Source organism: Pseudomonas sp. B5(2017) (genome assembly GCF_002112825.1).
Lineage (GTDB): Bacteria > Pseudomonadota > Gammaproteobacteria > Pseudomonadales > Pseudomonadaceae > Aquipseudomonas > Aquipseudomonas putida_Z.
Map to the genome: position 1 here is coordinate 229,020 of NZ_NEIR01000005.1, position 56,830 is coordinate 285,849.

Below are 56,830 nucleotides of genomic sequence, written 5' to 3' on the forward strand. Positions count from 1 at the left end.
GACAGAGACGATTACCACGAAGGCCGCCGCTACCGTCGTGGCTATGACGACGACCGCCGCCACTGGGACCGTGGCCACCACTACGGCCATCGCAAGCACAAGCGCCACTGGCGCGACTAACGCCTGAGGGCCTTACCCCGGCAACAAAAGCCCCGCCCCTGCCAGCGGGGCTTTTTTATGCCTGCTGTTCCAGCAGCAAACCAGACAGGATCACCTGCAGCGCTTCTGGCAATGCCACTGGCCGGCCACTGGCGCGTTCGATGAACACCTGCACCACCGTGCCTGCCGCACACGCCTCCGGCTCCCCTGGGCGGAACAGGGCCAGGCGGTACTCCACCGTACTGCCCGCCAGGCGTGCCACCCCCAGCCCCACTTCCAGCACGTCCGGGAAGCCGGGCAGTGCGTAGAAATCCGCCGCCGAACTGACCACGAAGGCCGCCAGCTCGCCGTCACGCAGGTCCAGGTCGGCCTGTTCGACGAGGAACGCCTGGATGGCGGTTTCGAAGAAGCCATGCACGGTGGCACCGGCGATGTGGCCGTTCAGGTCATTGTCCTGGGGGCGGGTGAGGATGGGGTGGAAGTGGGAGAAGGCAGTGCGCTGAGGGGATTCGGTCATCTGGCTGGCTCTTGTCTTCGCAATGGATGCTGACAGTGAAACAGAAAAACCGGATTTCCGCTGCTTGTACCGGCCTCTTCGCGGGTCGCGATCCTCTGTAGGAGCGGCCTTGTGTCGCGATGGGCCGCAACGCGGCCCCGGGGGTTTCAGCTTCCATGCCTGAATTGCCGGGGCTGCTTTGCAGCCCATCGCGACACAAGGCCGCTCCTACAAGAGACTGCACCCGCCGGGAATCAGAAAACAAAAAAGCCGCCCCAAGGGGCGGCTTTCTCGTTGCGGGCGGGTGCAGCTTACAGCTGCGGGCCAGCGGCCTTGATGGCGTCGGAAACTTCGAACTTCTTGAAGTTCTCGATGAACAGCTTGGCCAGGCCTTTGGCGGCCTCGTCGTAGGCAGCCTTGTCAGCCCAGTTGGTGCGCGGGTTGAGCAGCTCGGTATCGACGCCCGGAACGGCCTTCGGCACGTCCAGGTTGATGATGTCCAGGTGCTCGGTTTCGGCACCGATCAGCGCGCCGCTCTGGATCGCAGCGATCACGGCACGGGTGGTCGGGATGCTGAAGCGCTTGCCAACGCCGTAGCCACCGCCGGTCCAGCCGGTGTTGACCAGGTAGACCTTCGAGTCGAAGCCCTTGATACGCTTGATCAGCAGCTCGGCGTACTCGCCAGCCGGGCGCGGGAAGAACGGTGCGCCGAAGCAGGTGGAGAAGGTCGACTTGATGCCGCTGCCCGAACCCATTTCGGTGGAACCGACCAGCGCGGTGTAGCCGGACAGGAAGTGGTAGGCCGCCTGCTCGTTGTTCAGGATCGAAACCGGAGGCAGAACACCAGTCAGGTCGCAGGTCAGGAAGATGACTGCGTTCGGCTCGCCGCCCAGGTTCGCTTCGGAACGCTTGGCAACGTGCTCCAGCGGGTAGGCCGCACGGCTGTTCTGGGTCAGGCTGACATCGGTGTAGTCGGCGTGCTTGTTGGCGTCGAGTACGACGTTTTCCAGCACGGCGCCATGCTTGATGGCTTTCCAGATGACCGGCTCGTTCTTCTCGGACAAGTCGATGCACTTGGCGTAGCAACCGCCTTCGATATTGAAGACCACGCCCTCGCCCCAGCCGTGCTCGTCGTCACCGATCAGGTAACGGCTTTCGTCGGCCGACAGGGTGGTCTTGCCGGTGCCGGACAGGCCGAAGAACAGAGTCACATCGCCTTGTTCGCCGATGTTTGCCGCGCAGTGCATCGGCAACACGTCAGCAGCCGGCAGCAGGAAGTTCTGCACCGAGAACATGGCTTTCTTCATTTCGCCGGCGTAGCGCATGCCAGCGATCAGCACCTTCTTCTGGGCGAAGTTGATGATCACGCAACCATCGGAGTTGGTGCCGTCACGCTCAGGCTCGCACACGAAGTTGGCGACGTTGAGGACCTGCCACTCGCCACGGCCAGCCGGGTTGTACTGCTCCGGGTTGATGAACAGGCAACGGCCGAACAGGTTCTGCCAGGCAGTCTGGGTGGTCATCTTCACCGGCAGGTAGTGCTCGGCGGCCGCCCCTACGTGAACGTAGGAAACGAAGTGATCCTGGGCGTTGTTGAACGCCTCGACGCGGTCCCACAGGGCATCGAACTTGTCGGCCGGGAACTTGCGGTTGATCGGGCCCCAGGAAATGGCGTCCTGGGTGGAAGGCTCTTCGACGATGAAACGGTCAGCCGGCGAACGGCCAGTACGGTGACCGGTCTCCACGACCAGTGCGCCAGTATCGGCTAGTACGCCTTCACCGCGTTGCAGCGCTTCTTTTACCAGCTCATCGACGCTCAGGTCGGTGTACACGGTGTTGTTGGCTTGCGTCATGAGATACCCCATCCGGCCCGAGGCCGAGTGCTCCAAACGTTTTGTAGTTGTCTTGAAAAAACTACTACAGCGAAAAAAGTGGCCGGATTATGCCAGAAACGCCCAAAAAAAGTAGGCCCCTCCTGTCAGAACTGCGCTTTTGCGCAATTCGACAGGAGATTGTCCTGTAGTTAAACGTTTCAGTGACGAGTTTCTGAGGCTACGTCAGTGCCGCCACCAGCAAACAGTTGCGCCACATCGCTGGCGTCGAAGAAATAGCGCTCGTTGCAGAACTGGCAATCGATCTCCACCTGCCCGCCGCATTCTTCCACCAGCGCCTTGGCATCGTGCTCGCCCAAACTGACCAGCGCATTGCCGGAACGTTCGCGCGAGCAGCTGCAATTGAAGCGCAGCGGCTGGATATCGAACAGGCGCACGGCATCTTCGTGGTACAGGCGGTGCAGCAGGGTTTCGTTGTCCAGCGCCCACTCATCAGCCTTGAGCGTGGTGGCCAATGCCACAACGTGCTGCCAGCTTTCTTCACGCTCCTCATCGTCCGGCTGGCGATCGCGCGGCAGTTGCTGCAGCAGCAGGCCACGAGCCTTGCCGCCTTCGGCGTTGAGCCAGAAGCGCGTGTTGAGCTGTTGCGACTGGACGAAGTAGTTGGTGAAGCACTCCGACAGGGTGGCGCCGTCGAGGTCGACAGTGCCCTGGTAGCGCTGACCCTTGACCGGATCGATGGTCAGGGTCAGGTGGCCGTCGGGCATCAGCTGCGACAGGGTCGCATCCGCCGGGATCTGGTCCGCTTCGTAGCGGGCCATGCCTCGGATGTCCCGGTCACCGGAACATTCGACCATCAACAGCGGGATCGGCCCTGCGGAACGCGCCTGCAGAATCAGCAGGCCGTCGAACTTCAGCGCCCCCACCAGCAAGGCGGTGGCGGCCATCAGCTCGCCCAGCAGTGCCTGCACCGGCTGCGGGTACTCATGACGCGCCAGCACCGCGGCGTAGCTGTCATCGAGAGACACCCACTCGCCGCGCACATCGCGCTCGTCGAAGATGAAACGTTGGGTGAAATCGGTATCAGGCAAGTCGCTCATAGGTTTTGGCTATCTGAAAATGATGACAAAATGGTTACAAGGGTTGTCGGAAAACATCCGAGAACCCCGTGACAGAGCGCTCACAAGGCGCTCCGATTCCTGTTTGCAATAGAGGTATTTTATGGACAATCGACCACTGTTCCAAGCAAGGTGGTCCTGGGGGCCATTGGCAGCCTGTACGCTGCTTCCTATCGCTCTACTGTGTTTCTGGTTATGGCCCATTGGCCAGATCTTGTGCCTGACTTTCGACGAGTGGCTGTTCCACAGCCTGAATGCGCCGCTGGCCGACAACACCACCTGGCGCTACATCTGGACCGTCGGTAGCCTGCGCCCATTCGACATCGTCGTCGGCCTGATCCTTCTGGCAGTGCTTATCCGTGGCGACTGGGTGTTCAAGGCAACCCAGGTGCGCCAGGCCTTTTTCGGCTTCCTGGTCACGCTAATCCTCTTAGTGGTGATTCGCGCGCTGTTTTCCAAGTGGGTGGATGCAGCCGGCTGGCAGCACAAGAGCCCTTCGATGATGTTCGACGAGGTGGTGCACCTCAGCGACTACTATCCGAACCTGGAGGCGGCCTGGGAGCTCAAGGACCGTTCCAGCAAGAGTTTCCCGGGGGATCATGCCTCGGTGCTGCTGGTCTGGGCGCTGTTCATGAGCGTGTTCAGCCGCCGCCTGGTGCAGTATCTGGTGGTCTGGGGGCTTGCGGTGTTGTTCATGTTGCCGCGCCTGGTGGCCGGTGCCCACTGGGGGCAGGATGACTACATCGGCGGGCTGCTGATGGCGGTGCTGGCGTTGGGCTGGAGCTGCTACACGCCGCTGGCGGCCAAGGGGAGCGCGGTGCTGATGCGCTGGACGGCGCCGTTGTTCGCGATAGCGGCCAAGTTACCGTTGGTCGGGCGCTTGGCGGTGACCCGCTAGATCCTTGGGGCTACTGCGTAGCCCATCGCGACACAAGGCCGCTCCTACAGGGATTGCACAAGTTTCAGGGCTTGCGCAGTACCCGTGGGAGCTGGCTTGCCGGCGATGGGCCGCAAAGCGGCCCCGGCTATTCGAAGCTCCCATGCAACTGGTGAATCTGCCGCCGCTGCTTCTTGGTCGGCCGCCCATCGGTGGTCACGCCCATCGCCCCGGCCTTGCGCAGTTCCGCCGCCTGTTCACGCCGGCGCACGCTGTCCTCGGTCTCTTCGTACAACGTCTGCGCCTCTGGCGCCCCACGCCGCACTACCGACAGAGCCTTCACCACCACGGTGCGCTCGTCGAACCCGGTGCGCAGCACGAACTCGTCACCCACCCGCGGCTCCTTGCCCGGCTTGCAGCGCTCACCCCGGCAATGCACCTTGCCGCTCTCGATCGCCGCCTTGGCCAGCGCGCGGGTCTTGTAGAAGCGTGCCGCCCAAAGCCATTTGTCCAGGCGGACCTTGTCGTCGTCTTCGGCTTTTTGTGCCATCCCGTTACCTCGAACGCTGTGTTTCATCGAACTGTACTACCGTAACGATCGGATGCAAAAAATCCCCGCCGTGCTTACAGTTCACCACCTCATCCGCAGGGTGCGTTCCGTGAAGACATTTGACCATTTGACTGTGATCGGCCTGCGCGAGTGGGTCGCCCTGCCCGACCTTGGCGTGGCCGGGCTGCGCGCCAAGATCGACACTGGCGCCAGCACCTCCAGCCTGCACGCCACCGAGGTGGAACCGTTCGAGCGCGACGGCCAGCCCTGGGTCCGTTTCACCGCACACCTGGGCTCGGTGGTGCAGTTGCGCCACCGCCGCTGCGAGGCACCGCTGGTGACCATGAAAACCATCAAGAGCTCCAACGGCCAGGCCCAGACCCGCTATGTCATCCGCACGTCACTGGCCCTGGGCGATGGTGTGTGGGAGGTGGAGTTCACCCTGGCCTGCCGCAAGAACATGCGTTATCGCCTGTTGCTGGGTTCCAAGGCCCTGATCCATGGCCAGCTGGTGGTCAACCCTGGCCTCAAATACGTACAAGACAAACCGGCCTTCCCGGCCACCCTTTCTACTGCCACAGGTGCTGCATGAAGATCGCTGTGCTGTCGCGCAATCCGCGTCTGTATTCCACCCGCCGCCTGGTCGAAGCCGGTACCCAGCGGGGCCACGAAATGGTGGTGATCGATACCCTGCGGGCCTACATGAACATTGCCAGCCACAAGCCGCAGATCCACTACCGCGGCAAGCCGCTGGAAGGCTTCGACGCAGTGATCCCGCGCATCGGTGCCTCGGTGACCTTCTATGGCTGCGCGGTGCTGCGCCAGTTCGAGATGATGGGCGTGTATCCGCTCAACGAGTCGGTAGCGATAGCCCGCTCCCGCGACAAGCTGCGCTCGCTGCAACTGCTGTCGCGGCGCGGCATCGGCCTGCCGATTACCGGCTTCGCCCACTCGCCGGACGACATCCCCGACCTGATCCAGATGGTCAACGGCGCCCCGCTGGTGATCAAGGTGCTGGAAGGCACACAGGGCATCGGCGTGGTGCTGTGCGAAACCACCAAGGCCGCCGAATCGGTGATCGAGGCGTTCATGGGGTTGAAGCAGAACATCATGGTGCAGGAATACATCAAGGAAGCGGGTGGCGCGGATATCCGCTGCTTCGTGGTCGGCGACAAGGTCATCGCGTCGATGAAGCGCCAGGCCAAGCCTGGGGAATTCCGCTCCAACCTGCACCGAGGTGGGGTGGCCAGCCTGATCAAGATCACCCCGGAAGAACGCATGACCGCCATACGCGCGGCCAAGGTGATGGGCTTGAGTGTGGCGGGTGTGGATATCCTGCGCTCCAACCACGGGCCGCTGGTGATGGAGGTGAACTCGTCGCCGGGGCTGGAGGGGATTGAAGTGACCACCGGCAAGAACGTGGCCGCCATGATCATCGAGCATCTCGAGAAGAATGGCGGGCCTAATCAGACTCGGACCAAGGGTAAGGGCTGAGATTTTGGGGCTGCTGCGCAGCCCATCGCGACACAAGGCCGCTCCTACAGGATTACGCGATCCTCTGTAGGAGCGGCCTTGTGTCGCGAAAGGGCCGCAAAGCGGCCCCGGCAATCACACGGCATTACGCGGCAGCAACAGCCCCAAAGGCAACCGTACCCGCGCCTCGATCCCGCCACCAGAGCGGTTGCGCAGTTCCACATTCCCACCATGCTGCGCCGCAATCCGCTTGACGATCGCCAGCCCCAGCCCGGTGCCCTTGCCACCCCGGGCCCGGTCACCACGAATGAACGGGTTGAAGATGGTCTCCAGCTCCGACTCGTCGATCCCCGTCCCGCGGTCCAGCACGCTCAGCACCACATACGGCGCACTCTCGTCGCCCGACACATAGGCGGCCACCTCGACCCCCTTGCCGGCGTGGTGCAGGGCATTGCCGATCAGGTTGCCCAGCATGCGCTTGAGCGAAACCCGGCGCAGCGGGAACGGTGGGATCGGCTCCAGGCACAGCCGCACCCGTTCTTCCGGCTGGTTGTACGGCGCCACCACTTCGCGCACCAGGTCGGCCAGGTCGACCTCCTCAACCGGCTCGTCACGGCCATCGCGGATAAAGGCCAGGAACTGATCGAGGATCGCGTCCATGTCCTCGATATCGCGGACCATGTCGTCACTCAGTTCGCTGTCGCTGTCCAGCAACGACAGCGACAGGCGCAGGCGCGTCAGCGGTGTGCGCAGGTCGTGGGAAACCCCGGCCAGCATCAGCTCGCGCTCGCGCCCGGCCTGCTCGACATCCTCGGCCATCTGGTTGAAGGCCTTGTACACCTCGGTCATCTCGCTGGGCGTGTCGCTGATCGGCAGACGCACGCTGCGCCCCTGGCCCAGCTGCCGGGCGGCGAACACCAGGCGCTTGAGCGGCTGGTTCAGCTGGCGCACGAAGATCCAGGCCGAAGCTGTGGACAACAGGCCGATGGCCAGGAACCAACCCAGCACGTTCCAGATCTTCTGCCCACGCAGCGGGTGCGGGTACAGCGGTACCTTCAACCAACCCGGGCCCAGGCTTGGCGCATTGACCCACAACGCCGGCGGCGCATGAATGCGCAGCCGTACCTCGGTGTCTTCGCCCAACTCGGCCTGCATCTGCCGTTGGTAGATTTCGCTGTAGGGCCAGTGCTGCTCACCCTCGGGCACGCCCGAGCCGGTGACCCGGATAAGGCCTGCCGCTTCGGCGATCTTGTCGCGGTTTTCTTCGTCGGCCGCCCAATAGGCGCGCAGGGTCAGCGCAACACCGTGGCTGTACTGACGGTCGACCAGCACGTCCTCGTTCATCAACAGGTAGACCAGGGTCAAGGCCTTGGAGAACAGGACGACGATCAACACCAGCCACAGGGTGCGGGCGAAGAAACTTTGCGGAAACCAGAGCGGTGTTTTCATCGACGGCGCGGCATCATTTACCGGCGTTTCCGTCCGGCACGAACACGTAGCCCACGCCCCACACGGTCTGGATATAACGCGGCTTTGACGGGTCCGGCTCGATCATGCGGCGCAGACGCGAAATCTGCACGTCGATGGAGCGTTCCAGCGCATCCCATTCGCGGCCACGCGCCAGGTTCATCAGCTTGTCGCGGGTCAGCGGCTCGCGTGCGTGCATCACCAGCGCCTTGAGCACGGCGAACTCGCCGGTGGTGAGCATGTGCACTTCGTCGCCACGCTTGAGTTCGCGGGTGGCCAGCGACAGCTCGTAGTCGCCGAAGGTGACCGACTCGTCTTCGCTACCAGGCGCACCCGGCACGCTCGGTGCCTGACGGCGCAGCACGGCCTTGACCCGGGCCATCAGCTCGTCCGGGTTGAACGGCTTGCCCAGGTAGTCGTCGGCGCCCAGCTCCAGGCCCTTGATACGGCTGAGTTCATCGCCCTTGGCGGTGAGCATGATGATCGGGATCTGGTTGTTCTGCTGGCGCAGGCGCTTGCACGCCGACAGGCCATCCTCGCCGGGCAGCATCAGGTCGAGCACCACCAGGTTGAACACCTCACGCTGCAGCAGGCGGTCCATCTGCTCGGTGTTGGGCACCGCACGGGCACGGTAGCCCTTGCTGGTGAAGAAACGTTCCAGCAGGCTGCTCAGCCCCGGGTCGTCGTCGACGATGAGAATCTTGTCACCTTCAGCGGTGTTTGGCGTGCCGGTCATGAATAACTCCTCTGATATCGCCGCGCATTATGGCGTAGCCATTGCTGCACGTTGCGTGAGCATTGTTAGCAGATTTTTCCCCCGGCGCCAGTTCCGGCTGGCCGGGCGCCATCACCGCAAGCCGTTTGCGATGGGTATAATGCGCGGCTTTCATCCAGCGCCGCCGGGCGACAGGCCCACAGGCGACCCCCGTATTCACAAATGTCAGGTGGTTTACATGGACAGCATCAACAGCCGTATCGCCGAGGAACTGGGCGTACGCCCCCAGCAGGTCGAGGCGGCCGTGGGCCTGTTGGACGAAGGCTCGACCGTGCCCTTCATCGCCCGCTACCGCAAGGAAGTGACCGGTAGCCTGGACGACACCCAGCTGCGCCATCTGGAAGAGCGCCTGCGCTACCTGCGCGAACTCGACGAGCGCCGCGCCAGCATCCTGGCCAGCATCGAGGAGCAGGGCAAGCTGACCCCGGAACTGGCCCGCGAGATCAAGCTGGCCGATACCAAGACCCGCCTCGAAGACCTGTACCTGCCGTACAAGCAAAAGCGCCGCACCAAGGGCCAGATCGCCCTGGAAGCCGGCCTCGGCGAGCTGGCCGACGGCCTGTTCAACAACCCAGACCTCGCCCCGGAAAGCGAAGCCGCACGCTTTGTCAACGCCGACAAGGGCGTGGCCGACGTCAAGGCCGCGCTGGAAGGCGCCAAGTACATCCTCATGGAGCGCTTCGCCGAAGACGCCGCCCTGCTCGACAAGCTGCGCAGCTTCCTCAAGCAGGAGTCGGTGCTCAGCGCCCGCGTCGTGCCTGGCAAGGAAGAAGAAGGCGCCAAGTTCCGCGACTACTTCGCCCATGACGAACTGCTGCGCAACGCTCCGTCGCACCGCGCCCTGGCAATTTTCCGCGGGCGTAACGAAGGCGTGCTGAGCGCCTCGCTGAAAGTCGGCGAAGAACTGCCCGGCAACCTGCACCCGTGCGAACTGATGATCGGCAACCACGTCGGCATCGAGAACCGCAACCGCCCGGCCGACAAGTGGCTGGGCGAAGTGGTGCGCTGGACCTGGAAGGTCAAGCTCTACACCCACCTGGAAACCGACCTGTTCGGCGAGCTGCGCGACAACGCCGAAGGCGAGGCGATCAATGTGTTCGCCCACAACCTGCACGACCTGCTGCTGGCCGCCCCGGCCGGCCCGCGTGCCACCCTGGGCTTCGACCCGGGCCTGCGCACCGGCTGCAAGATCGCCGTGGTCGATGCCACCGGCAAGCTGCTGGACCACACCACGGTCTACCCGCACGCGCCGAAGAACGATTGGGACCGCACCATTTCGATCATGGCTGCACTGTGCGCCAAGCACTCGGTGGAGCTGATCGCCATCGGCAACGGCACCGCCAGCCGCGAAAGCGACAAGCTGGTGGCAGAGCTGGTCAAGAAGTACCCGGCGCTGAAGATCACCAAGATCATGGTCTCCGAGGCTGGCGCTTCGGTGTATTCCGCATCGGAACTGGCCGCCCGCGAATTCCCGGACCTGGACGTGTCGATCCGTGGCGCCGTGTCGATTGCCCGCCGCCTGCAGGACCCGCTGGCCGAACTGGTGAAGATCGACCCGAAATCCATCGGTGTCGGCCAGTATCAGCACGACGTGTCCCAGCTGAAACTGGCGCGCGGCCTGGACGCCGTGGTCGAGGACTGCGTGAACGCCGTGGGCGTGGACGTCAACACCGCCTCGGTGGCACTGCTGACGCGCATCTCCGGCCTCAACGCCACGCTGGCGCAGAACATCGTCGCCCATCGCGATGCCAACGGCCCGTTCGCCACTCGTGCTGCGCTGAAAAAGGTCAGCCGCCTGGGTGAGAAAACCTTCGAACAGGCCGCCGGCTTCCTGCGCGTGATGAACGGTGACAACCCGCTGGACGCCTCCGCGGTTCACCCCGAGGCCTACCCACTGGTGCAGCGCATTGCCGCCGACACCGACCGCGACATCCGCTCGCTGATCGGTGACAGCAGCTTCCTCAAGCGCCTGGACCCGAAGAAATTCACCGATGAAACCTTCGGCCTGCCGACCGTCACCGACATCCTGCAGGAACTGGACAAGCCCGGCCGCGACCCACGCCCCGAGTTCAAGACCGCCACCTTCCAGGACGGCGTCGAGGAACTCAAGGACCTGGAACCGGGCATGATCCTCGAAGGCGTGGTGACCAACGTCACCAACTTCGGTGCCTTCGTCGACATCGGCGTGCACCAGGACGGCCTGGTGCACATCTCGGCGCTGTCGGAGAAGTTCATCAAGGACCCGCGTGAAGCGGTCAAGGCCGGCGACGTGGTCAAGGTCAAGGTCATGGAAGTGGACATCCCGCGCAAACGCGTCGGCCTGTCCATGCGCATGAGCGACACCCCGGGCGAGAAGGTAGACGGCAACCGCGGTGGTAACCGCGGCAATGGCGGCAACCGCCAGCAGCAGGCGCCGCGCCAGCGCGAAACCGCCACTGCGGTACCCGCCAACAACGCCATGGCCGCCCTGTTCGCCAACGCCAAGCAGCTGAAGAAGAAGTGATGGATGTTCCACGCGAATACGTCGAAAGCGCCTTCAGCCAGCTCCTCGGCTGCCGCCTGCAACGCCTGGAAACAGGTGTTGCCGAGGTAGCCCTGGCGCTCGAACCGCACCTGCGCAACCGTGGCCAGAAGTTGCATGGCGGGGCGATCTTCAGCCTGGTGGACATCGCCATGGGCCTGGCCTGCTCGGCCAGCCATGGTTTTGACCAGCAAAGCGTCACCATCGAGTGCAAGATCAACTACATGCGCGCCGTCAGTGACGGCGAGGTCCTGTGCACCGCCCGTGTGCTGCACGCCGGGCGGCGCACCCTGGTGGTCGACGCCGACGTAGTTCAGGGCGACAAGCTGGTGGCGAAAGCGCAAGGAACCTTCGCGGTTCTCTAGCTCACCAAGCGGTATCTGCGGTATTTTCGGCAACAGCCGGGAGCCGCTTCGCGCCCCATCGCCGGCAAGCCGGGCTCCCACAGGTCATCCACAAGCCTGAATATCGTGGTTTACCTGTGGGAGCCCGGCTTGCCGGCGATGGGCTGCGAAGCGGCCCCCGAAGTCGGCGCTGCGCAATGCCGGAACCGCGTAAACCAGGCGACAACGCCAGTTCCTTTTCCCACTACCCTTGTAGACCGTCTTTTCTACCCCCATATTGGGGCGACTGACGCGTGAAGGAATACATCTTGAGCGACCTCCTCAACCGCCGCCTGAGCCTGCTCGGCGCCAATCTCCCCCTGCTCAAGCAGTGCCTGCACGGTATTGAGCGCGAATGCCTGCGCGTGACCGACGAAGGTCGCCTGGCCCAGACCCCGCATCCGCAAGCACTGGGATCGGCGCTGACCAACGAGCAGATCACCACCGATTATTCCGAGTCGCTGCTGGAGTTCATCACCCCGGCCCTTCCCGACCCGGCCAAGGTGCTGGAAAGCCTCGAAGAGACCCACCGTTTCGTCTACAGCAAGCTGGGCGACGAATACCTGTGGAGCCCGTCGATGCCCTGCACGCTGCCGGCCGAGGAGGACATCCCGATCGCCGAGTACGGCAGCTCGAACATCGGCAAGCTCAAGCACGTCTACCGCAAGGGCCTGGCCCTGCGCTACGGCCGCACCATGCAGTGCATCGCCGGTATCCATTACAACTTCTCGCTGCCCGAAGCGCTGTGGCCGTTGCTGCGCGCCGCAGAAGGCGGCAGCGAGAGCGACCGCGACTACCAGTCGTCGGCCTATATCGCGCTGATCCGCAATTTCCGCCGCTACAGCTGGCTACTGATGTACCTGTTCGGCGCCTCGCCGGCCCTGGACAAAGGCTTTTTGCGTGGCCGCCCGCACCAGCTCGAAGAGCTGGACGCCGAAACCCTGTACCTGCCCTACGCCACCAGCCTGCGCATGAGCGACCTGGGCTACCAGAGCAACGCCCAGGCCGGCCTCACGCCGTGCTACAACAACCTGGCCAGCTACACCGACAGCCTGCGCAAGGCGGTGGGCACGCCCTACCCGCCTTACGTCGAAGTCGGCACGCACGTGGATGGCGAGTGGGTACAGCTGAATACCAACATCCTGCAGATCGAAAACGAGTACTACTCGAACATTCGCCCCAAGCGCGTCACCTACACCGGCGAGCGGCCGATCCAGGCCCTGACCTCGCGCGGCGTGCAGTACGTGGAAGTGCGTTGCCTGGACATCAACCCGTTCCTGCCGGTGGGCATCGACCTGACCGAGGCGCGCTTCCTCGACGCGTTCCTGCTGTTCTGCGCGCTGGAAGACAGCCCGCAACTGGACAATGGCGAATGCGGCCAGTGCACCAACAACTTCCTGACCGTGGTCAAGGAAGGCCGGCGCCCGGGCCTGGAACTGCACCGCAATGGCCAGCCGATCGGCCTGAAGGCCTGGGCCAGCGAGCTGATCGAGCGTATTCGGCCACTGGCCGATCTGCTCGACCAGGCGCAAGGCGGTGCAGAACACGGCAAGGCCCTGGATGCCCAGCAGGCCAAGGTCGACGACGCCTCGCTGACCCCGTCGGCCCAGGTACTGGCGCGCATGACCGAGCATGACGAAAGCTTCGTCAAGTTCTCCCTGCGCCAGAGCCGCATCCACGCCGAAACCTTCCGCGAACAGCCACTGCCGGTCGAGCGCCAGCAGGCCTTCGAAACCCTCGCCCGCGACTCGCTGGCCGAGCAGTCGCGCCTGGAACAGCAGGAAGTCGGCGACTTCGACCTGTTCGTCGGCGCCTACCAGGCCAGCATCCTGGCGATCAGCAACTGATGACCCGCACTGCCACCCCGCGCAAGCCGCGCGCCAGCAGCCAGGCCAGGATCGAGGCGATCCTGGCGGCTGCACGCGAGTTGCTGGCCGAGCTGGGGGTGGCGAGCCTGTCGATCTACAGCGTGGCCGAGCGCGCGCAGATTCCACCGTCGTCGGTGTACCACTTCTTCGCCAGCGTACCGGCGCTGCTGGAGGCGTTGACGGCCGATGTACACCGGGCCTTCCGTGAAGCGCTGAGCGCGCCGATCGACAGCAGTGCGTTCAACACCTGGCACGAACTGTCACGGCTGATCGAGCAGCGCATGCTGGATATCTACAACGAGGACGCCGCGGCGCGGCAACTGATCCTGGCCCAGCATGGCCTGAGCGAAGTGGTGCAGGCCGACCGGCAGCACGACATGGAACTGGGCGACTTGATGCACAAGTTGTTCGACCAGCACTTTCATCTGCCAGTGATGCCGGCGGATGTGGATGTGTTTGCCCTGGCCATGGAGTTGAGTGACCGGGTGTATGCGCGGTCGGTGCAGCTGCATGAGGCGATCACCCCACGCATGGCCGAGGAAGGCAAGCGAGTGTTCGAGGCGTATCTGGGGTTGTATCTGCCGCCATTTCTGGCCAAGCGTTCCAGCTGAGATCATTGGGGCCGCTGTGCGGCCCTTCGCGGGCGTGCCCGCGAAGGGCTGCAAAGCAGCCCCATGGCCCACACCCATCACAGCTTGGCGATGGACACTTCAGTCGACTTCACGAAGGCAATCACTTCACTGCCCACCTGTAGCTCCAGCTCGCGCACGGAGCGGGTGGTGATGACCGAAGTGACGATGCCCGAGGCGGTCTGCACGTCGATTTCCGACAGTACCGGGCCTTCCAGGATTTCCTTCACGGTGCCTTTGAACTGGTTGCGAACGTTGATGGCTTTGATGGTCATGATTTGATTCCTTCTCTATGGCTTCAGTCTGGTAAGTGAGTCAGTGCGCCCAACGCAGTTGCGTGGGCAAAGGGGCTACAGGATCCGGCTCGGGCGCAGCGCCCGGGGCCGACAGAACACGGTTGAGCACTTCGCTTTCCAGCGCGGCCAGGCGGTGCGAACCACGCGCCCGAGGCCGTGCCAGGTCGACAGTGAGGTCGAGCCCGACCTCGCCGTCCTCGATCAGGATCACCCGGTCAGCCACGGCGACTGCCTCACTGACATCGTGGGTAACCAGCAACACGGTGAAGCCGTGCTGACGCCACAGGCGTTCGATCAGTTGCTGCATCTCGATACGGGTCAATGCATCCAGCGCACCGAGCGGCTCGTCCAGCAGCAGCAGGCGCGGCTGGTGAATCAGCGCCCGGGCCAGGGCCACACGCTGCTTCTGGCCACCCGACAGAGCCGCCGGCCACTCATTGGCGCGGTCGGCCAGGCCAACCGACTCCAACGCTTCCAGCGCACGCGGGCGCCAGTCGCCAGAGAGGCCCAGGCCAACGTTGTCGATCACCTTCTTCCATGGCAGCAGGCGCGCGTCCTGGAACATCAGGCGGGTTTCTTCGCGGGCCTGCTCCAGCGGCGCGGCACCGGCCAGCAACTGGCCTGCAGTGGGCTGGTCGAGACCGGCCAGCAGGCGCAGCAAGGTGCTCTTGCCGCAGCCACTACGGCCGACGATGGCGACGAACTGGCCGGCAGGAATATGCAACTCGATACCCTTCAGTACCTCGCGCTGGCCAAAGGTCTTGCGCAGGCCGCTGGAAGCCAGCGGGATGCCACGCAGCAGGCGTGGCGGCTGTTCTTTGAGTACGGTCATGCGCCCTCCTTCTTCGCCACTTGATAGGCCGGGTGCCAGCGCAGCCACACACGCTCCAGGCCGCGGGCGGCGAGGTCGGCAAGCTTGCCGAGCACCGCATACAGGACGATGGCCAGCACCACCACGTCGGTCTGCAGGAACTCACGGGCGTTCATCGCCAGGTAACCGATGCCGGCATTGGCCGAAATGGTTTCGGCAACGATCAGGGTCAGCCACATGAAGCCCAGGGCAAAGCGCACGCCTACCAGGATCGAAGGCAATGCCCCGGGCAGGATCACCTGGCGGAACAGGCTGAAGCCGGACAAGCCATAGCTGCGCGCCATCTCCACCAGCGCCGGGTCGACGTTGCGGATGCCGTGGTAGGTGTTCAGGTAGATCGGGAACAGCGTGCCCAGCGCGACCAGGAAGATCTTTGCCGACTCGTCGATACCGAACCACAGGATCACCAGCGGGATCAGCGCCAGGTGCGGCACGTTGCGGATCATCTGCACCGAGCTGTCGAGCAGGCGTTCGCCCCAGTTCGACAGGCCGGTGATGAAGCCCAGCACCAGGCCGATGCTGCCACCGATGACGAAGCCCAGCCCGGCACGCCAGCCACTGATGGCCAGGTGGGTCCAGATCTCGCCGCTGCGCACCAGCTCGACGCCGGCGCTGACCACGGCGCTGGGCGCGGGCAGGATGCGCGTCGACAGCCAGCCGGCGCTGACCGCCAGCTGCCAGGCAGCCAGCAGCAGTACCGGCAGCGCCCATGGCGCCAGGCGCTGGCCAAGGTTGTTGGAAGTTGCACGACTCATGGCCTGGCCCTCAGCTCTGCGCAACGGACTTGGGCAGGATGTCGTTGGCCACCATTTCGCCAAACGGGCTCACATAACCACCGGTCTTGGCTTGCTCCGGGCGTTGCACATCCAGGTGCGGGAACAACAGCTCGGCCACCCGGTACGACTCTTCCAGGTGCGGGTAGCCGGAGAAGATGAAGGTATCGATGCCCAGCTCGGCGTATTCCTTGACCCGCGCCGCGACGGTCGGGCCATCCCCCACCAGCGCGGTACCGGCACCACCACGCACCAGGCCGACACCGGCCCACAGGTTGGGGCTGACTTCCAGCTTGTCACGGTTGCCGTTGTGCAGGGCGGCCATGCGTTGCTGGCCGACCGAGTCGAAGCGCGCCAGCGAGGCCTGGGCGCGAGCGATGGTGTCGTCGTCCAGGTGCGAGATCAGCTTGTCGGCAGCGGCCCAGGCTTCTTCGTTGGTTTCCCGCACGATCACGTGCAGGCGGATACCGAAGCGCACTTCGCGGCCCTGGGCGGCGGCTTTCTCACGCACCTGGGCAATTTTTTCAGCGACCGCACTCGGCGGCTCGCCCCAGGTCAGGTACAGCTCGACCTGCTCGGCGGCCAGGTCCTGTGCGGCTTCGGAGGAACCGCCGAAATACAGTGGCGGGCGTGGTTGCTGGATCGGCGGGTAGAGCAGCTTGGCGCCCTTCACCTGGATGTGCTTGCCGTCGTAGTCGACCACCTCGCCTTCCAGCACCTTGCGCCAGATACGGGTGAACTCCACAGAGGCTTCATAACGTTCCTGATGGTTCAGGTGCAGGCCGTCACCGGCCAACTCGTCCGGGTCGCCACCGGTCACCAGGTTGAACAGCGCGCGGCCGTTGGACAGGCGATCAAGGGTTGCTGCCTGGCGTGCCGCCACGGTCGGCGAAATGATCCCGGGGCGCAGGGCGACCAGGAACTTCAGGCGCTGGGTCACCGGGATCAACGATGCCGCGACCAGCCAGGAGTCCTCGCAGGAGCGCCCGGTAGGGATCAGCACGCCACCAAAGCCGAGCCGGTCGGCCGCCTGGGCGATCTGCTGCAGGTAGCCATGGTCGACGGCACGCGCGCCATCGGAGGTGCCCAGGTACTTGCCGTCACCGTGGGTAGGAAGGAACCAGAAGATGTTAAGGCTCATTGGAGTTGTCTCCTCAAGGGGGCTCAGCCAGGGCGGCGCCCCGGCGCAGGCAAATCAATCAAGGCGCACTGGCGACCTTGGCCGGGGGTGTCCAGATCACGTCCTTGACGCTCAGCGGCTTGGGAATCAGCTTCAGTGCCTGGAACGTGTCGGCGATCTTCTGTTGCGCGGCTACCACTTCCGGGGTGAGCGGCGCGGCACCGTAGCCTTGGCGCTTGACCGAGGTCAGGGTGATGTCGGCAGGCAGGCCGAGCAGCGGCGCGACCTGGTCGGTCACTTCCTGCGGGTTGGCCTGGGACCATTGACCTACGGCACGCACTTCTTCGATCAGGGTGTTGATCACCGCCGGGTGCTGGGTCGCGTAGTTGCGGGTGGCCAGGTAGAACTGATGGTTGTCGACCAGGCCCTTGCCGTCACGCAGGGTATGAGCCTGCAGCTGTTTCTCGGCGGCAGCCTGGTACGGGTCCCAGATCACCCAGGCGTCCACGCTGCCGCGTTCGAAGGCGGCGCGGGCGTCGGCCGGGGGCAGGTACACCGGCTGGATGTCGCTGTATTTCAGGCCGGCGTCTTCCAGGGCGCGAACCAGCAGGTAGTGAACGTTGGAGCCTTTGTTGAGGGCGACTTTCTTGCCCTTGAGGTCTTTGACCGACTGGATCGGCGAGCCCTTCGGCACCAGGATCGCCTCGCTGTGCGGCGCTGGCGGCTCGTAGGCGACGTACAGCAGGTCGGCACCGGCGGCCTGGGCGAACACCGGCGGGGTTTCACCGGTGACGCCAAAATCGATGGAGCCGACGTTCAGCCCCTCAAGCAGCTGCGGGCCGCCGGGGAACTCGGTCCATTGCACCTGCACGCCCTGCTCGGCCAGGCGCTTTTCCAGTGTGCCCTTGGCCTTGAGCAGCACCAGGGTGCCGTATTTCTGGTAACCGATACGCAGGCTCTCGGCCTGGGCTTGGGTGATGGCGCCGAAGGACACAGCCGCCGCAAACAGGGCGACCAGACCGCGACGCAAGAAGACTGTGCGCATGGCGCTCTCCTGTGCGAGTGGGTTCGGGTTGCACCTGCTTGCCTCGTTGTCGGGCGAGTAAGGTGGTAAAGCGGGTTGGGCCGGTCAGATGCTCCAGCGAGCACTGATCAGGCGTTCGTTCAATACGCCGGGGGCCACGGGGCGCGGCCGACGGGCCAGTGCAACGTGGAAGGTTTCCAGCGCGTCCTGCAGGCGTTCTTCCAGCGCCGCTACCAGCTGCGCGGGCCTGGAGCCTTCTGCGTAGGCGACCTGGCTGTCGTCGGCGAAGATCCCTTGCAGGGTCTCTTGCGCCTTGAGTGCCGACAGCACGGGTTTCAGTGCGTAATCCACCGCCAGCATGTGGGCGATGCTGCCGCCGGTGGCGATCGGCAACACGATCTTGTGTGCCAGGGCGCGTTCGGGCAGCAGGTCGAGCAAGGTTTTCAGGGCACCGGCGAACGAGGCCTTGTAAACCGGCGTGGCGACGATCAGGCCATCGGCCTGGGCCACCAGCTGCTGGAAGTGCTGCACCTGCGGGCTGTCGAATCGGGCGTGCAGCAGGTCTTCGGCGGGAAAGTCACGTACCTGGAATGTCACTACCTCGACGCCACGGTCCTGCAGCCACTGGCGAGAACGCTCCAGCAGCACGCCGGAGCGTGAACGGGTACTGGGGCTACCACCGATTGAGACGACCAGCATTGCAGCGCTTCCTTGTGTTCTGTTGGAGGTGACATTAACAGTCGCCGCATATATCTAGAAATCATATTTTTTCATTTGTTTATTCCATTTTTATCAATCTCCTGTTTTGGCCCTTTCGCGGGTAAACCCGCTCCCACAGGGACCGTACAAGGCCTAGGACTTGCACTATCCCTGTGGGAGCGGGTTTACCCGCGAAGAAGCCCACGCAGTTTCAGCAGGCAAAAAAAAGGGCCGTCGAAACGGCCCGAATATCCCTGCTTTGGCTAAGAGCAATGCAACGAGGAATCCTTTAACGATTGGGCTGCGGGGTCAGCCGCAGATAGGGTTTGACCGCCCGGTAACCTTTGGGGAAGCGCTGCTTGATCTCTTCCTCGTCCTTCAGCGAGGGCACGATCACCACGTCGTCACCGTCCTGCCAGTTACCTGGCGTGGCGACCTTGTGGTTGTCGGTCAGCTGCAGCGAGTCGATCACCCGCAAGATTTCGTTGAAGTTGCGCCCGGTACTGGCCGGGTAGGTGATGGTCAGGCGCACCTTCTTGTTCGGGTCGATGACGAACAGCGAGCGCACGGTCAGGGTGTCGCTGGCGTTCGGGTGGATCAGGTCGTACAGGTCGGACACCTTGCGGTCGGCGTCGGCAATGATCGGGAAGTTGACCACGGTGTTCTGGGTTTCGTTGATGTCATCGATCCAGCGGTGGTGCGAATCGACCGGGTCCACCGACAGGGCGATGGCCTTGACCCCGCGTTTGGCGAAATCGTCCTTCAGCTTGGCGGTAAGGCCCAGTTCGGTGGTGCACACCGGGGTGAAGTCGGCCGGGTGGGAGAACAACACCCCCCAGCTGTTACCCAGCCACTCGTGGAAGCGGATCTTGCCTTCGCTGGAATCCTGTTCGAAATCGGGGGCGATATCGCCGAGTTTTAGGCTCATGGGCTGCGGCTCCTGTGCTGGGTTCTGTACCGTGTGGGTTCAATGTGCCTGCATTCGATTAAAAACAAAAAGAATAAATACTGATTTGTTTATAACCATAAGGCATACGAAATCGCAGACACAAAAAAGCCTCGCACTAGGCGAGGCTCCTTGTTCAGCTACGCTTACAGGAAGTTGTAAGTGTAGTTCACGATGAAGCGAGTCTGGTCTTTGTCACCGATGCTTTCGCCGCTACCACGGTAGACACCCTGACGCAGGCTGAAGCCCAGGCCTTTGAGGGAGCCTTGCTGAATGGTGTAGTCGACGCGTGCGTCACGTTCCCATTCGTTGTAGCTGCCGTCGCCCGACTTGTTACGGATGTCGTCACCACGCAGGTAGGCCACCGAAGCCTTCAGGCCTGGAACGCCCAGGGACGCGAAGTCATAGGAGTACTGACCGAAGGTGGTGTTCTCACCGGCACGAGCGAACTGGTTGATCATGCTGTCGGTGAACAGGTAGAAGCTTGCGCCGCCATTGCCTTCCAGCGAGGAAGTGGCGCCGTCCTTGCGGACGCTACCTTGGTTCAGCCAGACGAAACCACCATCGTCACCCACTTGCTGGTGACCGAGCATCAGCGCGTGGCCACCCAGGGTGTAGGTGAACATGGCGCTCCAGGTCTTGTTGTCGACCTCGCCCCCGTTCTTCGCGTAGCCACCGTTGTTGTCGAAGGCGTAACCGGTCTCGCCATTCTTGCCGTCGCTGCGGCTATCGAAGTAGCGCAGGTCGGTCTTGAACGACTGGTTGTCGGCGATCTTGAAGACGTGGGTAGCACCCAGGAAGTGCTGCTTGTAGAAGTCTTCCAGGTTCGAGTAGTAGTACTGCAGGGTCAGGTCTGGAGTGAGCTTGTAGTCACCACCGGCGAACTGGAACTTGTTGCTGTCGCGGAAGGCGCCAGAAACGGAAAGACCGGTACGGTTGCTCGAAGCACGACCCATGGCGTGGGTCAGTTGACCTGCGTTGAAGGTCAGGTTGTCGATTTCCTTCGACTGGAGGGTGCCGCCCTCGAAGGTCTGCGGCAGCAGACGGCCATCGTTGGAGACAAGGATCGGCAGCATAGGCGCCAGGGCGCTACCGTAGTGGACCTCGGTCTTGGAGAAGCGAGCCTTGGCGTTACCACCAATGCGTGCCCAGTTGTGGACTGCCGAACCATCGGAGTCGCTTGGGAAGAAGGTGTTGTTGGCATCTGGGCGGCTACCACGGCCACCATCCAGGTGAATGCCCCACAGTGCCTGAACGTCGACACCAAAACCTACGGTGCCTTCGGTGAAGCCAGACAGGTAGTCGAGCTTGAAGCCCTGACCGCTTTCTTTCTGGTCGATACCGCTTTCGCGGTTGTCGTCGTTGAAGTACATGGTGCGCGAGCTGAGCGACAGTTTGCTGTCTTCAACGAAACCGGCAGCGCCTGCTTGTTGGGCGAGAACCCCCAGTGCCACGGCCAGGGCCAGGCTGGACTTGTACATGTTTTGCTCCTCTACGTTCTAATTCTTGTGTATCTCTGGCGGTGGGATCTGCTGCCCCGCTCACCGTGGATTGGCGATTTAGTCCCAAAGCGTGACCGTTTAGTCAATCGTTTCTAAACGTTTCGCGACTTTGGTCTAAGACGCCACCTGCGCTACAGGATAATGACAATCCTATAAATCCAAAATGACCGTTTTATGAATTGGTAAGATTTTTAAGGAATATGTTAGGAACTGTTACTGCGATTCGTTAGCAGCAGCTCGCTTTTCATAACCGCTGGTTATTTGCAAACGTTTGCTCATAACCTAATTCCGTATCGTTCTATCGGGACGAAAAAGCCTAGCAGCACTCTCGGATTTCGCCATTGAGCGAAATCACCGGCCCTCCCTGCTAACGCGCCCCCTGTAGGAGCGGCCTTGTGTCGCGATGGGGTGCGAAGCAGCCCCAAAATCTCAGCTAACGCCGCATAAATTGCCGGGGCCGCCTTGCGGCGCATCGCGACACAAGGCCGCTCCTACAGGGATCGCGTAAAGGCAGGCGGTGATTTCAAACAATTGGCTCCTAAGCTAATGCAAAAAAGTTATTTATTTTACTTTTCTTAGATCATTTAGCCTTCTCGCCATCCATCACATCGATTGCCTGACGAGAGGTTCACCATGATCCCGCACGCTCCGCTGCGCCTGTTCGCCGCCCTGACCCTCGCCAGCGCCAGCTGGTTGGCCCAGGCTGCCGACCTGACCGTGGCCTATCAGACCACCGTCGACCCGGCCAAGGTGGCGCAGGTCGATGGCAACTACGAAAAAGCCAGCAAGGCCAGCATCGACTGGCGCAAATTCGACAACGGTGCCGATGTGATCACCGCCGTAGCCAGCGGTGATGTACAGATCGGCTACCTGGGCTCCAGCCCGCTTGCCGCCGCAGCCACCCGCAAGCTGCCGGTCGAGACCTTCCTGATCGCCACGCAGATTGGCGCCGGTGAAGCACTGGTCGCCCGCGACAGCATCAAGACGCCGCAAGACCTGGTTGGCAAGAAAGTCGCCGTGCCGTTCGTCTCCACCGGCCACTACAGCCTGCTGGCAGCGCTGAAGAGCTGGAACATCGACCCGTCCAAGGTGCAGATCCTCAACCTGGCGCCGCCGGCGATCATTGCCGCCTGGAAGCGCGGCGACATCGACGCCACCTACGTCTGGGACCCGGCCCTGGGCGTGGCCAAGGAAAACGGCAAGGTGCTGATCACCTCCGGCGAGCTGGCCGAGAAAGGCGCACCGACCTTCGACGCATGGATCGTGCGCAAGGACTTTGCCGCCAAGCACCCCGACGTGGTCAAGGCCTTTGCCAAGGTCACCCTCGACGCCTACGCCGACTACCGCAAGAACCCGCAAGCCTGGCTGGCCAACCCCGACAACGTGAGCAAGCTGGCCAAACTGTCTGGCGCCAAGCCTGCTGACATCCCGGTGCTGCTGCAGGGCAACGTCTACCCGCTGGCCGCCGACCAGGCCAATGCACTGGGCGCACCGACCACCCAGGCGCTGACCGACACGGCCACCTTCCTCAAGCAGCAAGGCAAGGTCGACGCGGTGCTGCCGGACTACTCCCCGTACGTCAGCGCCCAGTACCTCCCCAACTAAGCCTGTAGAAAACCGACCGGAGCCTGCCATGGCCTTGCTCGAACTGGAGCGCATCAGCGCACAGTACCCCGGTGCCGAAACCCCGGTACTGGCCGACATCAACCTGAGCCTGGGGCCACGCCAACTGCTGGTGGCCCTGGGGCCTTCCGGCAGCGGCAAGACCTCGCTGCTCAACCTGATCGCCGGCTTCGTCGCCCCCAGCGGCGGGCGCATCACCCTGGACGGCGTGCCCGTCCAGGGCCCCGGCGCCGAGCGCGGCGTAGTGTTCCAGGACGATGCGCTGCTGCCCTGGCAGAACGTGCTGGGCAACGTCGCATTCGGCCTGGAACTGGCCGGCGTGCCCCGCGCCGAGCGTGAAGCCAAGGCCCGTGAAATGCTGGCCCTGGTCGACCTCGACGGCTTTGGCGAGCGGCGTATCTGGCAATTGTCCGGTGGCCAGAAGCAGCGCGTGGGCCTGGCCCGGGCGTTGGCAGCCGACCCACGGGTGTTGCTGATGGACGAGCCGTTCGGCGCACTTGATGCCTTCACCCGCGAGCAGATGCAGGAGTTGTTGCTGCAGGTATGGCAACGCACCGCCAAGCCGGTGTTCCTGATTACCCACGACATCGAAGAAGCAGTGTTCCTCGCCAGCGAGCTGGTGCTGCTGGCGCCCAACCCGGGGCGCGTGGTGGAGCGCCTGCAACTGGACTTCGGCCAACGCTACGCAGCCGGTGAACCGGCGCGGGCGATCAAGTCCGACCCGGCCTTCATCGAAACCCGCGAGCACGTACTGGCGCGGGTGTTCTCCCAACGTCAAAGCCTGCAGGAGCGCGCATGAGCAGCCTGGACCTGCCGGTCGCCGGCAAACGCAACACCCAACCCCGGTCAGCCACCAAGCTGCGCCGCCCCCTGCCCACCCGCTGGATCAGCACCCTGACCCTGGCCAGCCTGCTGTTGGCCTGGTGGCTGGTGACCGCGGCCGGCTGGATCGAGCCGCTGTTCCTGCCCTCGCCCGCCGACATCCTGGCCAAGGCCGGGACCCTGCTGACTCAAGGCTACATGGATGCCAGCCTGTGGCAGCACCTGGGTGCCAGCCTGGGGCGCATCGGCGTGGCCCTGCTTGCCGCCACCCTCACCGCCATCCCGGTGGGTATCGCCATCGGCTACAACCGCGTGGCCCGCGGCATTCTCGACCCGCTGATCGAGTTCTACCGGCCGATCCCGCCGCTGGCCTACCTGCCGCTGATCGTCATCTGGTGCGGCATCGGCGAGCTGTCCAAGGTGCTGCTGATCTACCTGGCAATCTTCGCCCCCATCGCCATCGCCACCGCCACCGGCGTGCGCACGGTCGACCCGGCCAAGCTGCGTGCCGCGCAGTCGCTGGGCGCGACCAAGGCCCAGCTGATCCGCCACGTGATCCTGCCCAGCGCCCTGCCCGACATCCTCACCGGCATCCGCATTGGCCTGGGGGTTGGCTGGTCGACCCTGGTGGCCGCCGAGCTGATCGCCGCCACCAGCGGCCTGGGCTTCATGGTGCAGTCGGCGGCGCAGTTCCTGGTTACCGATGTGGTGGTACTGGGGATCCTGCTGATCGCGCTGATCGCCTTCGCCCTGGAAATGAGTCTGCGTGCCCTGCAACGCAAACTGGTGCCTTGGCACGGACAGAGCCACTGAATCCTGTTGACCACGCCAGCAGCCTGGCGCCTGATTGAAGAGACCGACATGAGCCTGACCATCACCCCCCTCAGCCCGGCGCTTGGCGCCCAGGTCAGCGGCGTGGACATCAGCCGCGATATCACCGTCGAAGAACGTGACGCCATCGAGCAGGCGCTGCTGCAACACCAGGTGCTGTTCTTCCGCGACCAGCCGATCAACCCGCAGCAGCAGGCACGTTTTGCCGCCCACTTCGGCGACCTGCACATCCACCCGATCTACCCCAACGTGCCGGAAACCCCGCAGGTGCTGATCCTCGACACGGCGGTTACCGATGTGCGCGACAACGCCGTGTGGCACACCGACGTGACCTTCCTGCCGACCCCGGCCCTGGGCGCGGTGCTCAGCGCCAAGCAGTTGCCGGCCTACGGCGGCGACACCCTGTGGGCCAGCGGCATCGCTGCCTTCGAAGCCTTGTCGGCGCCGCTGCGCGAGCTGCTCGACGGGCTGACCGCTACCCATGACTTCACCAAGTCGTTCCCGCTGGAGCGCTTTGGTACCACGCCGGAAGACCTGGCGCGCTGGGAAGCAACCCGGCGCAACAACCCGCCGCTGTCGCACCCGGTGGTGCGCACGCATCCGGTGAGCGGGCGCAAGGCGTTGTTCGTCAATGAGGGGTTCACCACGCGCATCAATGAGCTGAGCGAACTGGAAAGCGAGGCACTGTTGAAGCTGCTGTTTGCCCATGCGACGCGGCCGGAGTTCAGCATTCGCTGGCGGTGGCAGGAGAATGACGTGGCGTTCTGGGACAACCGCGTGACCCAGCATTTTGCCGTGGATGACTACCGACCGAACCGGCGGGTGATGCATCGGGCGACCATCCTTGGGGATGCGCCCTTCTGACAGGGACCTGGGGAGGCCTTCGGCCTCCTTTCGCGACACAAGGCCGCTCCTACAGGGGAACGCGATTTCCTGTAGGAGCGGCCTTGTGTCGCGATGGGCCGCAAGGCGGCCCCAGCAATCTAGCGGACCAGATGCAGGTACTGCATGTGCCGTTCGTACTGGTCGAGGATGTCGTTGATGATCTGCTCCTTGCTGTAGCCCACCAGGTCATAGTTCTGGCTGCCTTCGCTCAGGTGCACCTCCGCCCGGTAGTAACGGCGGTTCTTCAACTCTTGCGTACCCAGCCCACCCAGGGCGAACGATGGCGTGAAGTAGCCACGCATCTGCACCTGGTAAATGAACGGCTGTTCCTCGCCATGGCCAATCTTCAGGCTGACGTTGTCGTGGCTCGGGTCGTCCTGGGTAATCAGCACCAGGCCCTTCTGCTCGAACACTTCACGCACATCGGCAATTGCCGGGCGCACCACGTCGTCCATGAAGCGGTACACCTCATCACGCGACGGGAAGTGCACCGCCTGGCTCAGGCGCTGGCGCCAGCCACCACGGCCGCGGCGTGACTGGGCGAACGGGGCCAGCGAATGCATCTGCGCGATCTGCCGTTGCGACTCCAGGTAGAACGCCTTGTGCAGCCCCCACATCATGCACAGCAGGATCAGCGAGAACGGCAGCGAGGTCAGCACCACCGCCGATTTAAGCGAATCGATGCTGCCGGCGAACAACAGCGCACTGGTGATCAGCGCCGTCATCGCGCCCCAGAAGATGCGCAGCCAGTTCGGCCCGTCCTCGTCTGCATCACCACCCTTGGCCGACAAGGTCGACAGCACCACGGTGCCCGAGTCGGCCGAGGTGACGAAGAACACGAAACTGATGAACACCGTCATGGCGATCACCGTCTTGCTCCAGGGGTAGGTCTCCAGCAGCAGGTACAGGCTCATCGACGGGTTATCCAGCGCCGACTGGCCCAGCGCGGTCATGCCGTGGTTGATGACCTGGTCCAGGGCGCTGTTGCCGAAGATCGACATCCACGCCAGGGTAAAGCCCAGCGGAATCAACAGCACACCAAAGACGAACTCGCGGATGGTGCGGCCACGGGAGATGCGGGCGATGAACAGGCCCACGAACGGCGCCCAGGCAATCCACCAGGCCCAGTAGAACACCGTCCAGCCGCCCAGCCAGTCGCGGTTCTCGCCGTAGGCATAAACGTCGAAGCTCTTGCGCGGCAAGGCACCCAGGTAGTCACCGAGGTTCTGGATCAGCGTGTTGAACAGGTGCTGGGTAGGCCCGGCGAACAACACGAACAGCAACAGCGCGCAGGCCAGGAACAGGTTGATGTCGCTCATCACCCGCACGCCCTTCTCCACCCCGGCCACGGCCACGGCCACCGCTGCGCCCATCATCAGGGTGATGAGCAGCACTTGCACCCACTGGCTGTGGTCGATGCCGAACAGGTAGTCGAGGCCGGCGTTCAGGTGCAGCACGCCAAAGCCCATGTCGGCGCCCAGGCCGAACACCGTGGCGATGATGCCGAAGCCGTCCACTGCATAACCGATCGGCCCGTTGATGCGCTTGCCGATCAGCGGGTACAGCGCCGAACGCAATGCCAGCGGCAGGTTGTGCCGGTAGGCGAAGTAGGCCAGGGCCATGCCGACGAAGGCGAACACGCCCCAGCCATGCAGGCCCCAGTGCAGGAACAGGATCTGCATCGCCTGGCGCCCGGCCTCGGCCGTACCCGCTTCGCCCTGGGGCGGCTGCAGCATGTGGGTCAGGGGTTCGGACACGCAGAAGAAGAACAAGGTGATGCTGATGCCGGCGGCAAACAGCATGCCGGCCCACGACAGGTAACTGAACTCGGGCTCGTCGTGGTCGGCACCGAGCTTGATCTTGCCGTAGCCGGACAAGGCGGTGACCACCACGAAGACCAGGTACAGCGTCATCGCCAGCATGTAGTACCAGCCGACCGTGTTCGCCGCCCAGTTCTGCGCCGCCAGCAACCATTCGCCTGCTGCTTGCGGGAAGGAAATAACCACCAGGCCGAAGATGAGGATGAAACTTGCCGCGAAATAGAACACCGGGGGGTTCATGCGGATCTTGCCATTGGCAAGGGAAGGGGTCGGTGCACTCATTGGGGGCGCACCTCGTCGAATGACGTAAGGCTCGGAATGAACGGGTTCAGCAAAGGAATCCTCCTGTTGAACACCGGCAGCGGACCAGCGTTTTTTCATTGAACAAGCGTTCAAGTTAAACATGGATCGGATTTCAATGCGAATTGGGGCGCTGATTGGTGCCCTCCTGTTCCGGCCCTTTCGCGGGTAAACCCGCTCCCACGGGGGCCCTGTGGGAGCGGGTTTACCCGCGAAGAGGCCGGTACAGGCCAAGGAAATGCCAGATCAGTTCTTGTCCTGGCAATCCAGCTGCAGGTTGGCCTGGGTAATGTTGCTCTCGGCCGGCACACTTCGGGTCAGCCACACATTGCCGCCAATGGTCGAGCCTTTGCCGATGGTGATCCGCCCCAGCACCGTAGCCCCGGCATAGATCACCACATCGTCCTCGACGATCGGGTGGCGTGGCAGGCCCTTGTGCAGGGTGCCCGATTCATCGCTGGGGAAGCGCTTGGCGCCCAGGGTCACTGCCTGGTAGATGCGCACGCGCTCGCCGATGATCGCGGTTTCGCCGATCACCACGCCGGTACCGTGGTCGATGAAGAAGCTCGGGCCGATCTGCGCCCCGGGGTGAATGTCGATCCCCGTGGCCGAATGCGCCAGCTCCGAGCTGATCCGCGCCAGCAGCGGCAGGCCGGCCTGGTACAGGTGGTGCGCCAGGCGGTGGTGGATGATCGCCAGGATGCCTGGGTAGCACAGCAGCACTTCATCGACACTGCGCGCCGCCGGGTCGCCGTGGTAGGCGGCCAGCACATCGGTGTCGAGCAGCACGCGCAGGCCCGGCAGGGCGGCGGCGAAGCCCTGCACCAGGCTCAGCGCATGGGCATCGACGCCGGCCAGCTCGCCCTTGCTTTGCCGTGCGGCGTAGCGCAACTCCAGGCGGGCCTGGGCCAGCAAGGCGGTCAGCGCGGCATCCAGGGTATGGCCGACGTAGAAGTCTTCGCTTTCTTCGCGCAGGTCGACCGGGCCAAGGCGCATGGGGAACAGTGCGCCGCACAGTTGCTCCAGGATGTGCCGCATCGCTTCGCGTGAAGGCAGCTCACGCCCGCCCTGCTCGCCGCTGCTGCGGCCATTGCGGGTACGCCATTGCTCACGGGCACCGCGCAGGCCGGTGACGATGCTCTGCAACTGCCAGTGCCCGGGTGAAGGTTGTTCGCTCACGGTTTTCTCCTGCCTGAGTAGGCCAAACTCATTTTTATTTGCAGGTCCGGCCTCTTCGCGGGCTCGCCCGCTCCCACTGGGACTGCAAAAATTCCAAGCCCAGTGCAGTACCTGTGGGAGCGGGCGAGCCCGCGAAAGGGCCGGACCTGCCTACATGCAATCCACTCTACGGCAAATCCATCTCTTGGAAAAAACAACGCTTTATTCCATCCTGCGCTAAGTCAGGCATAAGCCGCGATGACGGAGCAGGCAACCTCGCCTACCCTCAAAGCAGCCAGCACCTGGCAAAAACAAAAAAGGGAATAACAAAATAATTTTTTAGTATTTCCTGGCCTAAGCAGCCGACCCTATAGTCGCCACCCACCACTTACACAACAAGCGCGGGGCTCTGAAATGTCGAAATTCGCCAAACCGCTACTCAACGCCAGCCTGGCACTCCTGCTGGGTGCCGGCCTGCTCGGCCAGGCCTTCGCCGGCGAGCAGCTGAAGACCATCCAGGAAAAAGGCGTGATCAACGTCGGCCTCGAAGGCACCTACCCACCGTTCAGCTTCCAGGACGAAAACGGCAAGCTGACCGGCTTCGAAGTGGAACTGTCCGAACTGCTGGCCAAGGAGCTGGGGGTAAAGGCCAAGGTGCAGCCGACCAAGTGGGACGGCATCCTCGCCGCACTGGAGTCCAAGCGCCTGGACGTGGTGATCAACCAGGTGACCATTTCCGAAGAGCGCAAGAAGAAGTATGACTTCTCCGAGCCTTACACCATCTCCGGCATCCAGGCGCTGATCCTGAAGAAGAAGGCCGAGCAGCTGAACATCCACAAGGCCGCAGACCTGGCCGGCAAGAAGGTAGGCGTGGGCCTGGGCACCAACTACGAGCAATGGGTCAAGAAGGACGTGCCGCAAGCCGATGTGCGCACCTATGAAGACGACCCGAGCAAGTTCGCCGACCTGCGCAACGGCCGCATCGACGCCATCCTGATCGACCGCCTGGCCGCGCTGGAATACGCGCAAAAAGCCAAGGACACCGAACTGGCCGGCGATGCCTTCTCGCGCCTGGAAAGCGGCGTGGCCCTGCGCAAGGGCGAGCCGGAACTGCTGGCAGCGATCAACAAGGCACTGGACAAGCTCAAGGCTGACGGCACGCTGGCCAAGCTGTCCGAGAAATACTTCGGTGCCGATGTCACCAAATGATTGCTGAAAGCCTGCAACTCGTTGTCGACTCCGCGCCCTTCCTGCTGAAGGGCGCGGGTTATACAGTGCTGCTCAGTGTTGGCGGCATGTTCTTCGGCCTGCTGCTGGGCTTTGCCCTGGCACTGATGCGGTTGTCGAAGATCTTGCCGCTGAACTGGCTGGCGCGGGTCTACGTGTCGTTCTTCCGCGGCACGCCGCTGCTGGTGCAGCTGTTCGTCATCTACTTCGGCATGCCGCAGATCGGCATCGAGCTCGACCCGATCCCGGCCTCGCTGATCGGCCTGTCGCTGAACATGGCCGCCTACATCTGCGAAATCCTGCGCGCGGCGATTTCCTCGATCGACCGTGGCCAGTGGGAAGCCGCCGCCAGTATCGGCATGACCCGCGTCCAGGCCATGCGCCGGGCGATCCTGCCCCAGGCCTTGCGCACCGCACTGCCGCCGTTGGGCAACAGCTTCATCTCGCTGGTCAAGGACACCGCCCTGGCGGCGACCATCCAGGTGCCCGAGCTGTTCCGCCAGGCCCAGCTGATTACCGCGCGCACCTTCGAAGTGTTCACCATGTACGTGGCGGTGGCGGTCATCTACTGGGTGCTGTGCAGCATCCTCGCGCACTTCCAGAACCGCATGGAAGCGCGAGTCAACCAGCATGACCAGGAGCATTGAGCATGATTGAAGTCAAAGGCCTGACCAAGCGGTTCAAGGGCCAGACCGTGCTCAACGGTATCGACCTGACCGTGCAGCCCGGCGAAGTGGTGGCCATCATCGGCCCCAGCGGCTCGGGCAAGACCACCTTCCTGCGTTGCCTCAACCTGCTGGAAACACCCGATGCCGGGCAGATCCAGATTGGCGACATCAGCATCGACGCCAACCGCCCGCTGGGTGGGCAGCAAAGTGCGATTCGCCGCTTGCGCCAGCAGGCCGGGTTCGTGTTCCAGAACTTCAACCTGTTCCCTCATCGCACCGCCCTGGAAAACGTGATCGAGGGGCCGGTGATCGTCAAGAAGACGCCCCGCGAGCAGGCCATCGAACTGGGCCGGCGCCTGCTGGCCAAGGTTGGCCTGGCGGGCAAGGAAGATGCCTACCCGCGGCGCCTTTCCGGTGGCCAGCAGCAACGGGTGGCCATCGCCCGCGCCCTGGCCATGGAGCCGGAGGTGATCCTGTTCGACGAACCGACCTCGGCGCTGGACCCCGAACTGGTGGGTGAAGTGCTGGCGACCATCCGCGGCCTGGCCGAGGAGAAGCGCACCATGATCATCGTTACCCACGAGATGAGCTTTGCCCGAGATGTGGCGAACCGGGTGATCTTCTTCGACAAGGGCGTGATCGTGGAACAGGGCGAGGCCAAGGCGCTGTTTGCGGCGCCGAAGGAAGAGCGTACCCGGCAGTTCTTGCGCAAGTTCCTGGGGACTGCTGCCTCCGAATAGGCACGCACATACACAGATCCCTGTAGGAGCGGCCTTGTGTCGCGATGGGGCGCGCAGCGGCCCCAGGCTTTCAGCATTACTGCCGAGATTGCCGGGGCTGCTTTGCAGCCCTTTCGCGACACAAGGCCGCTCCTACACCGATCGCGCCTGCCTGGAACAGACACTCTCCTCCTTCCATCTATACATATTCCAAAGAGTTAGTTCATAAACTTTTTATAAAGCATTAGGGTATATAAACCGGACCACCGGACCAGCACACATCTGTCGCGATCAGCTGTAGCGGCATTACTTTTTTGTGAGGTCAGGAATGGTCAGGATCACAATCACCCCAGTGCGTAACGCCAGGGCATTGAGTGCAGCCAAGGAGCGGTACTGATGTCCAGCCAACCCAATACCCAATTCCACAGCGATCTCGACAGCTCGCCCCTGCTGCTGCCGGCCAAGGTACTGCGCAACGACGCCGAAGCCCTGCAAGCGGCCCGCGAACTGGCCGAGGTCGCCCGCGAGCAGGCCGCCCGCCGCGACCAGCAACGCAAACTGCCATGGGCCGAGATCGAACTGTTCACCCGCAGCGGCCTGGGCAGCATCAGCGTACCCAAGGCCCATGGCGGCCCCGATGTGTCATTCGAGACCGTGGCCGAAGTGTTCCGCCTGATCAGCGCCGCCGACCCGGCCCTGGGGCAGATCCCGCAGAACCAGTTTGGCATGCTGCAACTGCTGCGCCTGACTGCCACCGAGGCGCAGCAGGCGGTGATCTTCCGCAGCGTGCTCGATGGCTGGCGCATCGGCAATGCCGGCCCCGAACGCGGCACCAAGGACACCCTGACCCTCAAGGCCAGGATCACCCGCGTCGGCGACAGCTATCGCATCAGCGGTGAGAAGTTCTATTCCACCGGCGCCCTGTTCGCCCACTGGGTGGCGGTCAAGGCACTGGACGACGAAGGCCGCCAGCGCCTGGCATTCGTGCGCCGAGGCAGCCCGGGGCTGCGCATCGTCGATGACTGGTCCGGGTTCGGCCAGCGCACCACTGCCAGCGGCACCGTGCTGCTCGACCAGGTACCGGTGGATGCTGACCTGGTGATCGACAACTGGCGCCAGCGCGACATTCCCAACATCCAGGGCGCTGCCTCGCAGCTGATCCAGGCGGCGATCGATGCCGGCATTGCCGAAGCGGCGATCGAAGACGCCATCAGCTTCGTGCGCGAAAAGGCCCGGCCATGGATCGAGGCCAAGGTCGACCGCGCCAGCGACGACCCCTATGTAATCGCCGACATCGGCCGCCTGAAGCTCGAGCTGCACGCCGCCGAAGCGCTGCTGCGCAAGGCCGCGCGAGTCCTCGACGAGGTCAACGCCGCGCCGATCGATGCAGCAAGCGCGGCGCGGGCCTCGATCGCGGTGGCCGAAGCCAAGGTGCTGACTACCGAGATTGCCCTGCAGGCTAGCGAAAAGCTGTTCGAGCTGGCCGGCAGCCGCGCCACCCTCGCCGAGTTCAACCTTGACCGCCACTGGCGCAATGCACGGGTGCACACCCTGCATGACCCGGTGCGCTGGAAGTACCACGCGGTTGGCGCTTACCACCTCAACGGCACCTTGCCCGCGCGGCATTCCTGGATCTGATTTGTGGGCCTTGGGGCGGCTTTGCAGCCCATCGCGACACAAGGCCGCTCCTACAAGGGATCGCGTACCTCCTGTAGGAGCGGCCTTGTGTCGCGATGGGCCGCAAAGCGGCCCCAAGGCCCCGGAGAAACACCATGACTACAAACATCATCACCAGCGACACCGAAGCCCTGAACGTCGCCGAAGAAGTCGCCCGACACCTGCGCCGCGACAGCGCCCTGCGCGACCGCGAGCGCCGTCTGCCGCACGCCGAACTGGAACTGTTCACCCGCTCCGGCCTGTGGGCCATCAGCGTGCCCAAGGCCTTCGGCGGCGCCGGCGTGTCCAACGTAACCCTGGCCAAGGTCATCGCCCGCATCGCCCAGGCTGACGGCTCGCTCGGGCAAATCCCGCAAAACCATTTCTACGGCCTGGAAGTGCTGCGGGTAAACGGCACACCCGAACAGCAACAGCGCCTGTACGCCGAAGTACTGGCCGGCAGCCGCTTCGGCAACGCCCTGGCCGAACTGGGCACCAAGACCGCCAACGAGCGCACCACTCGCCTGACCCACGACGGCGATGGCTTTCGCATCAACGGCCGCAAGTTCTACTCCACCGGCGCTATCTACGCCCAGCGCATTCCCACCTCGGTGGTCGATGAACAGGGCGTGCAGCACCTGGCCTTCGTCCCGGCCGACAGCCAGGGCCTGCAGGTGATCGACGACTGGAGCGGCTTCGGCCAGCGCACCACCGGCAGTGGCTCGGTGGTATTCGACAACGTGTACGTCAGCGCCGCCGACGTGGTGCCGTTCCAGAGCGCCTTCGAACGCCCCACCCCGGTCGGCCCGCTGGCGCAGATCCTTCATGCCGCCATCGACACCGGCATCGCCCGCGCCGCATACGAAGATGCCCTGCACTTCGTGCGCACCCGCAGCCGCCCCTGGGTCGACTCCGGCCTGGACAAGGCCAGCGATGACCCGCTGACGCTGAAAAGCTTCGGCCACCTGGCGATCCGCCTGCACGCCGCAGAAGCCTTGCTGGAGCGCGCCGGCGAATACCTGGACCGCGCCCGCGACGACAGCACTGCCGACAACGTGGCCGCCGCCTCCATCGCGGTGGCCGAGGCCCGTGCCATCAGCACCGAGATTTCCCTCGCGGCCGGCACCACCCTGTTCGAACTGGGCGGTAGTCAGGCCACCCTGGCCGAACACAACCTCGACCGCCACTGGCGCAACGCCCGCGTGCACACCCTGCACGACCCGGTGCGCTGGAAGTACCACGCCATCGGCAACTACTACCTCAACGATGCCAACCCACCACGCCGGGGGACCATCTGATGGCCAAACAGATCCTGCTCAATGCCTTCAACATGAACTGCATCGGGCACATCAACCACGGCCTGTGGACCCACCCACGGGACACCTCGACCCAGTACAAGACCCTGGATTACTGGACCAGTCTGGCGCGCCTGCTGGAGCGCGGCCTGTTCGACGGGCTGTTCATCGCCGACATCGTCGGCACCTACGACATCTACGGCCAGTCGCTGGACGTCACCCTCAAGGAGTCGATCCAGCTGCCGGTCAACGACCCGCTGCTGCTGGTCTCGGCCATGGCCGCCGTCACCCGTCACCTGGGCTTCGGCCTTACCGCCAACCTCACCTACGAAGCGCCGTACCTGTTCGCCCGGCGCCTTTCCACCCTGGACCACCTGAGCAATGGCCGGGTGGGCTGGAACATCGTCACCGGCTACCTCGACAGCGCTGCCCGGGCCATGGGCCTGACGCAGCAACCCGAGCATGACCGCCGCTACGACCAGGCCGACGAGTACCTGCAGGTGCTGTACAAGCTGCTGGAAGGCAGCTGGGCCGACGATGCCGTGGTCGCCGACCGCCAGCAGCGCGTCTATGCCAGGCCCGACAAGGTGCGCAAGGTCAACCACCAGGGCGAGTTCTACAAGGTCGACGGCTACCACCTGTGCGAGCCCTCGCCGCAACGTACACCGGTACTGTTCCAGGCCGGCAGCTCGCAGCGTGGCCTGGCCTTCGCCGGCAACCATGCCGAATGCGTGTTCATCAGTGGCCAGGACAAAACCGCCACCCGCGCCCAGGTCGACAAGGTGCGCGCCGCCGCCCAGGCCGCTGGCCGCGACCCGCAAGCGGTCAAGGTGTTCATGGGCATCACGGTGATCGTCGCCGCCACCGAGCAGCAGGCCCAGGCCAAGCATGCCGAGTACCTGCGCCATGCCAGCGCCGAGGCCGGGGTCGCGCACTTCGCAGCGTCCACCGGCATCGACTTCGCCGCCTACGCCCTGGACGAGCCGATTGCCTTCAGCCAAGGCAACGCCATCCAGTCGGCCACGCGCCAGTTGCAGGACAACGCCTGGACCCGCCGGCGCCTGCTGCAGCAGCACGCCCTGGGTGGCCGTTACGTGACCCTGGTCGGCGCGCCCGAGCAGGTGGCCGAACAGCTGATCGCCTGGATCGATGAAACCGGCCTGGACGGTTTCAACCTGACCCGCACCGTAACCCCGGAAAGCTTCGAGGACTTCATCGACCTGGTCATCCCGCAGTTGCAACAGCGTGGCCGCTACAAGACCGCCTACGCCGAAGGCACCCTGCGCGAAAAACTGTTCCAGGCCGACCACCCGCATTTGCCCGCCGACCACCCTGGCTCGGCTTACCGCTTTACCTCTACCCCTGCCCCGACTGGAGCCCTGCACCATGCTTGATAAACTGTTCCGGCCCGTCGCGGCCATTGCCCTCACCCTCGGCCTGTCCGCCAGCGCGCTGGCTGCCGAGCCGCTGAAGATCGGCACCACCTCGGCCTTTGCCATCCCGCTGGAAGCCGCAGTGGAAGAAGCGCACAAGCAAGGCCTGGAAGTTAAGCTGGTCGAGTTCAGCGACTGGATCGCACCCAATGTCAGCCTCAACAGCGGCGACATCGACGTGAACTACTTCCAGCACATCCCGTTCCTGGAAAACGCCAAGGCGGCTGCGGGCTTCAACCTGGTGCCCTACGCCCCGGGCATCATCAACAACGTCGGCCTGTACTCGAAAAAGTACAAGAGTTTCGCCGACCTGCCCGAAGGTGCCAGCGTGGCCATCGCCAACGACCCGATCAACAGCGGCCGTGGCCTGCAGCTGCTGGCCAAGGCCGGGCTGATCACCCTCAAGCCGGGGGTCGGCTACAAGGCCACCGAGGACGACATCGTCGCCAACCCGAAGAAACTGAAGATCCTTCAGGTCGAGGCCGTACAGCTGGTACGCGCCTATGACGACGCCGACCTGGTGCAGGGCTACCCGGCCTACATCCGCCTGGCCAACAGCTTCGACGCTGGCTCCGCTCTGCTGTTCGACGGCCTGGAGAACAAGGAGTACGTGATTCAGTTCGTCATTCGCCCGCAAAGCAAGGACGACCCACGCCTGGCCAAGTTCGTCGACATCTACCAGCACTCGCCAGTGGTGCGCGCAGCCTTGGACAAAGCCCACGGCAAGCTCTACCAGGCCGGTTGGGAGGGCTGACATGAGCCAGGCCAGCGCGCTCCGGGCGCCCACCGCACAACCACTGCCGCCAACGGCCAGGGAGCAGGCCTTGCGCCCGGAGGTCAATGAAGCCCATGTGCGCTTCATCGGCCTGGGCAAGACCTACCCGGGCCAGGCGCAACCGGCCTTGCAAGGCATCGACCTGAACATCCGCCATGGCGAGATCTTCGGCATCATCGGCCGCAGCGGCGCCGGCAAGTCATCGCTGCTGCGTACCATCAACCGTCTGGAGCAACCCAGCCAGGGCCGGGTGCTGATCGACCAGGTGGACATCGCGCCCTTCGACGAGGACCACCTGGTAGCCCTGCGCCGGCGTATCGGCATGATCTTCCAGCACTTCAACCTGATGTCAGCCAAGACCGTGTGGCAGAACGTCGAGCTGCCCCTGAAGGTGGCCGGCGTGGCCAAGGCCGAACGCCAGCGCAAGGTGCGCGAACTGCTGGAGCTGGTCGGTCTGCAGGAAAAGCACCACGTGTACCCGGCGCAGCTGTCCGGCGGGCAGAAGCAGCGCGTGGGCATTGCCCGGGCGCTGGTGCATGACCCCGAGATCCTGCTGTGCGACGAGGCCACCTCGGCGCTGGACCCGGAGACCACCGCTTCCATTCTCGAACTGTTGCGCGACATCAACCAGCGCCTGGGCCTGACCATCGTGCTGATCACCCACGAAATGGCGGTAATCCGCGATATCTGCCACCGGGTGGTGGTGCTGGAACGTGGAGAAGTGGTCGAGCAGGGTGAGGTCTGGCGGGTGTTTGGCTCACCACGCCACGAGGTCACCCGTACCCTGCTGGCGCCGTTGCAAGCCAGGTTGCCAGCCGCGCTGCAAGCCAGCCTGCGGGCCAGCCCGGCAAGCCGCGACAGTGCGGTGGTGCTGAGGCTGACCCTGCTCGGCGAGCCCGAACTGTCTGCCCTGTTCAACGACCTTGGCGGGCGCGTGCGCCTGCTGCAGGGCGGTGTGGAAACCATTGGCGAGCATGCCCTGGGGCAGCTGATCCTGTCGGTGCAGCACTCGCCGCACGACACCCATCAATTGCTGGAACGCGCCCGCCGCTGGGCCGAGGACGTGGAGGTACTGGGCCATGTGGTTTGATCGCCTGCTGGAAGGCTTGCTCGATACCCTGCTGATGGTTGGCGTGTCGTCGCTGATCGCCCTGCTGGTGGGGGTACCGATGGCGGTGCTGCTGGTCACCAGCGACAAGGGCGGGATCTTCGAGGCCCCGCTGCTGAACCGGGTGCTGGGTGCCTTCGTCAACCTGTTCCGCTCGATCCCGTTCCTGATCCTGATGGTCGCGCTGATCCCCTTCACCCGCCTGGTGGTGGGTACCACCTATGGCGTGTGGGCGGCGGTGGTGCCGCTGACCATTGCCGCCACGCCGTTCTTCGCGCGGATTGCCGAGGTCAGCCTGCGCGAAGTCGACCACGGCCTGGTGGAGGCTGCGCAGGCCATGGGCTGCCGACGCTGGCACATTGTCTGGCACGTGCTGCTGCCAGAGGCGCTGCCGGGGATTGTCGGGGGCTTCACCATTACCCTGGTGACCCTGATCAACTCCTCGGCCATGGCCGGAGCGATCGGTGCCGGGGGACTGGGAGACATCGCCTACCGCTATGGCTACCAGCGCTTCGACAGCCAGATCATGCTGACCGTGATTGCCATGCTGGTGGCGTTGGTGGCGTTGATCCAGCTGGGTGGAGACCGGTTGGCGAAAGGCTTGAACAAGCGCTGAATGCTTCGCGGGCACGCCCGCTCCCACAGGTACTGCACAGGGCTTGAATACAACGCTATCCCTGTGGGAGCGGGCATGCCCGCGAAGGGGCCTTCAACCCCAGCGAAGATCCCCGGCAGGCACCGGCCGCCCGAACCAGTACCCCTGCCCCAGCTGACACAGCTCATGCAGCAGGAAACTGGCCTGCTCTGCCTGCTCGATGCCCTCGGCATGCACCTGCATGCCCATGCTGCGGGCCAGGGCGATGATCACCCGGACGATCGCGATGTCGTCCTCATCCAGCGGCAATCCGGCAACGAAGCCCTGGTCGATCTTCAGCTTCTGCACCGGCAAGCGCTTTAGCCGCAGCAGCGATGAATAACCGGTGCCGAAGTCGTCGATGGCCAGGGTCACCCCCAGCTCGCGCAGGCGATGCAACTGCTCCAGGGCCACCTCCGGGTCCTCCATCACCGCACTCTCGGTCACCTCCAGCTCCAGCAAGGCCGGGGCCAGACCGGTGTCGTGCAGCACCTCGGCCACCTGCTGGTACAGCTCGTGCTGGCCAAACAGGCGGCTGGAGATGTTCACCGCCACGAACGCCAGCTGCCTCCCTTCACCCTGCCATCGCACCATCTGCCGACACGCCTGGCGCAGTACCCAGGCGTCGATCTCGGCAATCAGCCCGGTACGCTCGGCAATCGGGATGAACTCGCCCGGCGGCACCAGGCCGCGCTGGGGGTGCTGCCAGCGCACCAGGGCCTCGACGCCGACCTGGCGGCCGCTCGCCAGGTCGTGCACCGGCTGGTAGAACACCCGCAGCTCGTCCTGCTCCAGGGCCCGGCGCAGATCGCCGGCGGTTTCAACCCGCTGCTGGGCGTGGGCGGTCAGCTCTTCGGTGTACAGCGCATAGCAGGCCCGCCCGTTGCTCTTGGCCTTGTACAACGCCGAGTCGGCATTGCGCAGCAACTGCTCGGCACTCAAGGCATCGCTGGGGAACAGGCTGATGCCCACGCTGACACTGATGAACAGGCGGTGACCGTCGAACAGGAACGGCTCGCGCATACGCTCGATGATGCCCTGCGCCAGCTTGCCCGCCTGGCCGACCTCATGGCAGTTTTCCGCCAGCACGCCAAATTCGTCGCCCCCAAGGCGCGCCAGGGTCACGCCGCTGCCCAGCACCTCACCCAGGCGCTCGCCCACCAGTTTCAGCAACTGGTCGCCAATGGTGTGGCCAAGGCCGTCGTTGATGCTCTGGAAGTGGTCCAGGTCCAGCAACAGCAAGGCACAACCACGCTTGTTGGCCTGGGCTGCAGCCAGGGCCTGCTCGACCCGGTCGTTGAACAGCAGGCGGTTGGGCAGGTCGGTCAGCGGGTCGTGGTGGGCCAGGTAGGCCAGTTCCTGTTCCGAATGCTTGATCGCGCTGATGTCGCTGAACACCGCCACGTAATGGCTGAGCTCGCCTTCATCGTCGCGGATGGCGCAAATGGTCTGCCACTGCGGGTAGATTTCACCACTCTTGCGCCGGTTCCAGATTTCGCCGCTCCACTCGCCCTTTTCCGCCAGGGTGGCGAATATCTGCTGGTAGAACGCCAGGCCATGGCGGCCCGACTTGAACTTGTTCGGGCGCTGGCCGATGACCTCGTCCTGCTGGTAGCCGGTGATTCGCATGAAGGCACGGTTGACGTGCACGATCAGGCCATCGCGATCGGTCACCAGCACGCCTTCGAGGGTGCTGTCGAACACTGCCGCAGCCATGCGCAGGCGTTCACGGTCTTCACCACGCATACGCGCGCCAACGCCGATGAAGTCGAGCAGCCGTACCCTCGATACATAGATCAGCAAGGCGCTCAGCAGCACCCAGACCACCACGTTGATCTGCCGGCCCACGGTCAGTGCCAGGGGATCCTCGGTCATGCCGTGCAACACCACCTCGGCCAGCGTCAGCCAGAGGATCGAGAGCACCACATACAGCGCAGCCATGCGCAAGGCGTCGCGAACGGAAACAGACATGTCGGGTGCAATTGCCCATAAAAAATGATGGGGCATTATAAAGGCTGAAACATGTCGTGACTTCCTATCTGAACGGGTGACTGTATTTATTTCCTGCCCAAGGGATAATCAGCCCCTCCTCCTGCATTCCGAGGGTATTTACACCTATGTGGTACAACGGCCTGCTCGACTTGTCGGCCTGGCAACTGGTCGGCATCACCCTGCTGATGACCCACGTGACCATCGTCAGCGTCACGGTCTACCTGCATCGCTACTCCGCGCACCGGGCCCTGGAGCTCAATGGCGCGCTCAAGCACTTCTTCCGTTTCTGGCTGTGGCTGACCACGGCGCAGAACACCCGCGAATGGACTGCCGTCCACCGCAAGCACCACGCCAAGTGCGAAACCCCCGACGACCCGCACAGCCCGCTGTACAAGGGCCTGGGCACGGTGCTGCGCAAGGGTGCCGAGCTTTACCGGGAAGAGGCGCGCAACCCCGAAACCCTGCGCATCTACGGCAAGAACTGCCCGGACGACTGGATCGAGCGCAACCTCTACTCGCGCTACAAGCTGGGCGGCATCGCGCTGATGGCGGTAATCGACCTGCTGCTGTTCGGCACCATCGGCATCACCATCTGGGCAGTGCAGATGATGTGGATTCCGTTCTGGGCCGCCGGCGTGGTCAACGGCCTGGGCCACGCTCTCGGCTACCGCAACTTCGAGTGCCGCGACGCCGCCACCAACCTGGTGCCGTGGGGCATCGTCATCGGTGGCGAAGAGCTGCACAACAACCACCACACCTACCCCAACTCGGCCAAGCTGTCGGTCAAGCGCTGGGAGTTCGACATGGGTTGGGCGTGGATCCGCCTGTTCTGCCTGCTGCGCCTGGCCAAGGTGCAGCGCGTCGCTCCTATCGCCCACCGGGTGGCCGGCAAGGCCAGCCTGGACATGGACACCGCCATGGCCATCCTCAACAACCGTTTCCAGATCATGGCCCAGTACCGCAAGCTGGTGATCGGCCCGCTGGTCAAGCAGGAGCTGGCCCGCGTCGATGCCTCGCTACGCCACCACTTCCGCCGCGCCAAGCGCCTGTTGTCGCGCGAGACCAGCCTGCTGGAAGACCGCCACCATGTGCGCATCGAGTCGATGCTCGCCCACAGCCAGGCGCTGAAGACCATCTACGAAAAACGCCTGGCCCTGCAGCAGATCTGGGCGCGCACCAGCGCCAACGGCCACGACATGCTGGCCGCCATGAAGGACTGGGTACACGAGGCGGAAACCAGCGGCATCCATGCCCTGCGCGACTTCGCGGCACAGCTCAAGACCTACTCCCTGCGCCCGACCGGCGCCTGACCGCCGTTGATCGGCACGCCCCTTTGGCGGGGCGTGCCGCCCGGAACTTCGCCCTCTCGTTTACACTCATATCTGGCACATCGCCCGCGTGGCGGGCCAGATGCTGGCCGCACGCTTTCACGCCGAGATCTGCTCCGTGCACATGGCCAAGAACATTCCAACGACACTGCCCGGCACCCCGCCTCCCGAAGCCGCCCAGACCTTGCTTGCGCTGCTCCACGCCCAGGGCGAGGTTGCCCGCCTGAGCGAGCGCGAGCAGCTGTTCAGCTCGCTGCTCGACAGCGTCAACGCGGTGCTATGGGCCTTCGACTGGGAAACCCGTCAGGTGCTGTACGTCAGCCCCGCCTACGAACGCATCTTCGGCCGCCCGGCCAGCCTGGTGCTGGCCGACTACAACGAGTGGCGCGACAGCATCTACCCGGACGACCTGGAGTTCGCCGAGCGCAGCCTGGCCCAGGTACTGCTCAAGGGCTCGGTGGAAGACCGCGAGTACCGCATCCTCAATGCCGACGGCCAGCTACGCTGGCTGAGCGACAAGTGCTACATCAACCAGCAACGCGATGGCGACCGGGTGATCATCGTCGGCATCGCCGAAGACATCACCGAGAAGAAGCAGCTCGAAGGTGAACTGCAGCGCCTGGCCACCACCGACGTGCTGACCCAGAGCAGCAACCGCCGGCACTTTTTCGAATGCGCCCAGCAAGCCTTCGACAGCGCCCGCGAAGACGGTACGCCACTGGCCTTCCTGCTGCTGGACATCGACGACTTCAAGCGCATCAACGACAGTTACGGTCACCAGGAAGGCGACCAGGTATTGCAGCAGATCGCCGATAGCGGCAAGGCCGTGCTACGCCGAGGTGACCTGTTCGGGCGCATTGGTGGCGAGGAGTTCGCGGCAGTGTTCCCCGGCTGTAGTGCCCAGGTCGCGGAGCAGATTGCCGAGCGCTTGCAGCGGCATATCCAGCGGCTGAGCTTCAGCCATGGTGAGCAGACCTACGGGGTGACGGTGAGCCAGGGGGTGACCGGGCTGACTGACGAGGATGTGGCGCTGGACAGCCTGTATGCCAGGGCCGATGCGGCGATGTACCAGGCCAAGCGCCAGGGCAAGAACCAGATCGTCCGCGGCTGAGCCTTTGGGGGGGCTTTGCCCCCCTATCGCGACACAAGGCCGCTCCTACAGGCAACCGCTTACCCGTGTAGGAGCGGCCTTGTGTCGCGATGGGCCGCAAAGCGGCCCCAAAATCTCAGCTGGAAACCTCGGCCTCAGCTACCGGCGGCTCTTCCTGCGGCTTCACCTCCGGGTTCTCCACCTTGCGCAACCGCCTCAGTTCCGGCAGGCCAAGCTTGAGCAGCCGCGCGGTCTTGCTGCTGGCCACCTTCTCCAGCCCCTGCTCGGCCGGCAGCCGCGACAACTGCCCGGCCAGGTTCATGGCCAGGATCTCCCGCGAATACACCCCGCCGCCCAGCTGGTAGATCGCCGCAATCAACTCGCGCAACCCCAGCGGCAACCGCCAGCGCGTACGCAGCGCCGAGCCGAACGCCGCCCCGAACTCGTTGAGCGACAGCTGCACCTGGTCCTCATCCAGCTCGCCCCCGGCCAGCCGCCATTCCTGCAGGCAGCGCAGCACCGCCAGGTCACCCAGGCAATGCAGCAACCCCGCGCAATAACAACGCCCTTCGTCCAGCTCGAGCATGCGTGCCAAGGTGCGGCCATATTCGGCAGCGTGCAGCGATAACTCCCAGTAACGGGCCGCATGCTCCGCCAGCAGCGGGTCACTGAGGCGCGCACTGCGCTTGAGGGTCATGCCCAGGATCAGGTTCATGCTCTGGGTGCTGCCAAGCTTGTTCAAGGCCTGCAGCAACGTCTGCACCGGTGCTTCGCGGTGCAGCGCTGCGCTGTTGGCCGCAGCGATCAGCACGGCGGTGATCTGCGGGTCGCCCTGCACTTCCTCTTCGAGCACTCTCAGGTTCAGGCCCTGGGGGTTGAGCGCGCGCTTGATCGCCACCTGCACATCGGCCAACAGCGGCCCACCATCGGCGGTAGCGCGACGCTGTTCGAGGTAGGCCGGCAGGCTGGCACCAGCCTGCAAGGCTGGCACCGGGCAGGCGATCTCTTCGCCAACCGCCAGCAGCAGCTCTTCCAGGCGCTTGCGCAGGGTGTCCAGGTTCAGCGGCTTGCTCAGGTAGGCCGTGGGGTGCAAGGGCAGTGCTTCGCGCACACTGGCACTGTCGCTGCGGTTGCTCATGAGAATGAACGGCAACCCCGAACCTTTGGCGCGCACCTTGCGCAACAAGTCGAGGCCATCGACACCGGCCAGTTCGCGCGCGGCGATGATCAGGTCGGGTTTGCTGGACAGCGCACTCAAGGCCTGCGAGCCGTCGGCGCAGACCTGCAGCCGGGCATCACAGCGCACGCTCAACAGCATTTCGCTGAGCATGTCGCGTACCCAGGGGTCGCCCTCGACAATCAGTACGCTTGGTGGGGTGGGGTCTGCAGCGTTCATCGCCAACTCCTGAATAGCCCTGACACACAGTCCGTCGCAGCTTCCTGAGCAAATCCTCCGACAACGATAGCGCCCCACGGCTTTCCTGGGCACAAAAAAAACCCGCCGAAGCGGGTTTTTTCTGAAGCACGTCACATCAGGCGATTTCAGCGAAGCACTCTTCGATGATAGCCAGGCCTTTGTCCAGCAGAGCGTCTTCGGCGGTCAGCGGAACCAGGATACGCAGGACGTTGCCGTAGGTGCCGCAGGACAGCAGGATCAGGCCCTTCTCGCGAGCCTTGGCGACAACCTGGCCAACGGCAGCAGCGTTCGGGGTGTGAGTGCCTTTCTCGAAGACTTCGACAGCGATCATCGAGCCCAGACCACGGACGTCGCCGATGATCGGGTACTTCTTCTGGATTTCGCGCAGGCCAGCGGTCAGGCGCTCACCCACAGCTTTGCTGCGATCCAGCAGTTTCTCTTCTTCGAACACTTCGATCACGGCCAGGGCCGCGGCGCAAGCGATCGGCGAACCGGCGTAGGTGCCGCCCAGGCCGCCAGGAGCGATGGCGTCCATGTACTCGGCCTTGCCGCACACACCGGCCAGCGGGAAGCCGCCAGCGATGGATTTGGCGAAGGTGGTCAGGTCAGGCGCAACGCCCATCTGTTCCATGGCGAAGAAGGTGCCGGTACGGCCAGCGCCGGTCTGTACTTCGTCGGCGATGAGCAGGATGCCGTGCTGGTCGCACAGGGCGCGCAGGCGCTTCATCAGCTCTTTCGGCGCTGGCAGGAAGCCGCCTTCGCCTTGTACCGGCTCGAGGATGATCGCGGCGATGTCGCGCGGCTCGGCGTCGTTCTTGAAGATGCGCTCGACCGAGGCGATGGCGTCGTCAACGCTGATGCCGTGCAGTTCGCTCGGGAACAGGGCGCGGAAGATGCCACCTGGCATCAGGCCCATGCCAGCGGAGTACGGCACGACCTTGCCGGTCAGGCCCAGGGTCATCATGGTACGGCCGTGGTAGCCGCCGGTGAAGGCGATGACGCCAGCGCGGCCAGTGGCGGCACGGGCGATCTTGACGGCGTTTTCAACGGCTTCGGAGCCGGTGGTGACCAGCAGGGTCTTCTTGTCGAAGTCGCCTGGGACCAGCTTGTTGATCTTTTCGCACAGCTCTACATAAGGTTCGTAGGCCAGCACCTGGAAGCAGGTGTGGCTGACCTTGGTCAGCTGCTCTTGCACGGCCGCAACCACTTTCGGGTGCAGGTGGCCGGTGTTCAGTACTGCGATGCCGCCGGCGAAGTCGATCAGTTCGCGGCCTTCAACGTCGATCACGGTCGAGTTCTTCGCGGTATCGACGAAGATCGGGTGGATCTGGCCAACGCCACGTGGGACGGCGGCGACACGACGTTGCATCAAGGATTCGTTGGTCTTGCTCATAATGCCCTCATTGCGCCGGTCTGGAGTGGCGCTTTTATTCGGGGGTGGCTGGGAGTGCTCGCGAACAGTATTCGTTGATCGACTGCCGTGAACGCCCTGGCCACCAGGTACTGCGATGTAAAAAAGGCCAGCGAGACGTCGCTCTCGCGCCCCGCTGGCAGAGGTAAAGCCGTTACCGTGCTATCAGACGCTGATGCACAGGTATTTGATTTCGAGGTAGTCCTCGATACCGTACTTGGAACCTTCGCGGCCCAGGCCCGAAGCCTTGATGCCACCGAACGGTGCCACTTCGTTGGAGATCAGGCCGGTGTTGATACCTACCATGCCGTATTCCAGGGCTTCGGCAACACGGAACACACGGCTCATGTCGCGGGCGTAGAAGTACGAGGCCAGGCCGAACTCGGTGTCGTTGGACATGGCGATGACTTCGGCCTCGTCCTTGAAGCGGAACAGCGGCGCCAGCGGGCCGAAGGTCTCTTCCTTGGCGACGGCAGCGGTCTTCGGTACGTCGACCAGAATGGTCGGCTCGAAGAAGTTGCCTTCGATGATCTTGCCACCGGACAGTACCTTGGCGCCTTTGCCAACGGCGTCTTCGATATGTTCCTGGACCTTGGCGACAGCCTTGCCGTCGATCAGCGGGCCAGTGGTGGTGCCTTCTTCCAGGCCGTTACCGATCTTCAGCTTGGCAACCGCGGCGGCCAGCTTCTGGGCGAACGCGTCGTAGACGCCGTCCTGCACGTAGATACGGTTGGCGCAGACGCAGGTCTGGCCGTTGTTGCGGTACTTGGAGATGATCGCGCCCTCGACCGCCTTGTCCAGGTCGGCGTCGTCGAACACGATGAACGGGGCGTTGCCACCCAGCTCCAGGGAAACCTTCTTGATGTCCTTGGCGCATTCTTCCATCAGCTGGCGACCGATTTCGGTCGAGCCGGTGAAGGACAGCTTGCGGACCAGGGAGTTGCCGGTCAGTTCACCGCCAACTTCGCCAGCGCTGCCGGTAACCACGCTCAGCACGCCAGCCGGGATGCCGGCACGGTGGGCCAGCTCGACCAGGGCCAGGGCGGAGTACGGGGTCTGCGAGGCAGGCTTGAGCACCATGGTGCAGCCAGCGGCCAGGGCCGGGCCGGCTTTGCGGGTGATCATGGCGGCCGGGAAGTTCCACGGGGTGATAGCCGCGGTAACGCCGATTGGCTGCTTGATGACGATCAGGCGCTTGTCTGGCTGGTGGCCCGGGATGGTGTCACCGTAGACGCGCTTGGCTTCTTCGGCGAACCACTCGATGAACGAGGCAGCGTAGGCGATTTCGCCCTTGGCTTCGGCCAGCGGCTTGCCTTGTTCGGTGGTCATCAGGCGAGCCAGGTCGTCCTGGTTCTCGATCATCAGTTCGAACCAGCGACGCAGCTTGGCCGAACGCTCCTTGGCGGTCAGGGCACGCCAGGCCGGCAGGGCCTTGTCGGCGGCTTCGATGGCGCGGCGGGTTTCCGCGGTGCCCATCTTCGGCACGGTACCGATGACTTCACCAGTGGCCGGGTTGGTGACCTTGATGGTCTGGCCGTTGTCCGCATCCAGCCACTCACCATTGATGTAGGCTTGCTGGCGGAACAACTGAGCGTCTTTGAGCTGCATGTCGGCTTCCCGAATTGTTGATTGTTGAAAAGCGCCCAAGGCAGGGCATCGAGCGTTTGAAATCTCAAACGAATGCTAAGCGGCTGCTGGGGTGTTGGACAATAGGCTGTTCGAAAAAAAGAACGAATGGTTGAACACCCTGGCGGAAATTTCATCATTTGCATAATGGCAACGGGCCTCTTCGCGGGCACGCCCGCTCCCACAGGTACTCCACCGGTTTCGAACTCGGTGCAGTACCTGTGGGAGCGGGCGTGCCCGCGAAGAGGCCAGTACAGGTTAGACGAACGAGCTGAAGGAAATGTGATGGGAGGACCGACGGCCCTCCCGGAAGGGATGGGTCAGAAGGCCTTGGCCAGGTCGATCACCAGGGCCCGGTAACCCACGCTGCCCGGCTGCCGGCTGTGCACCTTCAGCTCCACCAGCACCTCCTGGGTCCCGCGCCGTACCTCGTTGAGCACGGTGGTGGTCAGTTTCTCCGGGGTCAGGAAGTTCACCGACGCCGAGTAGATGAACTGGGTGTCGGTCTCCGGCCGGTAGGCCACCACCGAGGTCACCGGGCTGTACCACTCGTCACCGCGCTCCTTGCCATATTCCCACACCTGTTCGACCGTGCCCTTGGCGTCGTCGATGCGGTACTCCACCGCCCGGCTGTAGTTGCCGGTCAGCCTGGTCGGCGCAAAGTCGCGGCCCCAGCCGTTGTCGAACACGGTCAGTGTGCCTTTTCCGGTCAGCCAGGCGGTGTGCTGGGTCCAGGACCAGTCGAAGCCTTCGCTCGCCACCGGCTTCAGCACTTTCTCGCGCAGACGCTCAGGCCAGCCTTGGGGCGAGGCGAGAATCCACTTCACCTGCTTGTCGCGGCCGATCTTCACCACGCCCTGGTGCCGTGCTGAAACGATGATGCTGTCGTCATCGGCGTCGTAGTCGATGGCATTGACGTGCGCCCAGTTACGCCCGGTGCCCACCCCCGGGGTGTCACCAAAGGGCAGGTCACCCTCGGCCAGTTCGTTGGCCAGCCGCTCGTCCTGTTTCTGCACCCCGGCCGGCAACTGGATGGCTGCCTTGCCCAGGGTTTCAAGCAGGTCGCCACGGTACGGGTCGAGGATCTGGTTGAGGTCCCAGAAGTCCAGCACATCACCGGCCTCGTCGACCTCGATGATGTGGTCGCGGATCGAGCGCACGCGCTTGCCATCGGGCCGGCGATAGTCGCTGGTGCCCACCCGCAGCAGGTAGGTGCCATTGGCGGTCTCGCGGATTTCATGGGAGAAGTCGGCAAACTTGTCGGGCAGGCTGCGCTGCCAGATACGCCGGCCCAGCAGGTCGTACTTGGAGTAGGTCTGGCCCTGGCCCCAGATCAGCTTGCCGTCGCGGGTCTGCTGGAAGCCCATGGTGCCGCCCAGGCCATCGCGGCGGTTGGAGTCGTGGATCTGCTCGATGTCCAGGTACCAGCGCACGTCGCCATTGCTGTCGGCGATCCAGTTGTTGCCCACCTGGTCCCATTCCGCCGCACCGCCGAGGGCATTCCACTTGAAGGCGCGCCCGCCCGGGATGTCCCCCTGCAGATGGTTGAACAGGTACAGGCGCTTTTCAAAACCTGGCGCTACTTTGACCGACTGCACTTCAGGCAAGGCAGCGGTCTGCCTGGCCACCACAGGCAGGCGCACGGCCGGGGCGTAGATCTGATACTGCTCGCGGATGCGCTCGCCGTCGAGCTTGTAGGTCACTTCCACCTGGTTGACGTGATCCGGGTACAGGCCGAATACCGGGATGCCGCCATAGGTCCACAACGAACGGTCGGACACCTCGTAGGCGATGTCCACACCGCGCTCGCCCCGCCCCAGCACGCGCACGTGCGCGGCACTCAGGCTGCGCCCACCGTCGCGAATGATCGCGGTCAGCGGCGCCAGGCGATACGGGTTGACCACCACGTCGCCGAGCAGCGCCTCGTCACGCTCGGGAACCTTGGCGGTCAGGCAGGCGCCTTCAGGCAATGCAGGGGTTTCGGTCTTGGCATTCATGGCATAGCTCCTTGTGCTCAGAAGTCGTAACGGGCGGTGGCGCCGAAAGTGCGCGGGGTACCGAGCACGCCGGCATAGCCACCGTTGGCGGAGTTCCACAGGCTGGTGAAGTAGGTCTTGTCACCGGCGTTCTTCACCCACAGCGACAGGTCGACCACGCCGTCGCCCTGGTCCAGGCGCACACCGGCGGAAAGGTTGACCAGCGCGTAGCTGGGGATCTGGCCGAAATCGGAATCGTCGATGGTGCCCACCGCCTTGGAGCGGAAGGCGTAGCTGGCGGTGACGTAGGGTTCGATGTGCTCGCTGGCCTGCCACTTGTACTGGGTGTTGAGGTTGGCGATGTACTTGGAGGCGCCGACCACCTGGTGGCCGGACAAATCGCAGGTGGCAGTGGCATTGGCCAGGCTCACTTCCGGCGGGCATGGGGCGTCCTTGTACTCGGTGTAGCGCACGTCGTTCCACGAGCCGTTGAAGTTGACCGTGAGGCCGCGCAGCGGCAGTGCCGTGGCTTCGAACTCCAGGCCACGCGAGCGCACGCGGCCGGCGTTGGCCAAGTACTGCACGCGGTTGATCTGGTCGTAGACGTTGGCCTGGTAGCCATGCACTTCGGCCCAGAACAGGTTGGTATTGAGTTGCAGGCGGTCGTCGAACAGCGAGCTTTTCAAGCCGAGTTCGGCGTTGTTGACCCGCTCGGTGCCGACCAGCAGCGAATCGGTGCCCAGCCGTGGCGCAGCGCCAACGGTAAGGTTGATACCGCCAGACTTCTCGCCGTGGGTCAGGGTGGCGTAGCCCAGCAATTGCTCGTTGAAGCGGTAGCTCAGGCCCAGCAGGCCAGAGGGGCTGAAGCTGTACTGGTTGAGGTCGCCTGAATCGTAGGCGCCTACCCGGCCCTGGCGTGCTGCTGCGGCGGCCCCGGTTACTGCCGCACCGCCGGTTGGTGCATCGCGGGTCACCCAGGCGCTCTTTTCTTCATAGGTGCCTCGAACGCCGGCGGTGAAGTCCAGGCGGTCGGTGATGTGCCAGGTGCCCTGGGCGAACAGCGCGTAGCTGTCCGTGTCGATGTGCCCGTTGCCAATGGTGTCGACGTTGGCCAGGGCGCCGGCCGGGGTGAGGTTCCAGATGTCCGCCTGCGGCCCGTAGAAAGTGAAGGATTTGTTGTCCAGGTCCTGCTTGAAGTAGTACGCGCCCAGCACGTAGTCGAAGGCACCACCGGTGGGCGAAGCCAGGCGGATTTCCTGCGAGTACTGCTTGTCGCGCACCGACACCCCGGCGCTGTAGAACACCGGCACGTTGAGGCCGTCGTCGTTGCGCGGGGTGAAGTCCCACCAGCGGTAGGCGGTGATCGAGGTCAGGGTGAAGTCGTTGGGCAGGGTCCAGTTGGCCTCCACCGAGGTACCGCCCTGGAACACCGTCACCTGCTGGTCGGCGTCGAAGTTCACCTTGCGGTGCTTGCCCGACACCAACGTCGCGCCGGCCTGGGCGGCCAGGCTTTCGTAGCGGTTGACGCCATTGATGGTAGGGCCGGTGCTGTACAGGCTGAGGATGCCGTTGTCGGAGTCTTCTTCGTTGTATTCGCCGATCCAGCGCAGGTTGAAGGTTTCGCTCGGTTTGAACAGCAGCTGGGTACGAAAACCTTGGCGCTTGCCGCCGTTGAGGTCGTCGCCGTTGTGGATGTTCTTCACATAGCCGTCGTCTTCGGTGCGATAGGCGCTGATGCGCCCGGCCAGTGTGTCGCTGATCGGCCCCGAGAAGCTGCCTTGGGTTTGCAGGTAACCGTCTTCACCAAACGACTGCTGGATGCTGCCCTCGCGGTGGAAGGTGGGCTTGCGCGTGGTGATGTTGAGCACGCCAGCGGTGGTGTTCTTGCCGAACAGCGTACCTTGCGGGCCGCGCAGCACCTCCAGTTGCTCCACGTCCAGCAGGTCGAACACCGCCATGCCGGGGCGGCCGAGGTAGACGTTGTCCAGGTAGATGCCGACGCTGCCTTCCAGGCCATCACTGGCGGGGTTGTTGCCCAGGCCACGGATCGAAATGCTCGACTGGCGGGCATGAACGTAGGCGACGTTGGTGCTGGGTACCAGTTGCTGCAGGTCTTGCACGCGGTAGATGCGTTGGCTTTCCAGGGTTTCGCTGTCGAGCACGCTGATCGGCGTGGGCACGCTTTGCGCGGTTTCTTCGCGGCGGCGGGCATTGACCGTGACGGTGCCGAGCTTGGCCTCCTGCTCCACCGCCGGGGTGGCACTGACCGGCTCTTCGGCGAAGCTGGCAGAGGACGCCGCCAGCAGCACGCCGGCAGCCAAGGGTTGCAAGGTGAAACGCGACGCGCGCGCAGGCCAACGGGAAACTCCGGACATGCAAATGCTCCTTGAGGCATGGGCCCTGGCGAGCATTTCCGTTGGCGGAACCGAATCGCGGTCAGTCGGGCTTATATTCTTTTAGGTGATATAAATATTTGTAAATCATATTTTGTGGAATAAGTGACTCCCTTTATAAGGGGGCTAACCCTTGTCAGCAATTGCATTCGACCGAAAGTTTCAATGTAAAAAATGCATATCGATCTCCGTCAGCTGCGCCACTACATTGCCCTTGTCGAGCACCGCAGCTTCGTTGCTGCGGCGGCTGCGGTGAACCTGTCGCAATCAGCGTTCAGCCGCAGCATCCAGACCCTCGAGCACAACATCGGCTGCCGCCTGGTGGACCGCGCCAGCAAGGAGCTGGCGCCGACTCGCCAGGGCCTGCTGGTGCTGGAGCATTCGCGGCGGCTGGTGCATGGGGCGCACAACCTGGTCAACGAGATCCACCAGTTCAACGGTGCCACTACCGGCGTGGTGCGCTTCGGCTCCGGCCCGGCGCCGGCAGGGGGTTTGGTACCGCGGGCGGTGGCACGCTTCGTCGCCGAATACCCCGCGGCGCGTACCTGCTTCCAGGTGGATAACTGGCAGGCGCTGAACCGCAAGCTGGTTGCCGAGGAGATCGAGTTCTTCGTCGCTGACACCCGCCAGTTCGAGTCCGACCCGGACTACCAGGTGCACAAGCTGACGCCGCAGCGCTGGCATTTCTGCTGCCGCGTCGGGCACCCGTTGACCGAGCGCGAGAGCGTGCGGGCGCGTGACCTGTTCGACTACCCCCTGGCCACCACCTTCCGCCCGCCGAACATCCGCAAGATCCTCAGCGACCTCAGCGGGCGGCAGGATTTTCTGCCGACGGTGGAGTGCGAGCATGGCTATGCACTGCTGAATGTGGTGATGCATTCGGACACCATCGGCATTGCCTGCAATGCCAACTTGCGGCCGTATCAGCGTGACGGGGGATTGGTGGCATTGCAGCTGGCCGACCTGACGGTGGAGCAGGAAGAAGCGTTCTATACCCGTTATGGGGTGGTGAGCCGGGTGGGGTATGGGCTATCGCCGTTGGCTCAGGGGCTGGTCAGGCAGTTGATTGCCTGCGATACCGAGTTGTAGCTGGCGGGGGCTTTGCCCCCGTTTCGCGACACAAGGCCGCTCCTACAAGGGTATGCGATCGCCTGTAGGAGCGGCCTTGTGTCGCGAAAGGGCCGCCAAGCGGCCCCGGCGATATCAGCCTTTACGCGTAGTGCGGCTGAGTTGCCCATCCACCCCGACCGGCACCTCACCCGCCAGGGTCACCCGCCGCACCACCCGCGGTTGGGTCCCGTAATCATCCACCGCATAATGCTGCGTCGCGCGGTTATCCCAGATGGCCACGTCCCCCGCCTGCCAGCGCCAGCGAACAGTGTTCTCCAGGCGCGTCACATGCCCTTGCAGCACCGCGAACAGGTGTTGCGAATCCGCCAGCGAATAACCTTTGATGCGCTTCACGAAATGCCCCAGCTGCAGCACCCGCTCGCCACTGATCGGGTGCACGCGCACCACCGGGTGCTCGGTCTCGTACACCGTGGAGGTGAACACTTTGCGATAGCGCTCCAGCTTGGCCGGGTCCACATCGGGCTTCACGCTGGCGTAGTCGTATTCGTTGCTGTGCACCGCCCATAGCTTGTCGGCCAGCTCGCGCAGCGGCTCGGGCAGCTCCTGGTAGGCCGTGGCGGTGTTGGCCCACACGGTGTCACCACCGGATGCCGGCGCCACCACGCTGCGCAGGATCGAGGCCTTGGGATAGGCGTCGACGAAGGTCACGTCGGTGTGCCAGGAGTTGGCCCGCTGGCCTTCGGCACCATCGAGCTGCAACAGGTAGCTGGTGCCATCCACCACCGGCACGGTGGGGTGGGCGACCGGCTCGCCGAGCAACTTGGCGAAGGCTTCCTGGCTTTGGTCATCCAGGTGGGTCTGGCCACGGAAGAAGATCACCTTGTGCTTCACCAGCGCGGCCTGGATGGCGTCGAGGGTGGCGGCATCAAGGTCGGCGGACAATTGCACCCCGCGAATTTCGGCACCGATGCGGCCGGCAACCGGGTGGATGTCGAGTTCGAGGGTTTGTGGCGCGGTGGCCAGGGCGGCGTTGCTCATGGTCGTGTCCTTGCGGTCATTGTCGGGTTATCGGGATTCAGCGGGCGGCCTGCACGGCCTGCTTCTGTTGCAGGGCGGCATCGAGGAAGCGTGGTTCGATCCAGTCGGCCACCTGGAAGCCACGGCGGATCAGGCGCTCCTTGGCGGCCAGGTCCACGCCCTGTTGCAGCTGGCCGACGAATTCGGCGTCCAGCCGTGGATCGAAGTAATGGGCCAGGTCTTCCTTGGCCAGGTCGTCACTGAGGATGCTGCGCGGCCAGTTGGCATTGCTGGCCACCAGCTCGACATAGGCCTCGCGGTTGTGTTCGTCGCGCAGCCAGGCGCTGGCCTGTTGCTGGGCATTGACCAGGCGCTGCACCAGCTCGGGGTATTTGCGGATGAAATCGCCAGTGCCCAGCAGCACCGCCTGGGTACTGCCGGCACCTTCCAGGTCACGCGAGTTGACCGGTAGCTCGACCAGCCCGCGCTCGCGCAGCGACAGCAGATTGGACAGGCCCCAGGTGGCGTCGATCTGCTTGGCGGCCAGCGCGGCATTGGCGGCGTTGAAGTCCAGGTTGATCACCTTCAGCTCGCGCTCGCTAAGCCCCTGGCTGGCCAGGGCGCTGGCGAACGACAGCTGGTTGGCGGTGCCACGGAACACCGCCACGCGCTTGCCTTTGAGGTCGTGCAGGGTCTTGATGCCGGAACCGGGCACCACGCCCAGGTAGCTCTTCACCCCACGTACCCCCGCCGACAGCACGCGGGTGTCCAGGCCATTGGCCTTGCCGACGATGGCGGCCAGATCGCCTAGGTAGGCGAAATCGGCCTGGCCGTTGGCCAACGCTTCGTTCACCACCGGCCCGGCGCCCTTGAAGAAGTGCCAGTCGATGCGAATGTTGTCCTTGGCGAATTCCTTCTCCAGCAGTTGCTGGTCACGCAGCACGTCGACCACGCCACCGGCGCTGGGCTTGCTGCCCGCGCTGAGGTCGGGCACGGCGATGCGGATGCTTGCTGGCTTGGCCGGTTCAGCTGCGTGGGCGCTGAGGGTGAAGGCCAGCCCAAGGGCGGTGATCAGGTGGCGCAGCGGGGTTTTCATGGCAAGGCTCCTTGGCAGGCTGCCACCGGCGATGGCCGGCGCTTTGGCCAGAAGCTAGGCAGGTCTGGTTAGAACCTACAAAGATCAAAACTTCATTCTTCAGTAACTGAAAGGCATAAATCAGGCGGCATGCGGGCCTGCGGCTGGCTTGCGGAAAACGCATGGAAAATATGAGGAAAACGCAACGGCGAGGGGCTTCCGTATGCATGAAGCGCATGCTCTTATCTCTTGAAAGTCATTTTTTAGAATTTTTAATTCCATAAATGAATAATCTAACAACGCTTCGAGAGATGGCCGATGAATGGAGTTCTGAGCAGGAATCGGAGGTGGCTCCGGGGGCCGCTGTGCGGCCCTATCGCGACACAAGGCCGCTCCTACAAAGGCCTCGCATACCTGGTGCCTGCAGCAATTGCCGTGCTGTGGGTAGTGGCCAGCCGGGAGCACTGGATGAGCGAGCAGATCCTGCCGGCGCCAGCATTGGTGTGGCAGAGCGCGGTGGAGTTTGGCTCCGGCGAGCTGTGGGGGCACCTGGGGATAAGCTTGCAGCGGTTGTTCTGGGGGCTGGCGGTCGGCATCGGCAGCGGGTTGCTGCTGGGGGTCTGGCTGGGTGCTTCGCGGCGGGCGCAGACGCTGGTGCTGCCGACCTTCGTGGCGCTGGCACAGATTCCTACCCTGGCCTGGATCCCGTTGTTCATGCTGTTCTTCGGGATCGGCGAGTTGCTCAAGCTGGTGGTGCTGGTGAAAGCCGTGGTGGTCCCCGTTACCTTGCACACGCTGGTCGGTGTACGTGATGCCCAGCCCAAGCTGCGAGAGGCCGCTGCGGTGCTGCGCCTGCCTCGCCATCTAATGTTCCTGCGCCTGCTGCTTCCGGCTGCCCTGCCCGCCTTCCTCACCGGCGTACGCCTGGCCCTGGCCACCGGCTGGACCTCGCTACTGGCGGTCGAACTGCTGGCCTCCAGCGAAGGGATTGGCTACCTGATGGTGTGGGGACGGCAGCTGTTCATGCTCGACCTGGTGCTGCTGTGCATCCTGGTGATCGGCCTGGTCGGCGCACTGCTGGAGCGCGGCTTCTCGGCCCTGGAAAAGCGCCTGCTGTACTGGCCGCAAGCGGCCACAGGGGAGCAGCACCGTGGCCCCGTGCCGCGGGGTTGGCAAAGCCTGCTGCTGCCACTGGCACTGTTGGCCCTGTGGCAGGCCAGCAGCAGCTTTGGCTGGGTCGACAGCAACATCCTGACCTCGCCACTTGAAGTGTTGCGCACCCTGCTGACCGGCCTGGCCGATGGTTCGCTGCCGCAAGCCTTGCTGCTGAGCCTGCAGCGCGCTTTGGCCGGCTTGCTGCTGGGCGGTAGCGCTGGCCTGCTGGTCGGTTTGCTGTTGGGGCTTTCGGCCAATGCCGAAGGTATCTTCGGGCCCAGCCTGTCGGCCTTGCGTCAGGTGGCGTTGTTTGCCTGGGTGCCGCTGCTCACAGCCTGGTTCGGCCTGGGTGAAGGGGCCAAGCAGGTATTCGTCGGCATGGCTGCGTTCTTCCCGTTGCTGATCGCCACCCAGCGCGGTATCGCCAGCCTCTCGCCGCAGCTGGGTGAAGCCGCGCGCACCCTGCGCCTGAACCTGTGGCAACGCCTGCGCCTGCTGGTGCTGCCCGGCGCAGCCCCGGCCATTTTTGCCGGCCTGCGCCTGTCGCTGATCTACGCCTGGCTGGGCACCATCGGTGCCGAATACTTCATGCCCTCGGACGGTGGCATCGCCAGCCTGATGATCGGCGCCCAGCAACTGTTCCGCATGGACCAGGTAATGGCCGCCATGCTGCTGATCGGCCTGGTAGGCGCCCTGCTCGGCACCCTTGGACAACGCCTCGAATCGCGCGCCACGCGCTGGAGAACCGCATGAACGCCTTCAATACCTCGCACCTGCACGCGGCCAACCAGCCCGACGTCACCCCGCCCCTGGTCAGCTTCGAGGGGGTCGGCAAAGTGTTCAGCGTCGATGGCCAGCCGCTGGAAGCCATCCGCAACTTCAACCTGTCGATCAACCAGGGTGAGTTCATCGCCATCGTTGGTGCTTCCGGCTGTGGCAAATCCACCCTGCTGCGCCTGCTGGTAGGGCTGGATACCGACTACAGCGGCAACATCCGTGTGGACGG

The 56,830-nt window shown here is 64.0% G+C and carries 50 protein-coding genes (2 of these 50 only partly in view); 26 read left to right on the forward strand and 24 right to left on the reverse strand.

Going from position 1 to position 56,830, the window contains the following annotated elements; genetic code table 11:
* Positions 1-120, forward strand: the final stretch of a protein-coding gene (locus CAG00_RS09835; RefSeq protein ID WP_085599970.1) for a glycine zipper domain-containing protein. It extends 363 nt beyond the left edge of the window; the window shows 120 of its 483 coding nt (coding positions 364-483); the start codon falls outside the window, past its left edge; its stop codon occupies positions 118-120.
* Positions 121-175: 55 nt separating this feature from the next.
* Here CAG00_RS09835 and CAG00_RS09840 read toward each other — a convergent pair whose 3' ends face one another.
* The 3 genes from CAG00_RS09840 to hslO form a co-directional block, all read right to left on the reverse strand.
* Complete coding sequence (locus tag CAG00_RS09840) at positions 176-616, reverse strand: thioesterase family protein (protein WP_075044324.1); 441 nt, start codon at positions 614-616, stop codon at positions 176-178.
* A 290-nt stretch (positions 617-906) separates the two neighbouring features.
* A complete protein-coding gene (locus CAG00_RS09845) occupies positions 907-2,448 on the reverse strand; it encodes a phosphoenolpyruvate carboxykinase (RefSeq protein WP_025337333.1) in 1,542 nt (513 codons plus the stop codon).
* Between the two features lie 179 nt (positions 2,449-2,627).
* On the reverse strand, positions 2,628-3,527 hold the full coding sequence (gene hslO / locus CAG00_RS09850) for an Hsp33 family molecular chaperone HslO (protein WP_015268604.1): 900 nt from the start codon (positions 3,525-3,527) through the stop codon (positions 2,628-2,630).
* Between the two features lie 121 nt (positions 3,528-3,648).
* Between hslO and CAG00_RS09855 the strand changes: the two genes are divergently transcribed.
* Positions 3,649-4,443, forward strand: coding sequence for a phosphatase PAP2 family protein (locus CAG00_RS09855; RefSeq protein ID WP_075044322.1), 795 nt, complete (start codon positions 3,649-3,651; stop codon positions 4,441-4,443).
* Positions 4,444-4,570: 127 nt separating this feature from the next.
* Here the strand turns inward: CAG00_RS09855 and CAG00_RS09860 are convergent, their stop codons facing one another.
* Positions 4,571-4,972 (reverse strand): RNA-binding S4 domain-containing protein, encoded by a 402-nt coding sequence (locus CAG00_RS09860; RefSeq protein WP_013970457.1) that lies wholly within the window; start codon positions 4,970-4,972, stop codon positions 4,571-4,573.
* Positions 4,973-5,081: 109 nt separating this feature from the next.
* Here CAG00_RS09860 and CAG00_RS09865 point away from each other — a divergent pair, with 109 nt between their 5' ends.
* Both CAG00_RS09865 and rimK read left to right on the forward strand, forming a co-directional pair.
* Positions 5,082-5,564, forward strand: a complete 483-nt coding sequence (locus CAG00_RS09865; RefSeq protein ID WP_003257436.1) for an ATP-dependent zinc protease — start codon at positions 5,082-5,084, stop codon at positions 5,562-5,564.
* The gene (gene rimK, locus CAG00_RS09870) at positions 5,561-6,466 is read left to right on the forward strand and encodes a 30S ribosomal protein S6--L-glutamate ligase (RefSeq protein WP_013970455.1); all 906 of its coding nucleotides are present in this window, start codon (positions 5,561-5,563) and stop codon (positions 6,464-6,466) included. The genes CAG00_RS09865 and rimK overlap by 4 nt, the downstream gene beginning before the upstream one ends.
* A 114-nt stretch (positions 6,467-6,580) precedes the next feature.
* Here the strand turns inward: rimK and CAG00_RS09875 are convergent, their stop codons facing one another.
* On the reverse strand, positions 6,581-7,894 hold the full coding sequence (locus CAG00_RS09875) for an ATP-binding protein (RefSeq protein ID WP_013970454.1): 1,314 nt from the start codon (positions 7,892-7,894) through the stop codon (positions 6,581-6,583).
* 13 nt (positions 7,895-7,907) lie between these two features.
* Entirely contained in the window at positions 7,908-8,648 is a 741-nt protein-coding gene (gene ompR, locus CAG00_RS09880) for a two-component system response regulator OmpR (RefSeq protein ID WP_012270052.1), read from the reverse strand.
* Positions 8,649-8,865: 217 nt separating this feature from the next.
* Here ompR and CAG00_RS09885 point away from each other — a divergent pair, with 217 nt between their 5' ends.
* The 4 genes from CAG00_RS09885 (at position 8,866) to CAG00_RS09900 (ending at position 14,070) form a co-directional block, all read left to right on the forward strand.
* Positions 8,866-11,190, forward strand: coding sequence for a Tex family protein (locus CAG00_RS09885; RefSeq protein ID WP_085664167.1), 2,325 nt, complete (start codon positions 8,866-8,868; stop codon positions 11,188-11,190).
* Positions 11,190-11,573: a PaaI family thioesterase gene (locus CAG00_RS09890; RefSeq protein WP_003257433.1), complete on the forward strand. Its 384-nt coding sequence runs from the start codon at positions 11,190-11,192 to the stop codon at positions 11,571-11,573. Before CAG00_RS09885 ends, CAG00_RS09890 begins: the two co-directional genes overlap by 1 nt.
* Before the next feature lie 287 nt (positions 11,574-11,860).
* Positions 11,861-13,438 (forward strand): glutamate--cysteine ligase, encoded by a 1,578-nt coding sequence (gshA, locus tag CAG00_RS09895; protein ID WP_075044319.1) that lies wholly within the window; start codon positions 11,861-11,863, stop codon positions 13,436-13,438.
* The gene (locus CAG00_RS09900; RefSeq protein ID WP_025337328.1) at positions 13,438-14,070 is read left to right on the forward strand and encodes a TetR/AcrR family transcriptional regulator; all 633 of its coding nucleotides are present in this window, start codon (positions 13,438-13,440) and stop codon (positions 14,068-14,070) included. The genes gshA and CAG00_RS09900 overlap by 1 nt, the downstream gene beginning before the upstream one ends.
* Before the next feature lie 77 nt (positions 14,071-14,147).
* Here the strand turns inward: CAG00_RS09900 and CAG00_RS09905 are convergent, their stop codons facing one another.
* From CAG00_RS09905 to CAG00_RS09940, 8 genes are all read right to left on the reverse strand, one after another.
* Positions 14,148-14,363: a molybdopterin-binding protein gene (locus tag CAG00_RS09905; protein ID WP_003255829.1), complete on the reverse strand. Its 216-nt coding sequence runs from the start codon at positions 14,361-14,363 to the stop codon at positions 14,148-14,150.
* Between the two features lie 40 nt (positions 14,364-14,403).
* Complete coding sequence (gene ssuB, locus CAG00_RS09910; protein WP_013970450.1) at positions 14,404-15,216, reverse strand: aliphatic sulfonates ABC transporter ATP-binding protein; 813 nt, start codon at positions 15,214-15,216, stop codon at positions 14,404-14,406.
* Entirely contained in the window at positions 15,213-16,010 is a 798-nt protein-coding gene (ssuC, locus tag CAG00_RS09915) for an aliphatic sulfonate ABC transporter permease SsuC (protein ID WP_039614250.1), read from the reverse strand. Before ssuC ends, ssuB begins: the two co-directional genes overlap by 4 nt.
* A 10-nt stretch (positions 16,011-16,020) precedes the next feature.
* Positions 16,021-17,169 carry an FMNH2-dependent alkanesulfonate monooxygenase gene (gene ssuD, locus CAG00_RS09920; RefSeq protein WP_025337326.1) on the reverse strand — a complete coding sequence of 383 codons (1,149 nt, stop codon included), beginning with the start codon at positions 17,167-17,169 and terminating at the stop codon, positions 16,021-16,023.
* 58 nt (positions 17,170-17,227) lie between these two features.
* A complete protein-coding gene (locus tag CAG00_RS09925; RefSeq protein WP_085664168.1) occupies positions 17,228-18,193 on the reverse strand; it encodes a sulfonate ABC transporter substrate-binding protein in 966 nt (321 codons plus the stop codon).
* Positions 18,194-18,277: 84 nt separating this feature from the next.
* Positions 18,278-18,871, reverse strand: a complete 594-nt coding sequence (gene ssuE / locus CAG00_RS09930) for an NADPH-dependent FMN reductase (RefSeq protein WP_024087992.1) — start codon at positions 18,869-18,871, stop codon at positions 18,278-18,280.
* Between the two features lie 289 nt (positions 18,872-19,160).
* Positions 19,161-19,799 carry a peroxiredoxin gene (locus CAG00_RS09935; RefSeq protein ID WP_013970445.1) on the reverse strand — a complete coding sequence of 213 codons (639 nt, stop codon included), beginning with the start codon at positions 19,797-19,799 and terminating at the stop codon, positions 19,161-19,163.
* A gap of 164 nt (positions 19,800-19,963) precedes the next feature.
* Entirely contained in the window at positions 19,964-21,298 is a 1,335-nt protein-coding gene (locus tag CAG00_RS09940; RefSeq protein WP_025337324.1) for an OprD family porin, read from the reverse strand.
* A gap of 654 nt (positions 21,299-21,952) precedes the next feature.
* Between CAG00_RS09940 and tauA the strand changes: the two genes are divergently transcribed.
* Genes tauA through tauD form a run of 4 tightly spaced genes read left to right on the forward strand, consistent with a single transcriptional unit; the run spans position 21,953 to position 25,459 of the window.
* Positions 21,953-22,924, forward strand: a complete 972-nt coding sequence (gene tauA / locus CAG00_RS09945) for a taurine ABC transporter substrate-binding protein (protein ID WP_075044315.1) — start codon at positions 21,953-21,955, stop codon at positions 22,922-22,924.
* 28 nt (positions 22,925-22,952) lie between these two features.
* Positions 22,953-23,741, forward strand: a complete 789-nt coding sequence (tauB, locus tag CAG00_RS09950; protein ID WP_075044314.1) for a taurine ABC transporter ATP-binding subunit — start codon at positions 22,953-22,955, stop codon at positions 23,739-23,741.
* Positions 23,738-24,577 (forward strand): taurine ABC transporter permease TauC, encoded by an 840-nt coding sequence (tauC, locus tag CAG00_RS09955; RefSeq protein ID WP_085618356.1) that lies wholly within the window; start codon positions 23,738-23,740, stop codon positions 24,575-24,577. Before tauB ends, tauC begins: the two co-directional genes overlap by 4 nt.
* A 48-nt stretch (positions 24,578-24,625) precedes the next feature.
* Complete coding sequence (tauD, locus tag CAG00_RS09960; RefSeq protein ID WP_085664216.1) at positions 24,626-25,459, forward strand: taurine dioxygenase; 834 nt, start codon at positions 24,626-24,628, stop codon at positions 25,457-25,459.
* 119 nt (positions 25,460-25,578) lie between these two features.
* Here tauD and betT read toward each other — a convergent pair whose 3' ends face one another.
* Positions 25,579-27,540 (reverse strand): choline transporter BetT, encoded by a 1,962-nt coding sequence (gene betT / locus CAG00_RS09965; RefSeq protein WP_176240871.1) that lies wholly within the window; start codon positions 27,538-27,540, stop codon positions 25,579-25,581.
* Positions 27,541-27,846: 306 nt separating this feature from the next.
* The gene (gene epsC / locus CAG00_RS09970; protein WP_085618358.1) at positions 27,847-28,779 is read right to left on the reverse strand and encodes a serine O-acetyltransferase EpsC; all 933 of its coding nucleotides are present in this window, start codon (positions 28,777-28,779) and stop codon (positions 27,847-27,849) included.
* A gap of 393 nt (positions 28,780-29,172) precedes the next feature.
* Here epsC and tcyJ point away from each other — a divergent pair, with 393 nt between their 5' ends.
* The 9 genes from tcyJ (at position 29,173) to CAG00_RS10015 (ending at position 38,255) form a co-directional block, all read left to right on the forward strand.
* Positions 29,173-29,967 carry a cystine ABC transporter substrate-binding protein gene (tcyJ, locus tag CAG00_RS09975; protein WP_003257420.1) on the forward strand — a complete coding sequence of 265 codons (795 nt, stop codon included), beginning with the start codon at positions 29,173-29,175 and terminating at the stop codon, positions 29,965-29,967.
* Positions 29,964-30,632: a cystine ABC transporter permease gene (gene tcyL / locus CAG00_RS09980; protein ID WP_025337317.1), complete on the forward strand. Its 669-nt coding sequence runs from the start codon at positions 29,964-29,966 to the stop codon at positions 30,630-30,632. The genes tcyJ and tcyL overlap by 4 nt, the downstream gene beginning before the upstream one ends.
* Positions 30,633-30,634: 2 nt before the next feature.
* The gene (tcyN, locus tag CAG00_RS09985; RefSeq protein ID WP_013970435.1) at positions 30,635-31,393 is read left to right on the forward strand and encodes an L-cystine ABC transporter ATP-binding protein TcyN; all 759 of its coding nucleotides are present in this window, start codon (positions 30,635-30,637) and stop codon (positions 31,391-31,393) included.
* A 375-nt stretch (positions 31,394-31,768) separates the two neighbouring features.
* Positions 31,769-33,010, forward strand: coding sequence for an SfnB family sulfur acquisition oxidoreductase (locus CAG00_RS09990; RefSeq protein ID WP_025337316.1), 1,242 nt, complete (start codon positions 31,769-31,771; stop codon positions 33,008-33,010).
* Positions 33,011-33,144: 134 nt separating this feature from the next.
* On the forward strand, positions 33,145-34,326 hold the full coding sequence (locus CAG00_RS09995) for an SfnB family sulfur acquisition oxidoreductase (RefSeq protein ID WP_085664170.1): 1,182 nt from the start codon (positions 33,145-33,147) through the stop codon (positions 34,324-34,326).
* Positions 34,326-35,717 carry an LLM class flavin-dependent oxidoreductase gene (locus CAG00_RS10000; RefSeq protein ID WP_085618362.1) on the forward strand — a complete coding sequence of 464 codons (1,392 nt, stop codon included), beginning with the start codon at positions 34,326-34,328 and terminating at the stop codon, positions 35,715-35,717. The genes CAG00_RS09995 and CAG00_RS10000 overlap by 1 nt, the downstream gene beginning before the upstream one ends.
* On the forward strand, positions 35,710-36,510 hold the full coding sequence (locus tag CAG00_RS10005; protein WP_085664171.1) for a MetQ/NlpA family ABC transporter substrate-binding protein: 801 nt from the start codon (positions 35,710-35,712) through the stop codon (positions 36,508-36,510). Before CAG00_RS10000 ends, CAG00_RS10005 begins: the two co-directional genes overlap by 8 nt.
* Position 36,511: 1 nt before the next feature.
* Complete coding sequence (locus CAG00_RS10010) at positions 36,512-37,621, forward strand: methionine ABC transporter ATP-binding protein (protein ID WP_025337312.1); 1,110 nt, start codon at positions 36,512-36,514, stop codon at positions 37,619-37,621.
* On the forward strand, positions 37,611-38,255 hold the full coding sequence (locus CAG00_RS10015) for a methionine ABC transporter permease (RefSeq protein WP_008096606.1): 645 nt from the start codon (positions 37,611-37,613) through the stop codon (positions 38,253-38,255). Before CAG00_RS10010 ends, CAG00_RS10015 begins: the two co-directional genes overlap by 11 nt.
* A 93-nt stretch (positions 38,256-38,348) precedes the next feature.
* On the opposite strand, the gene dibA is transcribed toward CAG00_RS10015, so the two are convergent.
* Positions 38,349-40,244: a phosphodiesterase DibA gene (dibA, locus tag CAG00_RS10020; protein ID WP_085664172.1), complete on the reverse strand. Its 1,896-nt coding sequence runs from the start codon at positions 40,242-40,244 to the stop codon at positions 38,349-38,351.
* Positions 40,245-40,390: 146 nt separating this feature from the next.
* Here dibA and desA point away from each other — a divergent pair, with 146 nt between their 5' ends.
* Positions 40,391-41,575 (forward strand): delta-9 fatty acid desaturase DesA, encoded by a 1,185-nt coding sequence (desA, locus tag CAG00_RS10025; RefSeq protein WP_039614263.1) that lies wholly within the window; start codon positions 40,391-40,393, stop codon positions 41,573-41,575.
* Between the two features lie 100 nt (positions 41,576-41,675).
* Complete coding sequence (locus tag CAG00_RS10030) at positions 41,676-42,704, forward strand: sensor domain-containing diguanylate cyclase (RefSeq protein WP_085664173.1); 1,029 nt, start codon at positions 41,676-41,678, stop codon at positions 42,702-42,704.
* A 115-nt stretch (positions 42,705-42,819) separates the two neighbouring features.
* Here the strand turns inward: CAG00_RS10030 and CAG00_RS10035 are convergent, their stop codons facing one another.
* From CAG00_RS10035 to CAG00_RS10055, 5 genes are all read right to left on the reverse strand, one after another.
* The gene (locus tag CAG00_RS10035; RefSeq protein ID WP_075044305.1) at positions 42,820-44,079 is read right to left on the reverse strand and encodes a response regulator; all 1,260 of its coding nucleotides are present in this window, start codon (positions 44,077-44,079) and stop codon (positions 42,820-42,822) included.
* Positions 44,080-44,215: 136 nt separating this feature from the next.
* Positions 44,216-45,493 carry a 4-aminobutyrate--2-oxoglutarate transaminase gene (gabT, locus tag CAG00_RS10040; RefSeq protein WP_003255866.1) on the reverse strand — a complete coding sequence of 426 codons (1,278 nt, stop codon included), beginning with the start codon at positions 45,491-45,493 and terminating at the stop codon, positions 44,216-44,218.
* A gap of 183 nt (positions 45,494-45,676) precedes the next feature.
* Positions 45,677-47,119, reverse strand: a complete 1,443-nt coding sequence (gabD, locus tag CAG00_RS10045; protein WP_015268576.1) for an NADP-dependent succinate-semialdehyde dehydrogenase — start codon at positions 47,117-47,119, stop codon at positions 45,677-45,679.
* 338 nt (positions 47,120-47,457) lie between these two features.
* Positions 47,458-49,134, reverse strand: coding sequence for an aryl-sulfate sulfotransferase (locus CAG00_RS10050; protein WP_085664174.1), 1,677 nt, complete (start codon positions 49,132-49,134; stop codon positions 47,458-47,460).
* A gap of 17 nt (positions 49,135-49,151) precedes the next feature.
* Positions 49,152-51,524, reverse strand: coding sequence for a TonB-dependent receptor (locus CAG00_RS10055; protein ID WP_371858052.1), 2,373 nt, complete (start codon positions 51,522-51,524; stop codon positions 49,152-49,154).
* Positions 51,525-51,680: 156 nt separating this feature from the next.
* On the opposite strand from CAG00_RS10055, the gene CAG00_RS10060 reads away from it, so the two are divergent.
* Positions 51,681-52,595 (forward strand): LysR family transcriptional regulator, encoded by a 915-nt coding sequence (locus CAG00_RS10060; protein ID WP_075044302.1) that lies wholly within the window; start codon positions 51,681-51,683, stop codon positions 52,593-52,595.
* 114 nt (positions 52,596-52,709) lie between these two features.
* On the opposite strand, the gene CAG00_RS10065 is transcribed toward CAG00_RS10060, so the two are convergent.
* The gene (locus CAG00_RS10065) at positions 52,710-53,615 is read right to left on the reverse strand and encodes a TauD/TfdA family dioxygenase (protein WP_025337303.1); all 906 of its coding nucleotides are present in this window, start codon (positions 53,613-53,615) and stop codon (positions 52,710-52,712) included.
* 37 nt (positions 53,616-53,652) lie between these two features.
* Positions 53,653-54,690, reverse strand: coding sequence for an ABC transporter substrate-binding protein (locus tag CAG00_RS10070; RefSeq protein ID WP_085664175.1), 1,038 nt, complete (start codon positions 54,688-54,690; stop codon positions 53,653-53,655).
* Positions 54,691-54,987: 297 nt separating this feature from the next.
* Between CAG00_RS10070 and CAG00_RS10075 the strand changes: the two genes are divergently transcribed.
* Both CAG00_RS10075 and CAG00_RS10080 read left to right on the forward strand, forming a co-directional pair.
* A complete protein-coding gene (locus CAG00_RS10075) occupies positions 54,988-56,577 on the forward strand; it encodes an ABC transporter permease (RefSeq protein WP_256578981.1) in 1,590 nt (529 codons plus the stop codon).
* Positions 56,574-56,830, forward strand: partial view of an ABC transporter ATP-binding protein gene (locus CAG00_RS10080; protein WP_025337300.1) — the start only. Its footprint extends 607 nt past the window's final position; 257 of the gene's 864 nt are visible here — the first part of the coding sequence; it begins with the start codon at positions 56,574-56,576; the stop codon falls past the right edge of the window. The genes CAG00_RS10075 and CAG00_RS10080 overlap by 4 nt, the downstream gene beginning before the upstream one ends.

Coding starts and splice junctions, on each gene's coding strand:
- tauB (WP_075044314.1), top strand. CDS start 22,953: ATGGCCTTGCTCGAACTGGAGCGCATCAGCGCACAGTACCCCGGTGCC.
- tauC (WP_085618356.1), top strand. CDS start 23,738: ATGAGCAGCCTGGACCTGCCGGTCGCCGGCAAACGCAACACCCAACCC.
- betT (WP_176240871.1), bottom strand. CDS start 27,540: ATGAACCCCCCGGTGTTCTATTTCGCGGCAAGTTTCATCCTCATCTTC.
- ssuB (WP_013970450.1), bottom strand. CDS start 15,216: ATGACCGTACTCAAAGAACAGCCGCCACGCCTGCTGCGTGGCATCCCG.
- tcyL (WP_025337317.1), top strand. CDS start 29,964: ATGATTGCTGAAAGCCTGCAACTCGTTGTCGACTCCGCGCCCTTCCTG.
- rimK (WP_013970455.1), top strand. CDS start 5,561: ATGAAGATCGCTGTGCTGTCGCGCAATCCGCGTCTGTATTCCACCCGC.
- CAG00_RS09905 (WP_003255829.1), bottom strand. CDS start 14,363: ATGACCATCAAAGCCATCAACGTTCGCAACCAGTTCAAAGGCACCGTG.
- CAG00_RS10070 (WP_085664175.1), bottom strand. CDS start 54,690: ATGAAAACCCCGCTGCGCCACCTGATCACCGCCCTTGGGCTGGCCTTC.
- CAG00_RS09940 (WP_025337324.1), bottom strand. CDS start 21,298: ATGTACAAGTCCAGCCTGGCCCTGGCCGTGGCACTGGGGGTTCTCGCC.
- CAG00_RS09885 (WP_085664167.1), top strand. CDS start 8,866: ATGGACAGCATCAACAGCCGTATCGCCGAGGAACTGGGCGTACGCCCC.
- tauD (WP_085664216.1), top strand. CDS start 24,626: ATGAGCCTGACCATCACCCCCCTCAGCCCGGCGCTTGGCGCCCAGGTC.
- CAG00_RS10030 (WP_085664173.1), top strand. CDS start 41,676: ATGCTGGCCGCACGCTTTCACGCCGAGATCTGCTCCGTGCACATGGCC.
- CAG00_RS09860 (WP_013970457.1), bottom strand. CDS start 4,972: ATGGCACAAAAAGCCGAAGACGACGACAAGGTCCGCCTGGACAAATGG.
- CAG00_RS10035 (WP_075044305.1), bottom strand. CDS start 44,079: ATGAACGCTGCAGACCCCACCCCACCAAGCGTACTGATTGTCGAGGGC.
- ssuC (WP_039614250.1), bottom strand. CDS start 16,010: ATGAGTCGTGCAACTTCCAACAACCTTGGCCAGCGCCTGGCGCCATGG.
- CAG00_RS10050 (WP_085664174.1), bottom strand. CDS start 49,134: ATGAATGCCAAGACCGAAACCCCTGCATTGCCTGAAGGCGCCTGCCTG.
- CAG00_RS09900 (WP_025337328.1), top strand. CDS start 13,438: ATGACCCGCACTGCCACCCCGCGCAAGCCGCGCGCCAGCAGCCAGGCC.
- hslO (WP_015268604.1), bottom strand. CDS start 3,527: ATGAGCGACTTGCCTGATACCGATTTCACCCAACGTTTCATCTTCGAC.
- gabD (WP_015268576.1), bottom strand. CDS start 47,119: ATGCAGCTCAAAGACGCTCAGTTGTTCCGCCAGCAAGCCTACATCAAT.
- CAG00_RS10065 (WP_025337303.1), bottom strand. CDS start 53,615: ATGAGCAACGCCGCCCTGGCCACCGCGCCACAAACCCTCGAACTCGAC.
- tcyN (WP_013970435.1), top strand. CDS start 30,635: ATGATTGAAGTCAAAGGCCTGACCAAGCGGTTCAAGGGCCAGACCGTG.
- ssuE (WP_024087992.1), bottom strand. CDS start 18,871: ATGCTGGTCGTCTCAATCGGTGGTAGCCCCAGTACCCGTTCACGCTCC.
- CAG00_RS09875 (WP_013970454.1), bottom strand. CDS start 7,894: ATGAAAACACCGCTCTGGTTTCCGCAAAGTTTCTTCGCCCGCACCCTG.
- CAG00_RS09925 (WP_085664168.1), bottom strand. CDS start 18,193: ATGCGCACAGTCTTCTTGCGTCGCGGTCTGGTCGCCCTGTTTGCGGCG.
- gabT (WP_003255866.1), bottom strand. CDS start 45,493: ATGAGCAAGACCAACGAATCCTTGATGCAACGTCGTGTCGCCGCCGTC.
- CAG00_RS10055 (WP_371858052.1), bottom strand. CDS start 51,524: ATGCTCGCCAGGGCCCATGCCTCAAGGAGCATTTGCATGTCCGGAGTT.
- CAG00_RS09990 (WP_025337316.1), top strand. CDS start 31,769: ATGTCCAGCCAACCCAATACCCAATTCCACAGCGATCTCGACAGCTCG.
- CAG00_RS09995 (WP_085664170.1), top strand. CDS start 33,145: ATGACTACAAACATCATCACCAGCGACACCGAAGCCCTGAACGTCGCC.
- CAG00_RS09890 (WP_003257433.1), top strand. CDS start 11,190: ATGGATGTTCCACGCGAATACGTCGAAAGCGCCTTCAGCCAGCTCCTC.
- CAG00_RS09855 (WP_075044322.1), top strand. CDS start 3,649: ATGGACAATCGACCACTGTTCCAAGCAAGGTGGTCCTGGGGGCCATTG.
- CAG00_RS09935 (WP_013970445.1), bottom strand. CDS start 19,799: ATGAGCCTAAAACTCGGCGATATCGCCCCCGATTTCGAACAGGATTCC.
- desA (WP_039614263.1), top strand. CDS start 40,391: ATGTGGTACAACGGCCTGCTCGACTTGTCGGCCTGGCAACTGGTCGGC.
- CAG00_RS09845 (WP_025337333.1), bottom strand. CDS start 2,448: ATGACGCAAGCCAACAACACCGTGTACACCGACCTGAGCGTCGATGAG.
- ssuD (WP_025337326.1), bottom strand. CDS start 17,169: ATGAGCCTTAACATCTTCTGGTTCCTTCCTACCCACGGTGACGGCAAG.
- CAG00_RS09840 (WP_075044324.1), bottom strand. CDS start 616: ATGACCGAATCCCCTCAGCGCACTGCCTTCTCCCACTTCCACCCCATC.
- dibA (WP_085664172.1), bottom strand. CDS start 40,244: ATGTCTGTTTCCGTTCGCGACGCCTTGCGCATGGCTGCGCTGTATGTG.
- CAG00_RS10005 (WP_085664171.1), top strand. CDS start 35,710: ATGCTTGATAAACTGTTCCGGCCCGTCGCGGCCATTGCCCTCACCCTC.
- CAG00_RS10060 (WP_075044302.1), top strand. CDS start 51,681: ATGCATATCGATCTCCGTCAGCTGCGCCACTACATTGCCCTTGTCGAG.
- tauA (WP_075044315.1), top strand. CDS start 21,953: ATGATCCCGCACGCTCCGCTGCGCCTGTTCGCCGCCCTGACCCTCGCC.
- CAG00_RS10000 (WP_085618362.1), top strand. CDS start 34,326: ATGGCCAAACAGATCCTGCTCAATGCCTTCAACATGAACTGCATCGGG.
- CAG00_RS10015 (WP_008096606.1), top strand. CDS start 37,611: ATGTGGTTTGATCGCCTGCTGGAAGGCTTGCTCGATACCCTGCTGATG.
- tcyJ (WP_003257420.1), top strand. CDS start 29,173: ATGTCGAAATTCGCCAAACCGCTACTCAACGCCAGCCTGGCACTCCTG.
- ompR (WP_012270052.1), bottom strand. CDS start 8,648: ATGACCGGCACGCCAAACACCGCTGAAGGTGACAAGATTCTCATCGTC.
- CAG00_RS10075 (WP_256578981.1), top strand. CDS start 54,988: ATGAATGGAGTTCTGAGCAGGAATCGGAGGTGGCTCCGGGGGCCGCTG.
- CAG00_RS10010 (WP_025337312.1), top strand. CDS start 36,512: ATGAGCCAGGCCAGCGCGCTCCGGGCGCCCACCGCACAACCACTGCCG.